We start from the raw sequence: 42906 nt of genomic DNA, 5'->3' as shown, positions 1-42906 counted from the left end.
TTCCTAAACCCGCCAAGACTACTCCGTCTCGGTGAAGCAGCTTCTACACCCCACCATAATATAACGTCAATCCCTAAAATCAGAAAAAATCCATATTCCTGATTTTTTGCCTTAAGCCCCACCTCCCCTACATCACGAAAAAGCCTTCTTCCTCACATTTCTCCTTATGCGGCGGGGCTTGACTATCGGGCACGCTGAACGATTTGTGCACTGAACAGTAACTTGCTGAGGCCAGACTGCCTTATGGGCAAGCACATAAAGACGCTCATGCTGTGACAAAGGTTCCTATGTTAAACAAGGATGACATTTAACAGATGCGCATTCTCTTCCCTTACATCGCACAGCCGCACCAAACCTTGCATTCTTTGCCGATTGCAATGGAGATTGCGAGCCGTCACCCCGAGGCTGAAGTGCATCTTGCCTGCACCACACAATCGCATCTGGATTATGTGCGCTCACTGGCCGCATATTATCCAGAATCGAAAGTACAGTTCAGCCTTCTACACCTTCCTCAGTTTCTTCGGCGCCAAACTGAACGCTACGGGCAGACCGCTTTTTTTCGTCTGGCGAGCCTATTTTTTAACAAGAATTATTTCTCTTCGTTTCAGGGGATTGTTGTTCCCGAGCGCACTTCACTCTATCTGCGCAAGCTAGGGGTAAATAAGCCAAGGCTGATATGGACACGCCACGGTGCCGGAGATCGGGCTATTGGTTTTGCGCGTGACGTAAAGAAATTCGACTACGTGCTGATGGCTGGACACAAAATAGAAGAGCGGCTTTTAGCTCAAGGTGCCATCCGTCCTGGCTGTTATCATACTGGCGTTTATGCCAAATTCGATATGGTTCATCGGATGCGCCATCGGACATTACGTCTATTTAACAATAATCGCCCGACTGTCCTTTATAATCCACATTTTAATACGCGCCTCTCATCCTGGCCTAAAATGGGCCTGAATGTGCTGACACATTTTGCTAACCAAGACCGTTATAATCTTATCTTTGCGCCCCATTATCGGCTGTTTGACAACAAAAAAGCCGAAGCATTGCAGTTAGAACGTGCATTTGGGCATTATCCGCACATGCTGGTGGATACCGGTAGTGCCCGCAGCATTGATATGACGTACACGTCCACCGCAGATATGTATCTGGGCGATGTGAGTTCGCAAGTTGCCGAATTTCTGGTAAAGCCGCGCGCTTGTATGTTTCTGAATGCGCACAATGTTGATTGGGAGGGGGATGAAAATTACCGCTTCTGGTCTTTGGGACCTGTGCTGAATACTATTGACAGTCTAGGAGAAGACATTGAACAAGCCTTTTCGTCGCACAATGCTTTCGTAAATCTGCAAAAAGATTATATACGCGACACGTTCGACCTTGTTGGGGACGAACCGACTGCGCCGGTAGGGGCCGACGCAATTGTTGATTTTCTTCGAATGGCCAGCTGATGAATAGTATGAACCCTGCTTCTGCAATCTCTTTAAATGAAACCCTCCAACCGGTTTCTACCGCATCTGGTCAGCCACGCCGGTACGGGGATTTTGCAACATTTCCTGAAGCGTTGGACTATGCCGCTCAAGGCGAAGCCGGGTTTAACATTTATTCCGGCAAAGGCGTACTTCTAGAAGCCCTACCCTATAAAGTATTGCGTCAGCAGGCTGTTGATACAGCTTTGCGCCTTTTGGGCATGGGCCTACAACCGGGAGACCGTGTTGCCATTGTGGCGGAAAGCGATGGTGATTTTGCCCGCATCTTCTTTGGCTGTCAGTATGCTGGTTTGGTTGCGGCCCCCCTTCCCCTCCCAGTCGCTTTTGGCGGCAAAGAAGCCTATCTGAAAACTCTTCGGGGTATGATTACTAGCGCACAAGCCAGCGCCGTGATTATTCCGCAGATTATCGAAGGCTGGACGGACGAAATTGTAACGGGCTTGGGCCTTGTTTTTGCTGGGCCACCTGCTGAGCTTATGGCACGCCCTGTGCCAGATATGCCGCTGCCGGATATTCAACCAGAAAACCTTTCATATCTTCAGTTTTCTTCTGGCAGCACACGCTTCCCCATGGGGGTTTGCGTAAGCCACCGTTCCGGCATGGCGAATGTTTCCTCCATTGCACGCAATGGATTGCAGGTTAAGGAAACAGGGGATCGCTGCGTTTCGTGGCTTCCTCTCTATCATGATATGGGTCTGGTTGGTTTCTTCCTGACACCCATGACGTGCCAGTTGAGCGTGGATCTGCTGCCGACACGCGAATTCGCACGCAGACCACATGTATGGCTGGATCTGATCAGCCGTAACCGTGGCACCATCGCCTACAGCCCCTCTTTTGGGTATGAACTTTGCGCCCGGCGCCCGGCATCCGAAGGGCTGGATCTCTCTTGCTGGCGGGTTGCAGGCATTGGTGGCGATATGATCCGCGCGCATATTCTGGATGAATTTGCTGCGCGCTTTGCCCCTGCTGGCTTTAGCCCAAAAGCATTTGTAGCTAGCTATGGTATGGCAGAAGCTACGCTCGCCATCAGCTTTGCGCCGCTTGATACAGGCATAGAAACCGATACGGTTGACCTTCCCGCGCTGGAAAGCACAGGAATTGCGCGCCCACCCGCCAGTGCAGACACACCAAGCCGCACCTTTGTGATTTGCGGGAAAGTTCTGCCTGGACATGAACTGGAAGTTCGGAATAGCTATGGCCGGGTGCTGAGCGACAGAGAAGTTGGCACTATTTATGTACGTGGCCCCAGCCTGATGAGCGGTTACTTCCGTATGCCGGAAGAAAGCAGCAAAACGCTGGACGCAGACAACTGGCTGAATACTGGTGATCTGGGCTACATGCTCAATGGGCAGATAGTTGTCACTGGCCGCGCCAAGGACTTGATTATTATTAATGGCCGCAACATCTGGCCTCAGGATCTGGAATGGTCTGCCGAAACACATATTCCTGTCCTTCGCAGCCGAGATGTGGCTGTTTTCTCTCTGGAAAAGGGTGACCATGAGGAAATCGTGGCTCTTATTCAGTGCCGCGCTTCTGCCGCAGACACGCGTGAGAAGCTGAGAGCCGAAGCCGCCAGCTTGTTCCGCCGCCTCCATGGGGTAGAAGTTTCTGTTGTATTGGTGCCACCACATGCGCTGCCGCAGACATCTTCGGGCAAACTTACACGCGCCAAAGCCCGTACCATGTATCTAAGCGGCGCGTTTGAGCAGCAGTCTGAAGTCGCCTGACCGGCCTACAGGATTTTATAGCCCGTTTATGATGAGAAAGGCTGGTCAAACTGGCCTTTTTCACCCATAAGGCGGCACTGCGAGCACAAGCTCGGCATAAAACAAACGCCCTTAAGGGATGAAGGATCCGACATGAGCGAAACCGTTGAAAGCGTTTCCGCGCTGATCATTCAAAAGCTCCTCGCCAACCCGAAGGTTCCGCGTGACATTGATGGTAACTGCAAGATCATGGAAGATCTTGCGTTTGATTCTTTGGCCGTCATGAACTTCGTTATGGAAGTTGAAGATAGCTTGGATGTTTCCATCCCGCTCGACAAACTTGCCGATATCCGGACGATTAATGACCTTGCCGCATGCATTGTCGCTCTGAAAAATAAAGGGTGAGCGTGGATGACATCACTATTTTCCAAATTTGAAGGTACGGCAGGCGCGCTGGGTTCTGTAGTCGCCGTAGGTGGCCGCAACCCTTTTGCTGTTGTTATTGAAAAACCTGTATCTTCAACTGTTGGAATTATTGAAGGTCGGGAAACGCTTCTTTTCGGTACCAATAATTATTTAGGGCTGAGCCAATCCAAAAATGCCATTCGGGCCGCCCAACAAGCTGCTGCGGCTTGCGGCGTTGGCACCACGGGCTCGCGCATTGCAAATGGCACGCAGTCTCTCCACCGGCAGCTTGAAAAAGATATTGCCGCGTTTTTTGGCCGCCGTGATGCCATGGTTTTTTCTACGGGTTATCAGGCTAACTTAGGCATTATTTCCACGCTTGCAGGCAAAGACGACCATCTGTTTCTGGACGCTGATAGCCATGCCAGCATTTATGATGGTAGCCGCCTGAGTGCTGCAGAAGTTATTCGTTTCCGCCATAATGACCCGGATAATCTTTATAAACGCCTGAAACGCATGGATGGCACCCCCGGTGCCAAGCTGATTGTGGTTGAAGGCATTTATTCCATGACAGGCAATGTGGCCCCGATTGCAGAATTTGTAGCCGTTAAAAAAGAAACTGGTGCATATCTTCTGGTAGATGAAGCCCATTCCTTTGGGGTGTTGGGTGAAAACGGACGCGGTGCGGCTGAAGCCGACGGTGTGGAAGCTGATGTAGACTTTATCGTCGGCACATTTTCAAAAAGCCTCGGCACTGTTGGGGGTTACTGCGTATCCGATCATCCTGAACTGGAATTTGTACGCCTGAACTGCCGCCCATATATGTTTACGGCATCCCTTCCACCAGAGGTTATTGCTGCAACAACGGCAGCCTTGAGCGATATGCAGGCTCATCCAGAACTGCGTAAACAGCTTATGGCCAATGCTCAGCAACTCCATGCTGGTTTTGTAGATATCGGGCTAAATGCGAGTAAACAGGCTACCCCTGTTATTGCAGTTACGCTGGAAACTGCTGAAGAAGCTATTCCCATGTGGAACAGGCTTCTGGAACTTGGTGTTTACGTCAACCTTAGCCTTCCCCCGGCAACGCCAGATTCACGCCCCTTGCTGCGTTGCTCCGTAATGGCCACTCATACGCCAGAGCAGATTGCTCAGGCCATTGCCATATTCCGGCAGGCTGCCGCAGAAGTTGGCGTAACACCAGCACCCACAGCAGCCTAAAACCCCTATTTGCGTTTAAACGCCCCTTGCCGCCACAACCGCCAAACAATTGGCGGCGCTGCCAGTAAGGGGTGTTTTTCTGCAAACGAAGAAAGCGGCACTTCTATCCCGCTATGGCGTTGAACTTTCCATACCGCGTAACGTGCCCCACCTGTAAATGTATAAGCTGCCTTAAGTAAGCGCAGAATATTTAAAGGCCGACCGCAAGACGCACGTAATGTCCATTTTTGAATGGCATGTTGCTTTTGTTCCTGTGGGATTTGCGGCGTTACAATCTGATCTTGAGACTTATACGGAATACCCAGCATTTGCCAACACGGCAGTAAAAGCTGCGCATAACGCTGCATATAAGCATCTACAATGCTTTGCCCACGGCCCGCTTTTTCAACCCGCAATTCAACACGATAAGTATTGCGGTACAAGATATTCCAATAATCCAGAACGCCGCCTGAAGCCGGGCCAAGTTGTGCGGCCCACCATGCGGCAGTCAATACCGCCCGCATAACACAAGCATGCAATGCTTCTTGGGCTTCGTTATCCCGCCACCATACCAACCGAACAGGCTGAGAAAAGCGCGCCCAAACAGTGGTATCCAATGTTTGGGTGCGCGTTAGGGAACGAAACTGCGCGAGAGACAAAATAGCAACTTTGGCCCTTAGCAGATGCTCCCCTACCCTGTATTCATGATATTCCACGTTAGGGGGCAAAGTGGCATTTGCCAGACAGGAAAGCCACGGTCTGGGCCAGTCCATCTGCTTTTCTACGATAATATAAAAATCCAGCAGGGTATCATCTTGAATTCCACCCCGTAGGCCAGACCCATAAAATAAGACCCCTAATGGTTGCGCTGTGCCCAAAAGATTACGCACAAATTCCGTCACCAAAGGGGATACAGGCGTATGCAGTTCTTGCTCTGTAAGGGTGAAAATTTCTTTCTGCCCCGGCCGAATACCCTTCATGAACTGCTTTTCCACCAGAATGCTTTAAACATGCACAAAAGAAACCACGGGACCCGCAGAAACAGTCAGTCTGCCATCTTCCCCAGGCGGCAAAACCTCACCATCCAGAATAAAGGATTGATCCGTACGCAACACCAATTCGGTTGCCGAACCACTATGATAAGCTGCATCTTGCCGTAACCATTGCGGCGCTTTCCCCCGCAACAAATTCCAGACTGCACGCCCTAAATGAGGGGGAAAAGCTGCAACATCCAGATAACTAATACCCCGGTCTGCTTCTGTCAGATTCTGCCAGAATGGCCAGATACCGTGGGGCAGCCGATGCAAAGCGGTGCATAAAAACAGAAAATGATTCTGCTCAGGCAATACCTCACCATCCCGCTCTACTGTAACTTTTGTGCCTTCCAGCCATCCTCGCCTATGCTTCGGGCTTAGCAACTGCCAAGCCGTTACAAACAATGTCGCCATAACCGCAGCATCATGCGAATAATTTTTCAGGATTTTGGGATCATGCGCGATTTCAATCCCACGCCCAAAAGCACCCAAACCACCAAAAAAGCCTAGAGAAGCCCCTTCTTTCTGCCCGTTACGCGTTACCACCAAAGGCTGCCTGCGCCGCACATCGGAAAGAAGGCGTCCGGATACCAGACGGGCCTGCAAAATCTGTAATGCCTCAACCCCACGCTTACCAAAACCAACATCTGTGGCAATCAGGTTAGTATTGCCAGAGGGTAACACAACAATACTTGGCCACTGCTCTGGCGGGCAGGATGAGGTATAAAGTGCGCTCAGAACATTCCCAACTGTGCCGTCTCCCCCATCCACAACCAGACAGCTTATTTTTTGCTGTAAGAGGGCATAAACCTGCTGCCTTAATGCAGCATGCGTTCTAGGGGAGCAGAACAAAGGCCCCAACATTTTGCCCGCCAGCGCCAGATACTTGGGATCTGCCTTCAAATTCCGACGGCTACGAGGATTGTAAATCAGAGCAAAACGATCGGACATTCAGCACTCTTGCTATAAACAAACAAAAACGCCAGCGCCTTTTGCCCCGGCTACGGGCGATGGTATAAAGGCTGTTATGGCTCTTGTCACATGCCGTGGGGCCATACACCGTCACCGGAGATGTGTTTTTCTTGTCCTGCGTTCATATCGCCCATCTGTCTGACCCACATCTGCCACTTGTCGGCTTGCCTTCTTTTAAGGAAATCCGCTTCAAGCGCATCCTCAGTTTGTTGTCTTGGCAACTGCGGCGCAGGCACCTGCATAAATTACCGGCTTTGCAGTCAATCATGCGGGATATCCGCCACTTTCACCCAGATATGGTTGCCCTAACGGGGGATCTGACCAATCTGGGTTTGCTCAAAGAATTTCAGCACGCACGACAGTGGCTTTTACAGCAAGATTTGCCCCCCACACTGCTTATTCCCGGCAATCATGATGCGCTGATAAAAGAGAATAGCGCTACCAAACAGGCTCTCTGGGCCGAATGGCTGCATAGTAGCACGCAGCCTGAACCGGCAGCCCCTTCATTGCTGATAAAAGATCATATCGCCCTTATTGGGGTCAACACGGCCGTTCCCACCTTACCCTTTTTGGCGTCTGGCAAGGCCGGGCAAACCCAGCTTGTGCTTTTGGCGGATCTGTTGCGCCGCACCCGCGTTATGGGATTATGCCGGATTGTGTTACTCCATCACCCTCCGGCGCAAGGCATTGTCAGCCGCCGCAAAGGGCTGGATGATTTCCTAGCGTTTCAAGACGTATTGCGTGCAGAAGGTGCTGAACTTGTGCTTTACGGGCATTCTCATCGTGCGCAAATCACCACTCTTCCGGGCACAGATATTCTGGCTGTCAGCAGCACCTCTGCGTCCCACATTGCGGATGAACCGGAAAAAAGTGCGGGGTGGAATGCTATTTCCGTGCACAAACAGCCCGATATCTGGCAAATCACCATTCAGCACCGCAGCTTAATGCCAGATGGAAGCTTGCAAGATAGCCAAATGAGGCGTGTGTGCAGTGCGCATCGCCTTTTGCCCGCAACCTCGCTATGACAACCCGCATGCTCAATGTGCCTTTCCTGCGCCGGATTGTAGCTTTGCTTCGCCCCGGCACATTAGACCGCTACCTGATTGCTCAGGTTATGCCGCCTTTTTTGGTGGCGCTGTCTGTTGTGATGATTGCCCTGATACTTGAACGCCTTTTGGTGCTGTTCAATCTACTGGCAGCGGGCAACAACCATATTGGCATATTTATTGGTCTGCTGGCGGCCTTGCTGCCCCATTACCTTGGCTTGGCTATTCCGGCCGCACTTTGCGTAGCGGTGTTTACCGTGATCCGCCGCATGAGCCAGAATGAAGAAATTGATGCCATCAACAGCAGTGGCCTTTCACTACTGCGGATTACGCGCCCCTATATCCAACTGGGCGTTATCTTGGGTATCCTTTCCTTTCTGCTTTATGGCTTTATCCAGCCTCATGCACGGTATGATTTCCGTTCAACCTTTTACATTGCCAGCCACACAGGCTGGGCGCCACGTTTGCAGCCTCGCATGTTTGCCAGCCCTTCATCTCAACTGACCATTGTTGCGGATAAGGTCTCCCAAAGCGGCTCTGATCTGGAAAATGTTTTTATCCGCGATCTTTCTGAGCAGCAGGAACGCGATATTACGGCGCGCAACGGGCATATCCGCATCGGTTTGGATGGTGAAACTGTTGAGATTGATCTTACCCATGGCGTGATTGTCACGGATAAAGGGGATGGTGTGCCCAGTCTGATCACATTTGATCATTCTACGCGCTACCTTACACATGCCTCGCACGTCTCTCCTTTCCGCACGCGCGGCGAGGATGAACGAGAGCTGACATCCCCAGAACTGGTTGGCCGCCTCATTCGGCATGACCCTTCTATTTCCCGCCCTCATATGCGTTCTGAAGTGCATTTTCGTATGGCGCGCAGCCTTACTGTGCCTTTTATTCCCCTATTGGCAGCCTCTCTGGCTCTTATGCGCAAGCGCCAACGCAACAATGCCGGTCTGCCTCTGGCCTTTATTATTATGGTTGGGTTTGACCACATCATCCAGTTTGGCCACAGCATGGTGGCTACAAAAAAGGCATCGCTCCTGCTGATCTGGGGGCCTTCGTTGGTCTTTATTGTAGGCTGTACGTTGCTGCTACTTTATAAATCAGGCACCTTTCAGGTGTTAAAAGTCTGGCGTTCCCGCTCATCTGCACAAAAAGCCTTGCCATGAGCCAATCTTCAAGCATGCCCCGCCACGTTCTTCTCCGCTATCTTTCCATGGCGTTGCTTACGCGCGTGATTTTTTGTGGCGCCGTTCTCGTCGGGCTTCTTGAAATTCTGGCCCTGCTTGAACAAACCACTCCTATTTTACAACGGCACTTAGGCGTACAGGGCATTCTCAGCTTTGCGGCCATGCGTGCACCATTTCTGCTGGCAGGCGCACTTCCATTAAGTGTGTTGATTGGCGCGCTGCTGATGCTCACCCAAATGACATTGGCCAGCGAAATTGCCATCCTGCGAGCTTGTGGCCTTTCTACTTTTGGCCTGTATAAATACCTTATCCCCGCCACTCTGGTAATCGGCTTTGCAGGCGTTGTGCTGGATGATCAGGTTACGCCCCGGTCTGAGCAGGCATTGGCCGCATGGTGGAACCGTACAGACCCACATCCAGAAAATGGGCACGCCTTCTGGTTTCATGATGGCAACCGTATTGCCCATATTGGCTATACATCGGATGGCGGCAATATGCTGGCCAAGGTGGATATCTATATCCGTGATACCAACGGACGGTTACAACAGATTCTCCACGCCAAATCTGCTGATTACACACATACGCGCGGCTGGCTGCTGCACAATGTTGATAGCATTACCGTGGAAGGCGAAAAAACCACGCGCCTGCCTTCTGTTCAGAACATGAGTTGGGACACAAGCCTGCACCCGTGGGAGTTTATCCGCCTGTCTGCCGAAAATCCGCCGCTTTCTTCCACCACCATTCTGGGCATGCTACAAGGGCGCCTACCATCCCATACCAGCCCCGGTTTTCTGGAAGCTGGGCTGCTTGAACGCTTCTTGCGTCCGGCCTCCTTACTTGTTCTTTTGTTGATTGCGCTGCCCACAATCTATATCCCTCCACGGACAGGAACGCGCAGTTGGGTACCAGTATGGTGCTTGGGCTGCGGGCTGTTGTTTATTATTGTGCAGGGTATGCTACGCGCAATGGGGAATGCGGGCTTGCTACCGCCAGCAATTGCTACCATACCCGCACTGATTATTTTCACACTGGGAGCCATTACTGTGCTCCTGAGGAATGAAACACGATGAGCGGAACGCTAAATAACTCGTCGCTTAAAACCGGGCGCAGCTTTGATCTGGGGAAAATGAACCTCAGGCAGCTTTGGGTGGCATATCTTACCTACCCAACCATCCTGCTCTATTTTGCGCTGGTTATTGCTTCTGCTGCGCTGGCTGCGTACTTTTTTGCAGGTTGGTGGCCAACGCTGGTTTCTATGGTTGCCGTTGTTATTGTGTATCCAGTGGTATGGTACCTACTGCACCGCTACGTGCTACATGGGCGTATCCTGTATAAAATGAAGTGGACGGCCGCTCTGTGGAAGCGCATCCATTTTGACCATCATCAGGACCCGCATCTGCTGGATGTTCTGTTTGGCGCACCTGCTACAACACTGCCGACCATTGGGGCTGTCACCATTCCTATTGGGTACCTTATTGGCGGGATTGGCGCTGCAGCCACAGCATTTGGCACAGGTGTTGCCATTACCTGCATTTACGAATTCTTCCACTGCATCCAGCACCTTAACTACAAGCCACGCGCAAGTTGGATCCAGCGCATGAAAGCACGCCATGTGCTGCACCATTTCCATGATGAGGATGGCAACTTCGGCATTACCAGCTTTGTGGTGGATCGGATGTTTGGCTCATATTATCTAGATGCCAAAGCCCGCCCCCGCAGCCCCACGGTGTTCAATCTGGGTTACGATGTTAAGGAAGCCCAACAGTATCCGTGGGTCATGGAGTTGACGGGCGCTCCCCCGCGTGATCGCCCCGATGGTGCACGCCCTGCGGAGAACAGGAAAGCGGCATGACCGCTTCCTCTCAAAGCATAACAGCTTTTATTCTGGCAGGCTCTCGCCCCGGTAAGCCAGACCCGGTTGCATTGGCCGGGGGCGTTTCTCACAAAGCACTCCTGCCTATTGGTGGGGTGCCTATGCTCTTGAGGGTAATTGATGCGCTGCAGCAGGTGCCTCAAATCACCCGCATTGCTGTTTGCATTGAAAACCCACAGATTATTGCGTCTATCTTACCCGCAGGAATAGATGTTATTCCGGCACGGCCTGAAGGGCCAAGTGCCAGCGTATTGGCTGGCCTTGCGCGCTATGGCACGCCTTTGCTGGTAACCACGGCAGATAATGCCCTACTCCAGCCAAGCTGGGTGCAAGAACTGCTTAGCGAGAGCCATACGCAAGCTGACCTTGCCGTTGCTGTTGCAACAGAAACAACCGTAAAGCGGGATGTACCCAACACGCAGCGTACTTATATTCGGCTTGCTGATCTGTCTTTTTCTGGCTGTAACCTGTTTTTATTCCGCACATCTGTTTCTGCTCGCGTGGCAGACCTGTGGCAGCATGTAGAAAAAAACCGCAAGCATCCTTTACGGATTGCTTGGATTTTAGGGCTGAGCATTCTGCTGCGCGCCCTCTGTGGCAAGCTGACACGGCGCGCGCTTTACCGGCGCATCTATCATCTCACCAGTGCAAAAGCAGAACTTGTTCCACTTTCTGATGGCCGCGCTGCTGTAGATGTAGATAAACCTGCCGATGTTGTGCTGGCGGAAGAGCTTGCCTCTACTCTTCCAACGTGTTCCGTTACAAAAACACCCGGAAAATAATTTCTTTTCACACTTAAGCTGGCAGTAACGCAGGCAGTACCGATGGAATATCCATCATGCTGCCCGCTTGAGCATCTGCCTGCGCTGCCAATGCGCTGGAACCATAGCCCCACGCGGCAAACACAAACCTTACGCCAGCGCCAGTCGCGGCCCCACAATCTGGCGGCATATCCCCAATCATCACACTACGCGAAACCTCTCCGCCAGCCTGTTTGATTGTGCCCAGTAAATGGGCCGGATCTGGTTTATGGGCGGCAAAACTGTCACCTCCGCCTATTGCTGCAAAAAGTGACGTTAGGCCAAAATTGTCTAAAATACGCTGGGCAGCCACCTCCGGCTTGTTGGTACATACAGCCAGCAACCACCCGGCACTTTTCAACTGCTCCAATGCCTGCTGTGTGCCGGGAAATAGACGTGAAAGCCGTGTAGCCCGTGGCGTGTAAAGCTCCATAAACTTCTGCACAGCTTCGGCCTTCGTAAACGGTAAAACATATGGCTGCGACGTTATGGCCTTCAGCTTTTTATGTCCTGCATCCAGAACGCGTTGCACCAAGGTGGGCACGCCATTGCCTATCATGGTACGCACCTCTGCATCTGTCAGGGGTGGAAGATGGCATATTTCCAGTAATTCCCGGCTGCACGCCGCCAGATCCGGTACGGAATCAAGCAACGTGCCGTCCATATCAAAAACAGCAAGACGAGGTGTGAACATGCGGTTTTTCCTTGCCGAGTAAATATCTGAAAACTTTTATGATATTGGCATGTTTGTTTTCCGATGGGGAGACGTTTGACACATGCCGGAGCTTGGCTTACCGCATGCTGTTATGACGTCTATTTCCGCACCACGTCCTGCCACGGCGGTTCTTCTGGCCGCCGGACTGGGCACCCGCATGAAGTCCTCTCGCCCTAAAGCCATGCAATCTCTTGGTGGCCGACCAATGCTGGCACATCTACTTGCCAATGCAGCGGAGGTTTTTGACAGGCTGGTTGTTGTAATCGGCCCAGACATGGAAGAGGTTGCCGAGTTGGCGGCTCCCTATCCAGTGGTTGTGCAACAAGAACGCTTGGGCACTGCCCACGCGGCCTTGCAGGCCGAAGCCTGGTTTGGTGATGGCGATGTGGCTGTGCTGTATGCAGATAACCCGCTGATTTCGGCTGAAACGCTCAATCGTTTGTTGGAAGAGCGCCGCAAGCCAGATGTGGGCTTGGCATTGTTAGCCATGCGCCCGGCTGATCCTGCACGATATGGCCGCGTTGTTGCCCAAAATGGCAATGTGGAACGTATTGTAGAATGGGCAGACGCCACGCCAGAAGAACGCGCGATTGACCTATGCAATGCCGGCGTATTGTGCGCAGATGCCGTAGATTTCCGCCGCTGGCTTCATAACGTGCGCAATGATAATGCCAAGGGCGAATATTATCTGACAGACGTAGTAGATCTGGCTGTAGCCGATAGCGTCCAGGTACGCGCGGTAGAAGCTGCAGAAGATGAACTGCGTGGCGTAAACTCTCGAGCAGAACTGGCTCAGGCAGAAGCTGCCCTGCAAACACGCCTACGCAATAAAGCCATGGAAAATGGTGTAACGTTAGTTGCGCCAGAAACTGTGTTTCTAAGTGCTGATACGCAGATTGAAGCTGATGTGTTAATAGAACCTAACGTGTTCTTTGGCCCTGGCGTAACTGTGCAAAGTGGTGCTGTTATTCGCGCCTTTAGCCATCTTGAAGGGTGCGAAGTGCAGGCCAATGCGATTGTTGGCCCTTATGCGCGTATTCGGGAAGGCTCCACCATTGGCGCTTCTGCACGGGTTGGCAACTTTGTTGAACTCAAAGCCACAACACTGGGCGAAGGTTCCAAAGCCAATCATCTTACCTATCTGGGTAATGCCGAAATCGGCAGCCACACCAATATTGGCGCAGGCACTATTACCTGCAACTATGATGGCGTGTTCAAACACACCACCACGATTGGAGAGAAAGCCTTTATCGGCTCGGATTCCATTCTTGTGGCACCCGTTACTATTGGAGACAACGCGCTGGTGGCCGCTGGCAGTGTCATTACAAAAAATGTGCCAGATGAAGCTCTGGCTTTTGGCCGGGCACAGCAAGTGAATAAAGCAGAAATGGGCAGGTTTTTTAAAGAGCGCCTGCAAGCAAAAAAGGAAAACGGCTGATGTGTGGGATCTGCGGCGTTGTTGGCCGAAGGCATGCCACCCCTATTGTTTTTGAAGGCCTGCGCCGGTTGGAATATCGGGGCTATGATTCCGCAGGTATTGCCACTTTAGTAGATGGGCGTGTTGAACGCCGCCGTGCGGCAGGTAAACTGGATAACCTTGCCGCATTGCTAAAAAAAGAACCTTTGCCCGGCACCACCGGCATTGGGCATACCCGCTGGGCCACACATGGCGCCCCTACAGCTTGCAATGCCCACCCCCATGGTACCGAGCGCGTGGCCATTGTGCATAATGGCATTATCGAAAACTTTGAAACCCTGCGCCGTGAGCTGGAAGCTGCTGGTCAGGTTTTTGAAACAGAAACCGACAGCGAAACCATCGCCCTGCTGGTAGATTACCATCTGCAACAGGGGTTAGAACCCAAAGAAGCCGCCCTGCATGCACTGCGCCGCCTAGAAGGCGCATACGCCGTTGCCATAATTTTTGCTGGCCACGAAGGGCTAATGATTGGCGCGTGCCACAGCGCCCCTCTGGCTGTGGGTTTTGGCGAAGATGAAATGTTTCTGGGCTCTGATTCACTGGCTCTGGCCCCGCTGACCCGTCGCATCGCCTACATGGAAGATGGGGATTGCGTGGTTATCACCCCGAAGGGTGCAGAGTTCATGAACTTTGATGGTGTGCCTGTTGAACGCACTATCCAGCTTACTGCTCTAGCGGCTGGTTCCATCGGCAAAGATGGTTACCGCCACTACATGGAAAAAGAGCTGCACGAACATCCGTTGGTAATCGGCCAGACCTTGCAGCGCATGGTGGATCCGGCTTCTCGTCGCGTTCTTTTACCTGAACTGCCTTTTGATCTGGCAAAAGTGCCACGCGCAGTTATTACTGCTTGTGGGTCTGCCTTTTTTGCGGGGATGATTGGCCGCTACTGGCTGGAAGAAATTGCCCGCTTGCCGGTGGATATAGATGTTGCCAGCGAGATGCGTTACCGCAACCCGCCACTAACGGAAGGATCCTTGGGACTGTTGATTTCTCAATCTGGGGAAACAGCAGATACACTGGCGGCCTTGCGTAGCCTACGTGAAAAAGCGATTCACATTGTTTCCGTGCTGAATGTTGAACACAGCACCATGGCGCGGGAAAGCGATGTTGTGCTGGGCACCGTGGCTGGCCCGGAAATTTCTGTGGCATCCACTAAGGCTTTTACCGCTCAGTTAACCGTATTAGCGTGCCTGACCATTGCCACTGCCCGTGCACGCGGCAAGCTGGATACGCTGGCAGAAGAACATCTGGTAAGCGCCCTGTTAGATCTCCCCAGCCGCGCAGCAGAAGTGTTCAACCAAACAGACGCTATTCGTGCCATGGCCCAGCTTGTGGTGGAAGCGCGTGATGTTCTGTATCTGGGCCGTGGCAGCATGTTCCCCGTTGCCATGGAAGGTGCGCTCAAGCTGAAGGAAATTTCCTACATTCACGCAGAAGCTTATGCAGCTGGTGAAATGAAGCACGGGCCAATTTCCCTTATTGATCGCACAGTGCCAATTGTCGCCACAGTGCCATCAAACGCGTTGTTTGAAAAAACACTTTCCAACCTGCAAGAAGCCAAAGCACGTGGTGGCCGCCTACTGGTGTTTACGGATACCAAAGGTGCTGAACGTGTATCTGCCATTGCAGAACAGATGGTGGTTCTGCCCCACGTGCATGATTTTGTAGCCCCCATTCTGCAAACCATTCCGGTGCAAATGTTGGCTTATGAAGTTGCTGTGCTGAAAGGCACAGATGTAGATCAACCACGTAATCTGGCAAAATCTGTCACCGTGGAATAAATACAAAAAAGCCCCTATCTGCACGGATAGGGGCTTTTTATTCGGGCTTCTTGCCTTTTATGGCTGTTGCTGAGGTTTCCCTTCCAGTTCCACCATAATGTGCCCCATTTTGGGGCTATCCACCTCTACTCTTGTAGCCACCATGCCAATCTGGGGAATGTTCTCAAACCAGACGCGCCCCTGCTGAGGCTTTCTGGCTTTGCGGTCTGCACTAGAGATTTTAAAGCCCTTGATCTGCTGTGCTACAAAACTACAGCGTAAACCATCTTCTCCCCAATCTTTTGATGCGCCATCTGGCAAAGGCTGAACGCCCTCTGTTTGCACCTGCAACGTGCTTAAGCGCACACCATCAAACACCTTAACCGCGCCGTTACCGCAGCCTTGCCCTTCCTGCACCTTGTGCAAAAGCGCCATAAGAATGGCAACATTATCCACTGCACCTTTGCGCTCATCTGGCAAAATCTGTTCGCGATCAGTTTCTACAGGCTCCATTGCCTGCACATCTGGCATATCCTGCTTATAGGCAATGGAAAGATGCCGATTTTTACCGCGAGACCAGCCAGCACTCTCATAGCTTTCTGGTTCAGGCATGCCGCTATTGTAAAAATGCCCCTGCGCGCGGATGTTGATATTGGTTTTCATGAAAAGCTGGAGCAACCCACCCGTCTTGCTTTGGGCAGCTACACTGTACTGGTTACCACTTAGACGATAAGCACTGTTAATGGTCATAACATGCAAGCCGTGCGCATACACAAAATAGCGCACCACTGTTTGCGGTGTAGAAACCGCACCAGCAAATGGTGTTGCGGCTATCCCTCCACCCACAAGCAACAAACCTAAAGCACTGGCTTTGGCAACACGTCGCTTAAATAACAGATGCAAAAAAGACATTAGAAAGTACCTTATGGAATCATCAGGAAAAATCCTGCCGTTCCCCACGATAACCCAGACGGATAGAAACAGCCTGCGCCAACCCCGCAGCTATATTGCCCAATTGTGCAACCGTGAAACGGCTCAATTCTGTTTGAGGCAGACTGATGCCAATACCGGCTACAGCTTGCCCGGAATGATCTCTGACAGATGCAGCAAAGCACCACAGCCCTTCATGCACCTGCTCATCATCCACGGCGTATCCTCTGTCACGAATTTCTGCGATTTCACGCACCAATGTCGTTACAGAGCAAATGCCATTAGGTGTAAGTGGTTCTGACCACGTGGAAACAGGATTAAGGGCCAGCCATTCTCTGAAAGAGGTATCATCCATACCGGCCAGCATGGCATTACCTGTGGCCGTAAATATGGCAGGCAAGCGCATACCTACCCTAAAAGATGCCCCCAGCACTGTAGCGCTATTGCGGCAAGCCACATACACAACCTCCGCCCCTTCCAGCATGGTCAGCGTGACTGTAAACGCATCCAGATCGGCACGATTCTCCAATACATGGTAGAATTCCGTTACTAGATCCCGCTTTTCCGTTACATCTCCAGCCCAGTCCAGCAGGCGTGTTCCCAGCCTGTAGCCCTGAGATGCGTTTTTCTCCAGTAGCCCTAACTCCACCATAACAGCCAGCAGGCCATGCACTGTGCTACGTGGCAAATCTAGCTGGCGCGCCACATCTGCGGCCAAGGGCGGCCTGATAGAAGCCTTCACCATATCAAGAATACGAACGGCCCGCCGCAATGCGGGAACCGTGTCCTGTGATTTGGACATACTTTTTCTTATTTTCCTTGTTGACAGAGAGGTCCGATCTCTTCATTATTCCAAATACGGGATCAAGTTCAATATAATGAACAACAAAAATCAGAACTGATCTTGCCGCGCAGAAGATATAGTGGAAGCCTGAAAAACAAGAACCCGAAAACGGGCACCAGGCTTCCACTTCTTCATATGCGCATTATACCGCAAATAAATGCACCAAAATCTCGCTCCCTTTTCCTTCCTGCGCTACAGATAAAGCCTTTCCTGCACCATAGCAGCAAAAGGGCACGAAATTGACCTGTATATATGATTTTAAACTTCCCGCCCTAAATGGAAGCACCCTTGATCTAAGCGCTTATCGGGGGCAGCCTGTTTTGGTGGTAAATACCGCATCTAAATGCGGATTTACCCCACAATACGAGGGTTTGCAGGCTTTATGGACACAGTTCCAAAAAGCTGGTTTGGTTGTTGTTGGCGTGCCGAGCAATGATTTTGGCCAGCAGGAGCCCGGCACTTCGGAAGAGATTTCTTCCTTCTGCCAAATCAACTATGGGGTTACCTTCCCTATGGCGGCACGTAGCCCTGTAAAAGGGCCAGATGCTATTCCGCTCTTTAAATGGCTTGATAGTGAGCTTGGTTTTCTGGCACGACCACGGTGGAACTTTTTTAAGTATCTCACAAACCGCCAAGGCATGCCGGTTGCGTGGTTTAGTTGCCTGACCCCACCCACATCCGGGCGTGTCAGGCATGCTGTAGAAACTGCTCTAAAGTCTTAAAATCAGCCCGCAGAGGCAGGCAATGGATCGCCGTTAAAATCGGCAGGGATCAGCCTGCCTTCCTGCATGGTTACAACCCTATCCATACGTGGGAGCAATTCACGATTATGGGTTGCTACCAAAACCGCTAGGCCCTTCTGGCGCACAACATCAAGCAACTGAGAAAATACGTTGTCTGCCGTATGCACATCCAGATTGCCGGTGGGTTCATCCGCCAACAAGAGTGCGGGGTCATTTGCCAAAGCGCGTGCAATAGCAACGCGCTGCTGTTCCCCCCCAGAAAGTTTGCCTGGTAGATGATTTACACGATGCGCCAAGCCAAACATGCTTAAAAGCTCTTCCGCTTTATGGCGTGCCTGTGCCTTGCTTACACCAGCAATCATCTGCGGCAGAACCACATTTTCCTTAGCAGTAAACTCACCCAGAAGATGATGGAATTGATAGACAAAACCAATCCGGTCTCGGCGCATAGCCGTGCGTCCGGCATCTGCCATGCCGGTGGTAATCTGGCCCGCAATAACAATTTCGCCAGCATCTGGCGTATCTAACAAACCAGCTAGATGCAACAGGGTGGATTTACCCGTGCCTGATGGCGCAACCAGTCCAACAATTTCACCGGCATGCAAAGAAAAATTGATATCCTGCAAAACTGGCAGAATACCCTCATCCCCACTTTGGTAAGCTTTGCGAACGTGTTGCAGGCTTAAAACTGGCTGATTATTCATGCCGCAAAGCCTCCACCGGGTCTGTTTTGGCTGCGCGCCAAGAAGGATAAAGCGTTGCCAGCAGGGAAAGCCCCAGCGCCATAACAATAACTTCTACCACCTGCCCCCACACCAGCTTTGCTGGCAGGTGCTCGAGATAATAAACTTCCGGGTTGAACAAGTTCGTGCCGGTGAGTTTTTGCAGAAGCTGGCGGATACGTTCAATATTCATGCAGAACACAACGCCAAGTGCGGTGCCTGCCACAGTACCCGTTACCCCCACAAAAGCGCCGCACATTAAAAAAATGCGCATAATGGCGCCACGGCTGGCCCCTATGGTACGCAGTACGGCAATATCGGCTGTTTTATCCTTCACCATCATGATGAGGGAGGAAATAACATTAAAGGCCGCCACAAGGATAATAAGCGTGAGGATGAGGAACATCACATTCTGTTCCACCTGCACGGCTCCAAACAGAGCATTGTTGGCGTTTGTCCAATCCAGCACGCGCAGGCCTGGATCTCCCACCGCATTTTCAATGGCAAGAGTAACAGGGCGAACATGCTCTGCATCCTTGGTCATGACCTGAACTTGCGTAGCCTTGTTAGGCATCTGAAAGTAAATTTGCGCCGCGTGCATGGGCAGAAACACAACGCTGGAGTTATAGTCGTTCACCCCGGCATCAAAAATTGCCACCACGCGGTACCTGCGCACTCTCGGCACCGTGCCAAATGCTGTGGCAGCGCCATCTGGTGAAACAAGGGTAAGGCCTGAGCCAATGCCCAGCCCTGCCCGTTCCGCCATTGTAACGCCCACCACGATGGAATCATCCGGGCCAAAATCGTCCAGAGAACCCGCAATAATGGAAGAACTCACGGCTTTGAGATCTCGCAATCCCTGAGGTGTCAGACCATGCACCATGCCGCCAGAATTATAGGCACCGGCACTCAGCAGTACCTGCCCTTCCACCAAAGGTATGGCGCTTACCACACCCGGAACAGACCGAACCTTATGCGTGACATCTTCATACTGGGAGATTGTGCGGCCCTGCCCGTAAATGGTCAGATCCCCATTCAGGCCCAGAATACGCCCCATAAGGTCGGCCTGAAAACCGTTCATCACGGCCATAACAATAATCAGCGTTGCCACACCAAGGGCAATGCCAACCAACGAGAAAATGGCAATAACTGATACAAACCGTTCCCCTCGCCGCGCACGGAGGTAACGGCCTGCCACCGCCCGCTCAAAGGGTCCGAACATGCTGATCAGCCTGCCAGAACCAGAGCCAGCGCGTCATCCACGCTCACTTCATGGCGTTCACCAGTAGCACGGCGCTTGAGTTCTACTTTGCCTTCCTTAGCGCCACGCGGGCCAACAACAATCTGCCACGGATGGCCCATAAGGTCTGCATCTGCAAACTTTACACCAGCACGTTCTGCACGATCATCATACAGAAAGGCTTCTTCATTCGTGCTGTAGATGCGCTCACAAATGGCATCACACAGTTCGTCACCGTTTTTCAGGTTCAGAATAACGGCACGGAAAGGAGCAACTGCATCCGGCCAGATAATGCCGTTATCATCATGGCAGGCTTCAATAATGGCACCGGCAAGGCGGGAAACCCCAATGCCGTAAGACCCCATTTCTGGGTAAAGCTGGTTTCCATCTGGGCCACTCACGCTTACGTCCATAGAGCGCGTGTATTTATCGCCAAAATAGAAGATATGCCCAACTTCTACGCCGCGGCCTTCGCGCTGGCGTTCTGCTGGCACAGCCTGCCATCCGGCCTCATCGTGCATTTCATCCGTTGCCGCGTAAGGCGTTGTCACACGGTTGAAGAAGGCTTCCAGCGCGATGGGGCTGTGGGTATCCACTGGCTCATCCAGCCAATCCTGCTCTTCCAGCGCGGCATCGTAAAACACACCACTTTCCCCCGTGGGGGCCAGAATAAGGAACTCATGGCTCAGTTCCCCACCAATCGGCCCGGTATCGGCCCGCATTGGCACAGCCCGCACCCCCAAACGCTGGAACGTGCGCAAGTAAGCCAGCAACATACGGCGGTAGGTTGCAACGGCTGATTCGTAGTCCAGATCAAAGCTGTAAGCATCTTTCATAAGAAACTCACGGCCGCGCATCACCCCAAAACGGGGGCGCATTTCATCACGGAATTTCCACTGGATATGATACAGAACCTGCGGCAGATCCTTATAGGACTTTACAGTCTGGCCAAACAGATCCGTAATCATTTCCTCATTGGTCGGCCCGTAAAGCAGTTCACGCTTGTGGCGATCCTGAATACGCAGCATTTCCGGGCCATAGGCATCATACCGGCCAGAACGTTTCCACAAATCGGCTGATTGTAAGGTTGGCATCAGCACTTCCTGCGCCCCTACCCGATCCTGCTCTTCCCGCACGATCTGGCTGATATTGCGCAACACTTTCAGCCCTGCTGGCAGCCACGCATAAATGCCAGATGCCGTCTGGCGGATAAGCCCAGCCCGCAGCATAAGCCGATGCGAGACAATCTGGGCTTCTGCCGGATTTTCTTTAAGAGTGGGAAGAAAGCTGCGCGAAAGACGCATGGTGCATTCAGCCTTGTAAAAAAAGCGACTTTTCCTGAACGAAAGCCGCTTTGGTGTAACCAATTCATATCTGCTGTAAAACAGTGAGGGGATAAAGAAAAGCCTGATACTCCGGCATTTTCTCTACCCCACCTTCTGCCGGGTATCAGACACGCAGCACGTGTACATCCACCAGCGGACGTTTTTGCAACTTGCGCCCCAATGCGCGCCGCAGGGCCGTTTTAGCGGCCTCACGGAAGGAAACATCATCCCCGCGCAGTTCATCCGGAATAATATCCAGCGCGTTGGCGAACTCTTCACGCACACGCACGCTTTCCAGATCATCTGGATCAAGCAGGCCCGGTGCGCTCACCTTGGGCTCACCAATCACAAAGCCTTCTTCATCCACTGCAAAGCTGCCGATGACCATGCCGTTGAACAGCATCTTGCGGCGGGCAGCCAGCACCCCTCCGTTCATGGGTAGCAGACGGTTACCATCCAGCGCCAAACGGCCTGTAGGAGCTGTATCCACCACTTCCAGCTTACCCGGAGAAAGCCGCAGAATATCACCATCTTCCAGCAGAACAGGAGCAATACCCATTTCCTGCGCCAATGCAGCCTGCGCTGTCAGATGGCGCCATTCACCATGAACTGGCACAACATGTTGCGGCTTGAGCAGTTCGTACATTTTTTGCACATCGCCGCCCGTTGCATGGCCAGATACGTGCACAAAATGCTCACGGTCTGTAATCACCCGCACGCCACGGCGTGAAAGGTTATCCTGTACCGCCATAATCGCACGCTCGTTACCCGGAATCATACGGCTGGAATAAATAACCGTATCCCCTTCGCCCAAAGCAATATTGGGGTGGGTATCCATGGCAATACGAGAAAGAGCAGAACGTGGCTCACCTTGGCTGCCTGTAATGATCAGCAGAATCTGATCATCTGGCACATCATTTACATCCTGTTCTGTCAGGAACGGCAGAACGCCAGACAGATAGCCGCAATCCCGCGCAGCCGTGTCCAGATTGCGCAGGGAACGCCCAACCAAAACCACTGTACGCCCGGCAGCCTGCGCCGCCATGGCAATGGTTTCAACACGCGCCACGTTAGAAGCAAAGCACGTAACGGCAATACGCCCTTTAAGGCTTGCCACTAGTTCCGTCATGCTCCGGCGCACTTCGGATTCTGAACGGGAAGGCCCCGGTTTCATTACATTGGTGCTATCACACACCAGCGCCAGAACACCTTCACGGCCAATTTCTGCCAGCCTGTCCAGATCTGTTGCGGGGCCTACCAGCGGGTCCGGATCAAACTTCCAGTCCCCCGTATGCACCACAATACCGGAGGGCGTACGCAGCACCATGGACTGCGCCTCTGGCACAGAATGCGTTACCGGGACAAATTCAATATCAAACGGCCCCACATCAAACCGCGCACCGGGCTGGATAACATGAATGGGCACATCCATAATGCGGGCTTCCGCCAGCTTGCGGCGCAGAACAGCAGCAGCAAACGGTGTAAGATACACTGGGCACTGCAACATGGGCCACACATGCGCCACAGCGCCAATATGGTCTTCATGCGCATGGGTAATCACCAAGCCAGCCAGCTTATCCTTACGCTCTACAATAAAGCTTGGATCTGGCACCAGAATTTCGGCTTCTGGCGTATCGTTGCCACTAAAACCAATACCGCAATCTATCGCCAGCCACGTGTCTCCCAACCGATAAAGGTTGAGGTTCATGCCAATCTCACCCGTTCCGCCCAAAGGCAGAAAGGCCAGATCGCCGTTCTGTTCTGTCATTTCCGTGTTTTACCCTTCTGCAACATAATCTCGGTCCACTGTCAGTTTTGGCAAGGGGTTTCGCCCCGCCAGCAAACGCAACCCATTTAGGGTGAGCATTGAATCTACATGTTCAAAAACAGACGTACCTTCTGAGAAGAGTGGAGCCAGACCACCGGTTGCCAGCACCTTCATGGGGCCAACCTCCTTTCTGATCCTCTCAACAATCCCCTCAATCAAACCAACATAACCCCAAAACACGCCAGACCGCATGGCGGTAACCGTGTTGCGCCCAATGGCAGAATCCCCTACTGGCCGCCCTATTCCTATGCGGGGCAACCGCGCTGCTGCCTGATGTAACGCTTCAACCGACAAATTGATGCCAGGAGCAATAACACCGCCGCAGTAGCTTCCATCCTTATCCACAACATCAAACGTTGTGGCCGTTCCAAAATCTATAACCGTAAGTGGTCCACCATACATATGGTGTGCAGCCAGACCATTCAACAGCCGATCCACCCCAACCTCATCCGGGTTATCCACCTTTATGGCAAACCCCCAATCCAGCCGGGCAGATGCAAGAAGCGGCTCAACAGCAAACCACTGCCGACATAATGTACGCAAATGATACAACGCAGCGGGCACAACGGTGCCAATAACGGCACCATCAATATCATCCGCTACAATGCCTTGGGTACGCAACAGCGCATTCAGCCAAACTGCATACTCATCCGATGTACGTTGGGCCTGCATGGTAATGCGCCACACACCACGCCATCTTTCACCATCATGCACCGCAAACACGACATTGGTGTTACCTGCATCAATAACAAGCAGCACCTTTTATACCCCTTCTTCCAGCAGGATATCTCCTGTCGTGATCGTTTTCATACCGGCTTCCGTATCCAGTAATAGGCGGCCGTCCTCAGCCAAACCTGCAAATTTTCCCTGTTCATAAGTAGTTCGGCTGCTAACGACAAGAGGCGTCCCTACAGGATGTGCGCGATCAAGCCATGCCTGCCGCAATGCGCCAAAGCCATTTTGCCGCCAAACAGCGCACCAATCCGCCAAGCTAGAAAGGATACACTGGGCAACATCTTTTACCGGTGGCACTGCGCCATACTGGCCAAGGCAAGCTGTAAAACGGCCCGTTTGCTGTTGAGATGGCGCCTGTGTGAGATTTGCCCCAAAACCTATAACAAGGCGCGCGCTTTCCCGCTCTATCAGGATACCGCCTGCTTTCTGGCCATCCAACAACAGATCATTCGGCCATTTTATCATGAGATGCCCTGCCACAGCAGGCACGGCGTGCAGCAAACCATCATAAAACGCCAAAGAGGCGGCAAACGGCCACCCCCCTAGCATATCCTGCCCTGCCTGTTGCGCATCCAGCAAAACGGATAAAGCAAGACTTTGCCCAGCATCTACCCATTGGCGACCGCGGCTGCCTCGGCCTTGGGTTTGCCTATAGGCTAAAACCGCAAGGCCAGAATCTGCCCCTTGCCGCGCCTGTTCCAGACAGAAATCAGAGGTGGAGCCCAGTTCTGCAAAGCATTCAAGCCGCCACGGGCTAGGCTGATCTTTCATCCGCCCAAAGCAAGTGCGGCCTGATGCGCCCATGCCATCAGAGGGCCCATACCCGCAACAAACAAGGCTGTTGCCAAACCCATGCTGCCAGAAACAAACAGCAGGCTGGGGGCAGGACGATCCAGCTCTTCTGCTGGGCTATCAAAATACATCACCTTCACAATCCGTAGATAATAATACGCACCAACTATGCTGGAGAGTGCGCCAATTACAACCAGTACGTAAAGGCCAGACTGCCAAGCCGCAGCAAAAACCAGAAATTTACCAAAAAAACCAGCCAAAGGGGGCGCGCCAACCATGCTGAACATAAACAGTGCCAGAACAGCAGCCATTGCCGGATCTGTGCGCCCAAGGCCTGCCAGATCGGAAATGCTGACAACCTCACGCCCTTTCCGGCGCATTGCCGTAATGCAGGCAAACACACCTGCATTCATAACAAAATAAGCAGCCAGATAAATAAGCGTGGCCTGTATGCCTGCAAGAGATGCAGCCGCTAGCCCCATCATGGCGTATCCCATATGACCAATAGAGGAATATGCCATCAGGCGCTTGATATTACCTTGAGGAATAGCGGCAAAAGCCCCGTACACCATGGACAGCACAGAAACGGTTTCTATCAACATCTGCCAACGCGGAGCGACCGTACCAAAAGGCCCGGCCATAACGCGCAAGAACAATGCAAAAGCCGCAAACTTTGGAGCGCCTGCCATATAGGCTGTTACCGGAGTGGGTGCACCCTGATAGACATCTGGCGTCCACATATGAAACGGCACAGCAGACAGCTTGAAGCACAGCCCCGTAACAATAAAGACAATACCAACAATCAGCCCCATTGGCAGAGCGCCGGAAGCCCGAATGGCCGCCACCAACCCTGTATATTCCATAGTGCCTGCGTAACCATACACAAGCGAAATGCCATAGAGCAGCAAACCAGAAGCCAAAGACCCAAGCACAAAGTATTTCAGCCCCGCCTCTGATGAAAGCACGCTATCCCGTTCCATCGCGCACAAAATGTAAATGGACAGAGATGAGAGTTCCAACCCTACAAACAGTGTCATCAAATTGGCGGAAGATGCCATGATCATCGCGCCCAATGTTGAAAACAGCATCAGCACAGGGGTTTCAAACGGTAGGGTGATTTTATCTCGCGTGCGGTAACTGAATGTCAGCACCACAGCAGTCAACGCACCAGCAAGTATCAGCATCTTCATGAAACGGGCAAAGCCATCATTCACAAAGGTACCTGCATACCCTTCCCCTGTGGGTGAAAGCAGCACCAGAAATCCGCATACAGCAAACGCTGCAATGCTCAACATGGCGGAAGAGAAAAATCCCTCCCCTTTCCGCTGCAACACACCGGCTACCAGAATAACAATACCAGATAGCGCAAGCACAATTTCTGGCACGGCTATTGTCCAGTTAAAGCTGGTCATACTCATTGCACGACACCCCATAGCTGGGAGGAGAAAGAAAAGGGAAAAACCGTTTCACGCATCATGTTCGCGTCTCCCTCAGCCACATAGCGCCACGGTGAGCAGCACAACCAAGCCGGCCAGCACCGTAAACGCGTAAATGGCAATAGATCCGGTTTGCAGCTTTACAGCTTGGGCTGCGCTTGTACGAGCAGCCTGCACCACATCATGCGGCACAGCTTCCACCACGCCTTCTTCCCCATCTTTCCAGAGGACACGTGCGATTGCTGCATAAGGGCGCACAAAAATGGCATCATACAATTCATCAAAATACCATTTGTTCAGCAAAAACCGGTAAAGTGGCCCACAAGCCCGCGCCATATGAGTTGGCAAAGCAGGATTGAGCACATAACACAGCACAGCTAACGCAATACCAGCCAAACCTGCCAAAGATGGCAGAATAGCAATAAGGCCCGGTACGCGCTCCAGATTTTCCATAATTGTGTTGTCTGGCGCGTTGAAAATAGCCCCTTCCCAGAAGCTGAACTGATGCGCTCCAATGTAAAAGGGTGCCAACAGAATACCCGCCACAACAGCACCAAAAGCTAACAGCACCAAAGGTACGCTCATAACCGCTGGGCTTTCATGTGCCGCATCCCGCGCATGGGCATCTGCCGCCTGACCATGAAACACCAGAAAAATAAGCCGCCAGCTATAAAACGCTGTAAGAAATGCGGTGATTGTTCCCAAGCTCCACGCATACATGCTGGCAGAGGAACCAGTGGCCCACAGCGCATTTAGAATGGCATCCTTGGACCAATAACCAGCAAACGGAAACACACCAGCAAGTGCTAGGCTGCCTATCCACATCACAGTGTAGGTGAGTGGCAGCTTTTTCCATAAGCCGCCCATCTTAAACATGTTCTGTTCATCATGCATGGCATGGATAACGGAACCGGCCCCAAGAAATAGAAGCGCTTTAAAAAAGGCATGTGTTGTCAGATGAAAAACCGAAGCCTGATACGCACCCACACCTACAGCGGCAAACATATATCCAAGCTGCGAACAGGTGGAATACGCAATGGTGCGTTTGATATCAGGCTGCACCATACCCACCGTTGCGGCAAAAAAGCAGGTGGTTGCGCCAATAAGAATAATAAATGTGCGTGTTGCAGGTGCAAACTCCAACAACGGAGACATACGCGCCATAAGAAACACACCGGCCGTAACCATTGTAGCTGCATGGATAAGAGCCGATACAGGCGTTGGCCCTTCCATCGCATCTGGCAACCATGTGTGTAGGAACAGCTGAGCCGATTTACCCATAGCCCCCACAAACAGTAACAGGCAGATAACCTCCAACATACGGAAGGAAATACCAAACAGCATGTATGGTGTGTTTAAAAGCTGCGGAACCTGCGCAAAAATGGCATCATACTGCACGGTGTGGAACAGCACATAAATCAGCCCAATACCGACAAGGAAAAACAGATCCGCCACGCGGTTAACAACAAACGCCTTGATAGCTGCGGCTGTTGCAGATGGGCGATCATACCAGTACCCAATCAACAGATAACTGGCGAGCCCGACCCCTTCCCATCCGAAAAAAAGCTGGATCAGATCATTGGAAGAAACCAGCATGAGCATGGCAAAGGTAAAGAGGGAAAGATAAGAAAAAAACCTATATGTGGGCATGCTTTCATGGCTCATGTAGCCAAGGCTGTAACAATGCACCAGCAAGGAAACCGCAAGCACCATCGCCACCATGGTGACGGATAGCGCATCAAACCTGAGCGTCCATGTTGCATCAAACCCACCGGCATGAACCCATTGCGCCAGATGCAGTGTGGAATGGCCAAAACCAGCCAGCCAACCACCCCATAAAGCCCCGATGGCGCAAAGTGTTGCAATGCCCATACATACAAGGGTTACGGCTTTGGCCAGCGTATCGCCTATAAAGCGGCCACCAAGCCCGGCTACAGTAGCCCCCACAAGGGGTGTAAGAACAGCGGCGGAAAAGAGGTTAAGATCGGGCTGCATAGCCAATCATCCCTTCATCATCGTCACGTCTTCGACCTGGATAGACCCACGGTTACGGAAATACACCGTGACAATGGCCAGACCGATGGCAGCTTCTGCTGCGGCAATTGTAAGCACGAACAGAACCATAACCTGCCCGGACAAATCTCCATGTGCGGAAGAAAATGCAACAAGATTGAGATTGGCCGAAAGCAGGATGAGTTCCATGGACATCAGCAGGATGATGACATTCTTGCGGTTTAGAAAAATACCAAACACACCCAACACCAACAGTGCCGCGCTAACAAAAAGATAAGGCCCAATACCTATGGGAGCAATTGCGGATGTCATGGCCTGTTCTCCTCTGTTTCCGCCACAGCCTGATTTCCGGAACCATAAGAACCGGGAACCGCTGTTTCGTAATAGGAGCCTTTGGGCCGCAGGAAACCACCGCTTTCAAACACGTTTTCGCCAAGTGGCAGTTGTACAAGCTCCAGCGTTTCTTCAACTGTGCGTGCGTGTTGCTTATCTATATTCTGGCGACGGCCTGTGGCACGTTCACGCAGCGTAAGAACAATAGCGCCTATCATGGCAACAAGCAGCACAAGCCCACATGCTTGAAATAGAAAAACATAGTGTGTGTAAATCACAGTTCCCAAAGCTTCCGTATTGGTAAGCTGAGGGGCTGGATTAAGGGGAGCCACAATATTAGCTGGCGCCATCTTCCAGTTGCTGAAAGCCATAAGCAGTTCAGCAAACAAAACGCCCCCTACGCACACGCCTAACGGGGCATGTTTTTGAAAACCTTCGCGCAGACTGCTGAAATCTATATCCAGCATCATCACAACAAACAGGAACAGAACAGCCACTGCTCCCACATAAACAATAACCAGCAGCATAGCCAAAAACTCGGCCCCTGCCACCAGAAACAAACCCGCTGCATTAAAAAATGCAAGGATAAGAAAAAGCACGGAATGCACCGGGTTACGTGCGCTAATGACCATTACAGCCGAAAACAGCAGCACCGTTGCAAAAACGTAGAAAACAAGCTGTGCCATCATTGGCCAACCTCCTGCCATGTCATGGCCTGCATCTGCTTAGCGATACGGGGCATCTAATTCCAGACGCCGCGCAAGCAGCGCTTCCCACCTGTCTCCATTCGCTAAAAGCTTGTCTTTGTCGTACATCAGCTCTTCGCGCGTTTCGGTGGCAAATTCGTAGTTTGGGCCTTCAACAATGGCATCTACCGGGCAGGCTTCTTCGCACAGGCCGCAATAGATGCACTTTGTCATGTCAATGTCGTAGCGTGTAGTGCGACGAGATCCATCATCACGCTCTTCCGCCTCAATGGTAATGGCCTCTGCCGGGCATGTCGCTTCACAAAGTTTACAGGCAATGCAGCGTTCTTCCCCATTAGGATAACGGCGTAATGCATGCTCTCCCCTAAATCTGGGTGACAGTGGCCCTTTTTCATAAGGATAGTTTAATGTCACCTTTGGGCGGAACATCATACGGAAAGTGGATGACATGCCCCCCACCAGCTCCTTCAGTAGAAAAGAGCGCAGCGTGTTACCTAAAGCACCCATCAGTTCACACCTCCCATATGAGGCAGCAGACCTGTTGCCATAAGAAAACCTGCCGTTCCAATCATCCACAAAAGAGAAAGTGGCAGGAATACTTTCCAGCCTAGCCGCATAAGCTGATCGTACCGATACCGTGGGAACGTGGCACGCACCCAGATAAAGACGAACAGACAGAAAAGAATTTTAAAAATCAGCCATAAAGGCCCCGGCACCCATGTAAGGGGCGCAATACCCAATGGGGGCAGCCACCCCCCTAAAAACAGAATACTGACCATAGAGGACATAAGGATCATATTTGCGTATTCACCCAGAAAGAACAGACCAAACGCGAGGGATGAATATTCAACAAAAAACCCTGCCACCAACTCGCTTTCCCCTTCGGGAAGATCAAACGGTGCGCGGTTTGTTTCTGCCAATGCCGATATAAAAAAGACAATAAACATTGGAAACATTGGCAAGCAGAACCAGACATGCCGTTGCGCCAGAACAATATCGTTCAGGTTTAAGCTACCCACTGCCAGCAATACGGAAACAATTACCAAGCCAATTGAAACTTCGTATGAAACCATTTGCGCGGCAGAACGTAATCCACCAAGAAAAGCGTATTTGGAATTAGACGCCCAGCCAGCAATAAGAATGCCGTAAACACCCAATGAGGAAATAGCCAGAAGGTAGAGAATACCCACATTGATATTGGCAACAGCTAAACCATTACCTGTGGGAATAACAGCCCATGCCACCATGGCCAAAGAAAAGGTAAGAAACGGTGCAAACAGGAACAAAGCGCGGTTTGCACCTGCAGGAATAATCGTTTCCTTTACAATCATCTTGATGGCATCAGCAAAAGCCTGAAGCAGGCCAAACGGACCATTTACATTCGGCCCGCGGCGGCGCTGCATGGCGGCCATTACCTTGCGTTCCATGAGCGTAAGATACGCAACAGCAATCAATAGCGGCACCAGAACAGCCAGTGTTTCCAGCAACATCAGAATAATCTGGCCAGCAAGGGTGTGATAAAAAAACTGTCCCATTGGCCTTACTCCGCTGCTATCGCGCGAGGCACGCTATAAGCTTTTGAACATTCTGTCATAGTCGGGCTGGCACGGCTGATGGCGTTGGTCTGATAATAATCTGGGATCACAGACCTGAAAGGCGCGGACATAAAGCTTCTGTCCTCATCCTTATTCTGTTGTGCGGCTGTTGGCTGAGGTGCAGGCAGTTTTGTGATATGCCCAACATGTGCAAACACAGGGTTTACGTCTGCCATGCGTGCACGCAGTTCTTCCACCGTATTATATGGCAAAGTATGCCCGCACACTTCTGAAAAAGCTCTGATAATACGCCAATCTTCTCGCGCATCTCCCGGAGCGAACACAGCCCGAAAAGCACGTTGCACACGCCCCGCAGTATTAACGTATGTGCCAGATTTTTCCGTATAAGCTGCCCCAGGTAGAATAATATCTGCCCGTTTAGCAGCTGCATCACCATGATGCCCCTGATACACAACAAACGTTTCTGGCGAGATACGATCTACAGGAAGCTCGTCCGCCCCCATCAGCCACAGAACTTCTACTCCACCCCGCAACATGCTGGCGGTGGCACATCCATGAGGGCCGGGCACAAACCCGATATCCAATGCTCCCACACGGGATGCTGCGGTGTGCAGAACGTTAAAACCATTCCATCCATCTGCAATAACACCAGTTTTTTCTGCTAATTGTTTACAAGCAGCATAAATAGCCGGTGCATCCTGACGGGTTAAAGCACCGTGCCCAAGAATGATCATGGGGCGGGATGCTTTTTGCAAAACTTCTGCAAAAGCCTGCTCTCCTGCCACCAGCTTATCCAGAACATCTGGGCCATCAGCCAGAATATCAACCTGATAGGTGGGATCAGAAACAAACTGACCTATACTGGCGACAGGAAAGCCACCTCGCCCTGCATCCAAATACCGCTTACGAATACGAGCATTTAAAACAGGAGCTTCTCGTCGTGGTTCCACCCCCACCAGCAGCAGGGCATCTGCCTCATCTATTCCGGCAATATCGCTGTTAAACAGGTAATTTGCGCGCGCGCTCAAATCATACCATGCACCATCCTGCCGACAGTCCAAGTTTGATGAACCAATATTATTCAAAAAATCCTTAAGGGCACAAAGGCTTTCCACATCGCACAGGTCACCCGCAATGGCACCGATTTTTTCACCCGGCACGCCCTCCAGCCTGCGAGCTAGAGAAACAAATGCCTCCTGCCATGTGGCGGGATGTAACTTGCCATGCACACGCACCCAAGGCTGATCCAGCCGACGACGCTTGAGACCATCAATTGAAAAACGTCCTTTATCAGAAAGCCATTCTTCGTTTACTTCATCATTTACGCGCGGCACAATGCGCATGACTTCACCGCCTCGGGCCTGAATTTGGATATTCGTGCCCAGTGCATCCATAACATCAATGCTGTCTGTTTTTTTGTATTCCCACGAACGCGCATGAAAAGCCGATGGCTTGGCTGTAAGAGCCCCTACCGGGCAAACATCTATTAAATTTCCAGAAAGTTCAGATGTCAGCGCTTTTTGCACATATGTGGTGATTTCAGCGTTTTCACCGCGTGAGACCATACCCAGTTCAGGCGTGCCTGCTACTTCTGTACTAAAGCGGACACACCGCGTGCACTGGATGCAGCGCGTCATAACCGTTTTAACCAATGGCCCAAGGTCTTTATCTGTTACGGCCCGCTTATCTTCCTGATAGCGCGAAATACCAGATCCGTACCCATAAGCCTGATCTTGTAGATCACATTCTCCGCCCTGATCGCAAATAGGGCAATCCAGCGGATGGTTAATTAGCAGAAATTCCATAACAGCGCGGCGTGCGCGGCGCACAACCTCTGTATCTGTAAAAATCTGCATTCCTTCAGAAATAGGAAAACCGCAAGATGCAACAGGTTTAGGCGCACGCGCCACTTCTACCAGACACATCCGGCAGTTACCGGCAACAGAGAGCCGTTCATGATAACAAAAACGCGGTATTTCTTTTCCGGCTGCCTCGCAGGCCTGCAAAGCACTAAAACCTGCGGGCACATCTACCGGTGTACCGTCAACAATGACCTTCACCATTATCCTTACTCCGCCGCCACTGGCACACCGCCCGCAGGCACCTGCACCAAGCCCGTGCCGCCATGCGCAACCTTGTACTGCCGGATACGTGCTTCCATTTCTGGCCGGAAATGCCGGATTAACCCTTGAATAGGCCATGCGGCTGCATCACCCAGCGCACAAATAGTGTGGCCTTCCACCTGCTTGGTCACTTGCTCTAGCAAATCAATTTCTTCTATTTCGGCTTTGCCCTGCACCATGCGGTTCATCATACGCATCATCCATCCAGTGCCTTCTCGGCAAGGTGTGCATTGGCCGCAGCTTTCATGCTTAAAGAACTTTGAAAAACGCGCGATGGCTTCAATAATATCTGTGGATTTATCCATCACGATCATACATGCCGTGCCCAAACCAGAACGTTCTGCACGCAAACTATCGTAATCCATCAACACAGTTTCACAAATGGATTTAGGCAGCACAGGAACAGAACAACCACCGGGAATAACAGCCAGCAGGTTATCCCACCCACCACGCACGCCACCACCATGCTTTTCAATAATCTCTTTAAGTGAAACACCCAGCTCTTCTTCAAACACACAGGGCGTATTCACATGGCCAGAAATAGCCATAAGTTTTGTGCCTGCATTATTGGGTCGCCCCAAACCAGAAAACCAAGCTGCCCCACGGCGCATAATGGTAGATGTAACGGCTATGCTTTCCACATTATTCACTGTTGTCGGGCAACCATATAACCCCGCCCCTGCTGGGAATGGAGGCTTCATGCGGGGCTGACCCTTTTTACCTTCAAGGCTTTCCAGCAGAGCTGTTTCTTCTCCGCAGATATATGCGCCAGCCCCACGGTGAATACGGAAATCAAAATCCCACCCGGTACCCGCAGCATTTTTTCCGAGAAGACCTGCCTCATAAGCTTCATCTATCGCTGCCTGAAGGCGCTCAGCTTCTCTGCAAAACTCACCACGGATATAAATGTAGGAAGCATGAGCACCCATAGCGAAAGAGGCTATCATTGCGCTCTCTATCAACTTGTGTGGCTCATGCCGCATAACTTCCCGATCTTTACACGTGCCGGGTTCTGATTCATCCCCATTGATGACGAGATAATGCGGCCGACCATCAGATTTTTTGGGCATGAATGACCACTTCAACCCGGTGGGAAATCCAGCCCCTCCACGGCCACGCAAGCCAGATGCCTTCATTTCCGCAATAACTGCATCCCGTCCTTTTGCAATAATGGCTGCGGTATTATCCCAATCACCTCGTTTCCGGGCTGCTGGCAAACGCCAATCATCCTGACCATAAAGATTGGTGAAGATACGGTCTTTATCCTGAAGCATGGCCGTTTCTCCTATTTCTGATCCGGGGATGATGCAGACGTTTCCAGAAGGGTTTTTCTGCCGCCTTCCGGTGCTGAGCACATACGGTTGATAGCTGAACCGGCTTCTGGGTGACGGCCTGCACGCAAATCTGCAATTAATGCTTCTGTGCGTGGGCCATCCATATCCTCGTAGTAATCATCATCAACTTGCAGAATAGGTGCATTGGCACAGGCACCCAGGCATTCCACTTCGGTTAAAGTAAACAAACCATCATCGCTGGTTTCACCAAAATGATGAATCCCTGTTGCCTTACGGCAAGCCTCTGTTACCGCATCCGAGCCACGTAGCCAGCACGGTGTGGTTGTGCAGACCTGAAGATGGTAGCGGCCAATCGGCTTTGTATTGAACATGGTGTAAAAAGACGCCACCTCATACACGCGTATTGGTGCCATCTCTAACCTGTGGGCAATATCATCCATTGCCACAAGCGGTATCCATGCACTACCGGTTACGCGGCCCATCTGGCGCTGCGCAATATACAAAAGAGGCATAACCGCACTGGCTTTGCGTTCTTCTGGATATTTTTTAAGAACATTTACAATTTCTGCTTCAGATTCATCATCAAAAACAAAGCTGTCCGGCTGTTTTGCCGGGGCCCAGGTGGTGTTCATCGGTCAACCTCCCCGAACACAAGATCAAGCGATCCGATAATGGCCACCATGTCCGCCAACATACCGCGACGGGACAATTCATCGATGGCCTGAAGGTGAGCAAATCCTGTTGGACGAATTTTGCAGCGATACGGCCGGTTACTTCCATCGGCAACCAAATACACCCCAAATTCTCCTTTAGGACTTTCTACCGCTGTATAGGTTGCGCCGGGGGGAACGTGATACCCTTCGCTAAACAACTTGAAGTGATGAATAAGCGCTTCCATAGAACGCTTCATTGCTGCACGAGGCGGCGGGCTGAACTTGGGGTCCTGCACCTTTACGTCCCCAGGACGTATCTGGGTCAGACATTGTTCAATAATCTTGACGCTTTCTCGCATTTCCGCAACACGCACCAGATAGCGATCGTAACAATCACCCTGCCGCGCAACCGGCACATTGAATTCAACCTTGTGGTAATTATCATAGGGCTGATTACGGCGCAGATCCCACGGCACACCAGAAGCACGTAAACATGGACCACTAAAACCCCAAGCCAACGCTTGCTCTGTTGTAAAAACACCAATACCCACTGTGCGTTGTTTCCAAATACGGTTTTCAGTGAGCAGCCCCTCGAGTTCATCAATCCATTTTGGGAACTCTTTGGCCCATGCGCCTATTTTATCTTCCAACCCAGCAGGCACATCACGCGCGACACCCCCCGGACGGAAATAATTGGCATGAAACCGTGCACCAGATGCAGCCTCGTAAAACTCCAGAAGTTTTTCGCGCTCTTCATATCCCCACAAAGCCGGTGTAACAGCCCCGCAATCCAAACCCATAGCTGTAAGATTGAGAATATGATTTAGAACGCGCGTTATTTCCGCAAACATAACGCGCAGCCACTTGGCGCGTTCTGGAATATCAATACCCAGAAGTTTTTCCGTAGCCAGAGCAAAAGCCTGCTCCTCACACATCGGAGAAACGTAATCCAGCCGATCAAAATACGGCAAAGCTTTCTGATAGGTTTTGTATTCTATGAGTTTTTCTGTGCCACGATGCAAAAGGCCGATATGGGGCACGGCACGTGCCACTACCTCGCCTTCCATTTCCAAAACCAAGCGCAACACACCATGCGCAGAGGGATGCTGAGGCCCGAAGCTGAGTGCGTGAGAATCAATTTCCACAATTTTGCGTGGTTCTTCTTCCGCCACTTTTTCGGGCACAAGGCTTTCTGGAACATCTTGATGCAGCACAGTATCTGCTGCTTCAACAAAGCTATTTTTCAATTCAGTCATCAGCCGGACCTCTTCATGCCCTGTCTGACTTCATGCGCTTTTTCGTCTCCCGGCAAAGTCAGCATGCCTTCCCATGGGGAAACGAAATCAAAATCACGAAAATCCTGTGTTAAAGAAACAGGTTCTTTCACAACTTGCCTGCGTTCCACATCGTAACGGACCTGTTCATAACCCGTTAATGGGAAGTCCTTACGCAGTGGATGTCCTTCAAACCCATTATCTGTAAGGATACGCCGCATATCGGGCTGATTGGAAAAGACCACTCCAAACAGATCGTAGCATTCACGCTCCCACCATGTGGCACAGGGCCACAAATGGTGCACAGAAGGTACGGGCATAATTTCATCTGTTTGCACAATCACCCGGATACGGTGGTTATGTGTGACAGACAGCAAATTATAAGCAACATCAAACCGCCGCGGTCGTTCAGGAAAATCTACCCCGCACAAATCCATCAACTGTTCAAAGCGATAGGATGGATGATCCCTTAGCAATTCGAGAAAATGCAATAAGTGATCGCGTTCTATACGAACAACCAACTCACCTTTTTCTACTGCCGCATAGGATACGGAAGGCAAGGTTGCCATGAAGGCAAAGGCCATGGCAGACAGCCGCCCCTCAAGGCGACCTTGCCGAGGATTTACAGGAAGTTCAGCCACGAAGAATGGTCCCCGTCCGACGTATTTTTTTCTGAAGCAGCATAATGCCGTAAATCAAGGCCTCTGCCGTTGGTGGGCAGCCCGGCACATACACATCTACAGGCACGATGCGGTCACACCCCCGCACAACAGAATACGAATAGTGATAATAGCCGCCTCCATTAGCGCAGGAGCCCATGGAGATAACCCAGCGTGGTTCGGCCATCTGCTCGTACAATCGGCGCAGCACAGGGGCCATTTTGTTGGTAAGCGTGCCAGCCACAATCATAACATCCGACTGACGCGGAGACCCACGCGGGATGATGCCCATGCGGTCCAGATCATACCGCGGCATGTAAGCGTGGATCATTTCCACCGCGCAGCAAGCAAGCCCAAAGGACATAGGCCACAAACTGCCTGTTCGCCCCCAGTTTACCAACTTATCCAAATTGGCAACAACAAAGCCTTTTTCGGCCAGAACCCCTGTAATGCCCCGCACAACAGCATCTTGCTCTGGGCCGGGTGGAAGCGCCTCGCGGTTCCATAGCACCGCATCCTGCTGGTTGGCTGTCATGGCTGTATCTCCCTCACCTCAATCCCAATCCAGCGCGCCTTTGCGCCATTCGTACAAAAAGCCAATGCCCAGCACGGCCAGAAATCCAAGCATGGAAAGAAAGCCAAACAGCCCAATGCGCCCCAGCGTGATGGCCCAAGGGAACAGGAATGCAACTTCCAGATCGAAAATGATGAACAGGATGGCAACCAGATAAAAACGCACATCAAAACGGCGGCGCGCATCATCAAATGCTTCAAAACCGCATTCATAAGCTGTCAGTTTTTCGGAATACGGTTTCTGGTGGCCGCTCAGCAGCGCCATACCCAGCATGGCGGCGGCAATAATAACCGACATGCCCCCAAACACGAGAACTGGCGCGTAATCACCAAGAACAGACTGCATGGTGTGGTTCCTGCACATGTTTAAGCCGCAGTGGCTTGTGTTTCATGCAGCAACCCTAACCCCAACATCCTACATACGGATATGCACGAACGCGTTGGGTATGGGGCACTTTCTTGTGAAGGCCGAATTTTAAGGAGAAATCGAGGAGCCAGAGAATGCTCTGACAAACACCACACACAGGCAGCAATGGAACTAAGTCCATTGTGCGTGTGGGTTACCATTTGGGGAAAATGGTGGGCAATGACGGGATCGAACCGCCGACCATCTCGGTGTAAACGAGACGCTCTACCGCTGAGCTAATTGCCCGCGCCCTATGTGCCATAAACAGAAAAGGCCGACAACCCCTTTTTTTGAGATTGTCGGCCTTTTTCAGAAAAAAATTTTCTGACGGAATTAACCGCTGACGGCATCCTTTAGCGCCTTGCCCGGCTTGAAGCGGACAGAGGTGGAAGCAGGGATATCGATTTCTTCACCCGTACGTGGATTACGGCCTTTAGCAGCCTTGCGGGTTGCGGTCACAAATGTGCCAAAACCAACCAGACGCACTTCCTGCTTTGTGGACAGGGCCTTTTCGATCGCACCGAATACGGCATCGACCACTTCACCGGCTTTTGCCTTGGGCAGGTCAACAGCTTCAGCCACGGCTGAAACGAGTTCCTGCTTGTTGAGCGGCTTCTCCATCCTTACGCCTTTCTATTTCTTATATCTGTTCGGAACGGCGGGCGGCCTTTTCGTCCGCCTGTCCGCTACCTGAACGCACTATGAAGCCGTTTTTCGCCACGTCAACCAAGCAAACGCAACTTCGTACGCTCTTAGCCCTTCTATTCAGTGTGGCAACACCGGAAGAGCGGATTCTCCACCTGCTGCTGGCAGTGGATCTGGCACATCTTCCCACTCAATTGGCTGAGGCTGACGCACCAGCGCACGCGCCAGAACTTCATCCACATGAGAGACAGGAACGATTTCCAGTTTCTTCTTCACGTTTTCAGGGATTTCCGTAAGGTCCTTCTCATTTTCCTTGGGAATGAACACTGTACGAATACCCGCACGCAAAGCCGCAAGCAGCTTTTCTTTCAAGCCGCCAATAGCCAGCACACGCCCACGCAATGTGATTTCACCCGTCATGGCCACATCCCGACGAATGGGAATACCTGTCAGCACACTCACTAAGGATGTGACCATAGCCACACCGGCTGAAGGACCATCTTTGGGAGTCGCACCTTCTGGCACATGCACATGGAAGCTGCGCTTATCAAACAAGGTGGGCACAATGCCAAAGCTGGTTGCCCGACTCCGCACAAAGGAGAACGCTGCAGAAATGCTCTCCTTCATAACGTCGCCCAGCTTACCGGTTTCAACAATACCGCCCTTACCTGGCACCATAACGCTTTCAATGGTCAGGATTTCCCCGCCCACTTCGGTCCAAGCCAGGCCGGTTACAACGCCAACCATGTCTTCTGCTTCGGTTTCCCCATAGCTGAAACGACGCACACCTGCGTATTTGTCCAGATTCTTAGGAGTAACAGAAACTTTCTTAGCCTTACCGGTGACAATTTCCTTCACGGCCTTACGGGCAAGCCCCGCAAGTTCACGTTCCAGATTACGCACGCCAGCCTCACGCGTGTAATAGCGAATCAGATCCCGCACAGCGTCATCTGTAATCGACCATTCATCCGGTTTGAGGTTATGCGCCTGTGTCTGCTTGGAAATAAGGTGGCGCTTGGCAATTTCCACCTTCTCGTCTTCTGTGTAACCGGACAGACGAATGATTTCCATACGATCCAGCAGAGGCTGCGGCATGTTCAGGCTATTCGCCGTTGTAACAAACATGACATCAGACAGATCATAATCCACTTCCAGATAATGATCTGCAAATGTGCTGTTCTGCTCTGGATCCAACACTTCCAGCAGTGCAGATGCTGGGTCTCCACGCCAATCAGAACCCAGTTTGTCAATTTCATCCAGCAGGAACAGTGGATTCGAGACTTTCGCCTTCTTCATCCCCTGAATGATCTTGCCAGGCATGGAGCCAATATACGTACGCCGATGGCCACGAATTTCAGCTTCATCCCGCACGCCACCCAATGACATACGTACGTAATGCCGCCCCGTTGCCTTGGCGATAGAACGTGCCAAAGACGTTTTACCAACACCAGGAGGCCCTACCAGACACAGAATCGGGCCTTTAAGCTTCTGGGACCGGCTTTGAACAGCCAGATATTCCAGAATCCGTTCTTTAACTTTTTCTAGTCCGTAGTGATCTGCATCCAGAATTTTTTCTGCTTCTGTCAGATCATGCTTTACCTTGGTCCGCTTCTTCCACGGAATGCTCAGCAGCCAATCCAGATAATTCCGCACAACTGTAGATTCGGCAGACATCATACTCATGCCGCGCAGCTTTTTCAGCTCCGCTACAGCTTTTTCGTGTGCTTCCTTAGAGAGCTTGGTTTTGGCAATGCGTTCTTCCAGTTCGGATGTTTCATCCTTACCGTCTTCGCCTTCACCCAGTTCCTTCTGAATCGCCTTAAGCTGTTCGTTCAGATAATACTCGCGCTGCGTTTTTTCCATCTGACGCTTAACGCGGTTGCGAATCTTCTTTTCAACCTGAAGAACATCAATTTCCGCCTCAATATGCGCGAAAACCTTTTCCAGTTGCGCCATCACTGTTGGCGCTTCCAGAATTTCCTGTTTTTCCGCAATCTTGAGGTTTAGGTGGCTGGTTACGGTATCTGCCAGCTTAGCCAGATCACTGATCTGGTTCAGAGAGACCAGCACCTCGGACGCAATCTTTTTGTTGAGCTTCATATACTGCTCAAACTGAGACACGATAGAACGGCCAAGTGCTTCGGCTTCTGGTCCTTCAGCCGCCTGCTCTGGCATGTCCTCAATATCGGCCTCAAAGTGCCCTTCCACCTCATGCAAGGTTTTTACGCGTACGCGCTTCACACCTTCCACCAGCACCTTCACGGTGCCATCCGGCAGTTTTAGTAGCTGCAGAATAGTTGAAAGTGTACCCACCCGATAAATATCATCGGCGGAAGGATCATCCTGCGCAGCATCCTTCTGAGCGACCAGCAGAATATGGCGGTCATCTTTAGTGACCGTTTCCAACGCTTTTACAGATTTCTCACGCCCAACAAACAAGGGCACGATCATGTGCGGGAACACCACAATATCGCGCAGTGGCAGCACAGCCACGTGCACAGAAGCCTTAACTTCCTGCACTTCTGGCTCTGCCGTAGCTTCTACTGCTGTTGTGGTTTGATGTGTGGCTTCTGCTGCCACTTCCGGCTTGGTTTTTGTTGCAGTCCGGCGCCTGCGTTTCACTGGTTTTTCGTTATCAGCCATGATGATGACCTCCTGACAAGGACGATCCGGACACGGCACCCGCCTTGCGGCATACCCTGTTCCGTACAAGAGCCAACGCGGTGAAAGCTCTTTTGTCTATCCTTATGTCGTTATTCACAGCGTTTTACACAATGGGACAGTGACAAAAACAGCGCTGGAGCATGTGCCGCCAGCGCTGTTTTGTGAATATTCCCCAACTTAAGCAGATTGTTCTGCCGGGATTTCTTTCTTTTTCCCGTAGACATAGACCGGACTGGCCTTGCCTTCCGCGACATCCCGGTTAACCACCACTTCCTCTACATTTTCGAGGCCCGGCAGATCGAACATGGTCGACATTAGGATGCTTTCCAGAATGGAGCGTAGCCCACGAGCCCCAGTCTTTCGCACAATAGCGCGATCTGCGATGGCTTTGAGTGCATCATCCGTAAAGTCCAATTGCACATCTTCCATCTGGAACAAACGCTGATACTGCTTGACCAACGCATTCTTGGGTTCTGTCAGAATCTTGATAAGCGCAGCTTCATCCAGATCACCCAGCGTTGCGATAACTGGCAGACGCCCGATGAATTCCGGAATCAAACCAAACTTCATCAAGTCTTCCGGTTCCACGTCGTGCAGGATTTCCCCTGTCTTACGCTCATCCGGGGCACGCACATCGGCGCCAAACCCAATATTGGTTCCTTTACCGCGGGCAGAAATAATCTTGTCCAGCCCAGCAAAAGCACCACCACAGATAAACAGCATGTTGGTGGTATCTACTTGCAGGAACTCCTGCTGCGGATGCTTGCGCCCGCCCTGCGGCGGAACAGAAGCAACTGTGCCTTCCATAAGCTTCAGCAGCGCCTGCTGCACACCTTCACCACTTACATCACGGGTAATGGAAGGATTGTCTGACTTTTTGGAAATCTTGTCGATTTCATCAATATACACAATGCCACGCTGTGCACGTTCAACATTGTAGTCAGATGCCTGCAACAGCTTGAGAATAATGTTTTCAACATCTTCCCCCACATACCCTGCTTCTGTCAGGGTTGTGGCGTCTGCCATTGTAAAAGGCACATCCAGAATACGCGCCAGTGTCTGAGCAAGCAGGGTTTTACCAGAACCTGTAGGGCCAATAAGCAGGATGTTGGATTTTGCAATCTCAACATCCCCGGCTTTGGCAACCTGCGTCAGGCGCTTGTAATGGTTATGCACAGCCACAGACAAAACCTTTTTGGCTTGAGCCTGCCCGATAACATAATCATCCAGAACCTTGCAGATTTCCCGCGGTGTCGGCACACCCTCGCGCGATTTGACAAGGGATGTCTTGTTCTCTTCACGGATGATATCCATGCAGAGTTCAACACACTCATCACAAATGAACACCGTGGGGCCGGCAATCAGCTTGCGAACCTCATGTTGTGACTTTCCACAGAACGAGCAGTAAAGCGTATTCTTGGAATCACCGGACTTCGTATTCATCAGCCCACTCCCTCGATCATCCCAGGCCCCATCGCACCGAGAGCCGAGTCCCAGAACGTGTGTGCCTGCCTTACGGCAGGCGTCTTCCCTATTGTAACAGGAAGATTACTGTACGCCAGATTAAGGATGACTTTTATCCTTCTTGCCTGTTTCTGTCGCCTTATGGTGGCTGATCACCTCATCCACAATCCCGAAGGACTGAGCTTCGTGGGCGGACATGTAGGTATCACGCTCCAACTTCTGCTCAATTTCCTCCAACGTGCGACCTGTATGTTCACGGTAGATTTCATTCAGCT

General features: G+C 51.6%; 40 protein-coding genes and 1 tRNA gene (1 of these 41 cut by a window edge). 12 read left to right on the top strand and 29 right to left on the bottom strand.

Translation table 11 applies throughout. From position 1 onward, the window contains the following. Window positions 1-314 precede the first annotated feature (314 nt). The 4 genes from FKW31_RS11340 (at window position 315) to spt (ending at window position 4816) form a co-directional block, all read left to right on the top strand. On the top strand, window positions 315-1445 hold the full coding sequence (locus tag FKW31_RS11340) for a hypothetical protein (RefSeq protein ID WP_035352680.1): 1131 nt from the start codon (window positions 315-317) through the stop codon (window positions 1443-1445). Next, window positions 1445-3211, top strand: a complete 1767-nt coding sequence (locus FKW31_RS11335; protein ID WP_150178591.1) for a fatty acyl-AMP ligase — start codon at window positions 1445-1447, stop codon at window positions 3209-3211. Before FKW31_RS11340 ends, FKW31_RS11335 begins: the two co-directional genes overlap by 1 nt. A 132-nt stretch (window positions 3212-3343) precedes the next feature. Further along, entirely contained in the window at window positions 3344-3595 is a 252-nt protein-coding gene (locus FKW31_RS11330) for an acyl carrier protein (RefSeq protein WP_003625320.1), read from the top strand. Window positions 3596-3601: 6 nt separating this feature from the next. Continuing rightward, a complete protein-coding gene (gene spt, locus FKW31_RS11325) occupies window positions 3602-4816 on the top strand; it encodes a serine palmitoyltransferase (protein WP_089179206.1) in 1215 nt (404 codons plus the stop codon). A gap of 5 nt (window positions 4817-4821) precedes the next feature. Here the strand turns inward: spt and FKW31_RS11320 are convergent, their stop codons facing one another. Beyond that, entirely contained in the window at window positions 4822-5775 is a 954-nt protein-coding gene (locus FKW31_RS11320) for a hypothetical protein (RefSeq protein WP_150178590.1), read from the bottom strand. Window positions 5776-5799: 24 nt separating this feature from the next. Beyond that, window positions 5800-6780, bottom strand: a complete 981-nt coding sequence (locus tag FKW31_RS11315; RefSeq protein ID WP_089179208.1) for a diacylglycerol kinase family protein — start codon at window positions 6778-6780, stop codon at window positions 5800-5802. A gap of 95 nt (window positions 6781-6875) precedes the next feature. On the opposite strand from FKW31_RS11315, the gene FKW31_RS11310 reads away from it, so the two are divergent. The 5 genes from FKW31_RS11310 to FKW31_RS11290 are packed head-to-tail and all read left to right on the top strand — an operon-like array spanning window position 6876 to window position 11698. After that, window positions 6876-7826, top strand: coding sequence for a metallophosphoesterase (locus FKW31_RS11310; protein WP_193562074.1), 951 nt, complete (start codon window positions 6876-6878; stop codon window positions 7824-7826). Beyond that, window positions 7823-9022, top strand: a complete 1200-nt coding sequence (locus FKW31_RS11305) for an LptF/LptG family permease (RefSeq protein ID WP_150178588.1) — start codon at window positions 7823-7825, stop codon at window positions 9020-9022. Before FKW31_RS11310 ends, FKW31_RS11305 begins: the two co-directional genes overlap by 4 nt. Continuing rightward, the gene (locus tag FKW31_RS11300) at window positions 9019-10113 is read left to right on the top strand and encodes an LptF/LptG family permease (protein WP_035352670.1); all 1095 of its coding nucleotides are present in this window, start codon (window positions 9019-9021) and stop codon (window positions 10111-10113) included. The genes FKW31_RS11305 and FKW31_RS11300 overlap by 4 nt, the downstream gene beginning before the upstream one ends. Then, window positions 10110-10895: a sterol desaturase family protein gene (locus FKW31_RS11295; protein WP_006116581.1), complete on the top strand. Its 786-nt coding sequence runs from the start codon at window positions 10110-10112 to the stop codon at window positions 10893-10895. The genes FKW31_RS11300 and FKW31_RS11295 overlap by 4 nt, the downstream gene beginning before the upstream one ends. Further along, entirely contained in the window at window positions 10892-11698 is an 807-nt protein-coding gene (locus tag FKW31_RS11290) for a nucleotidyltransferase family protein (RefSeq protein WP_089179211.1), read from the top strand. Before FKW31_RS11295 ends, FKW31_RS11290 begins: the two co-directional genes overlap by 4 nt. A 13-nt stretch (window positions 11699-11711) precedes the next feature. Here FKW31_RS11290 and FKW31_RS11285 read toward each other — a convergent pair whose 3' ends face one another. Next, window positions 11712-12410, bottom strand: a complete 699-nt coding sequence (locus FKW31_RS11285; RefSeq protein WP_089179212.1) for an HAD hydrolase-like protein — start codon at window positions 12408-12410, stop codon at window positions 11712-11714. An 82-nt stretch (window positions 12411-12492) separates the two neighbouring features. On the opposite strand from FKW31_RS11285, the gene glmU reads away from it, so the two are divergent. Together glmU and glmS are read left to right on the top strand one after the other, a co-directional pair. Next, on the top strand, window positions 12493-13869 hold the full coding sequence (glmU, locus tag FKW31_RS11280) for a bifunctional UDP-N-acetylglucosamine diphosphorylase/glucosamine-1-phosphate N-acetyltransferase GlmU (protein WP_150178587.1): 1377 nt from the start codon (window positions 12493-12495) through the stop codon (window positions 13867-13869). Next, window positions 13869-15692: a glutamine--fructose-6-phosphate transaminase (isomerizing) gene (glmS, locus tag FKW31_RS11275; protein ID WP_150178586.1), complete on the top strand. Its 1824-nt coding sequence runs from the start codon at window positions 13869-13871 to the stop codon at window positions 15690-15692. Before glmU ends, glmS begins: the two co-directional genes overlap by 1 nt. A 57-nt stretch (window positions 15693-15749) precedes the next feature. Here the strand turns inward: glmS and FKW31_RS11270 are convergent, their stop codons facing one another. After that, the gene (locus FKW31_RS11270) at window positions 15750-16583 is read right to left on the bottom strand and encodes a DUF3108 domain-containing protein (RefSeq protein ID WP_089179215.1); all 834 of its coding nucleotides are present in this window, start codon (window positions 16581-16583) and stop codon (window positions 15750-15752) included. Window positions 16584-16605: 22 nt separating this feature from the next. Further along, entirely contained in the window at window positions 16606-17403 is a 798-nt protein-coding gene (locus tag FKW31_RS11265) for an IclR family transcriptional regulator (RefSeq protein ID WP_150178585.1), read from the bottom strand. 281 nt (window positions 17404-17684) lie between these two features. On the opposite strand from FKW31_RS11265, the gene FKW31_RS11260 reads away from it, so the two are divergent. Beyond that, on the top strand, window positions 17685-18167 hold the full coding sequence (locus FKW31_RS11260) for a glutathione peroxidase (protein ID WP_150178584.1): 483 nt from the start codon (window positions 17685-17687) through the stop codon (window positions 18165-18167). 2 nt (window positions 18168-18169) lie between these two features. Here the strand turns inward: FKW31_RS11260 and FKW31_RS11255 are convergent, their stop codons facing one another. The 24 genes from FKW31_RS11255 to FKW31_RS11140 form a co-directional block, all read right to left on the bottom strand. Further along, complete coding sequence (locus tag FKW31_RS11255; protein ID WP_150178583.1) at window positions 18170-18892, bottom strand: ABC transporter ATP-binding protein; 723 nt, start codon at window positions 18890-18892, stop codon at window positions 18170-18172. Then, on the bottom strand, window positions 18885-20132 hold the full coding sequence (locus FKW31_RS11250) for a lipoprotein-releasing ABC transporter permease subunit (RefSeq protein ID WP_150178582.1): 1248 nt from the start codon (window positions 20130-20132) through the stop codon (window positions 18885-18887). Before FKW31_RS11250 ends, FKW31_RS11255 begins: the two co-directional genes overlap by 8 nt. A 5-nt stretch (window positions 20133-20137) precedes the next feature. Continuing rightward, window positions 20138-21454, bottom strand: a complete 1317-nt coding sequence (proS, locus tag FKW31_RS11245; RefSeq protein WP_089179218.1) for a proline--tRNA ligase — start codon at window positions 21452-21454, stop codon at window positions 20138-20140. Between the two features lie 145 nt (window positions 21455-21599). Next, on the bottom strand, window positions 21600-23243 hold the full coding sequence (locus FKW31_RS11240) for a ribonuclease J (RefSeq protein ID WP_006116572.1): 1644 nt from the start codon (window positions 23241-23243) through the stop codon (window positions 21600-21602). 9 nt (window positions 23244-23252) lie between these two features. Next, window positions 23253-24062 (bottom strand): type III pantothenate kinase, encoded by an 810-nt coding sequence (locus tag FKW31_RS11235; RefSeq protein WP_003625287.1) that lies wholly within the window; start codon window positions 24060-24062, stop codon window positions 23253-23255. A 3-nt stretch (window positions 24063-24065) separates the two neighbouring features. Next, window positions 24066-24809, bottom strand: a complete 744-nt coding sequence (locus tag FKW31_RS11230) for a biotin--[acetyl-CoA-carboxylase] ligase (RefSeq protein WP_035352657.1) — start codon at window positions 24807-24809, stop codon at window positions 24066-24068. Next, on the bottom strand, window positions 24806-26248 hold the full coding sequence (gene nuoN / locus FKW31_RS11225; RefSeq protein ID WP_050793140.1) for an NADH-quinone oxidoreductase subunit NuoN: 1443 nt from the start codon (window positions 26246-26248) through the stop codon (window positions 24806-24808). The genes FKW31_RS11230 and nuoN overlap by 4 nt, the downstream gene beginning before the upstream one ends. A gap of 72 nt (window positions 26249-26320) precedes the next feature. Beyond that, a complete protein-coding gene (nuoL, locus tag FKW31_RS11220; protein WP_150178581.1) occupies window positions 26321-28261 on the bottom strand; it encodes an NADH-quinone oxidoreductase subunit L in 1941 nt (646 codons plus the stop codon). Window positions 28262-28267: 6 nt separating this feature from the next. Then, a complete protein-coding gene (nuoK, locus tag FKW31_RS11215; protein WP_006116568.1) occupies window positions 28268-28591 on the bottom strand; it encodes an NADH-quinone oxidoreductase subunit NuoK in 324 nt (107 codons plus the stop codon). Further along, on the bottom strand, window positions 28588-29319 hold the full coding sequence (locus FKW31_RS11210) for an NADH-quinone oxidoreductase subunit J (RefSeq protein WP_006116567.1): 732 nt from the start codon (window positions 29317-29319) through the stop codon (window positions 28588-28590). Before FKW31_RS11210 ends, nuoK begins: the two co-directional genes overlap by 4 nt. Window positions 29320-29337: 18 nt before the next feature. Beyond that, window positions 29338-29826, bottom strand: a complete 489-nt coding sequence (gene nuoI, locus FKW31_RS11205) for an NADH-quinone oxidoreductase subunit NuoI (RefSeq protein ID WP_019088402.1) — start codon at window positions 29824-29826, stop codon at window positions 29338-29340. After that, a complete protein-coding gene (gene nuoH / locus FKW31_RS11200; protein ID WP_006116565.1) occupies window positions 29826-30854 on the bottom strand; it encodes an NADH-quinone oxidoreductase subunit NuoH in 1029 nt (342 codons plus the stop codon). Before nuoH ends, nuoI begins: the two co-directional genes overlap by 1 nt. 5 nt (window positions 30855-30859) lie before the next feature. Next, window positions 30860-32938: an NADH-quinone oxidoreductase subunit NuoG gene (gene nuoG / locus FKW31_RS11195; RefSeq protein WP_150178580.1), complete on the bottom strand. Its 2079-nt coding sequence runs from the start codon at window positions 32936-32938 to the stop codon at window positions 30860-30862. A gap of 5 nt (window positions 32939-32943) precedes the next feature. Next, complete coding sequence (gene nuoF, locus FKW31_RS11190) at window positions 32944-34272, bottom strand: NADH-quinone oxidoreductase subunit NuoF (RefSeq protein ID WP_006116563.1); 1329 nt, start codon at window positions 34270-34272, stop codon at window positions 32944-32946. 11 nt (window positions 34273-34283) lie between these two features. Next, the gene (locus FKW31_RS11185) at window positions 34284-34925 is read right to left on the bottom strand and encodes an NAD(P)H-dependent oxidoreductase subunit E (protein ID WP_150178579.1); all 642 of its coding nucleotides are present in this window, start codon (window positions 34923-34925) and stop codon (window positions 34284-34286) included. Next, window positions 34922-36202, bottom strand: a complete 1281-nt coding sequence (locus tag FKW31_RS11180; protein ID WP_150178578.1) for an NADH-quinone oxidoreductase subunit D — start codon at window positions 36200-36202, stop codon at window positions 34922-34924. Before FKW31_RS11180 ends, FKW31_RS11185 begins: the two co-directional genes overlap by 4 nt. Continuing rightward, on the bottom strand, window positions 36202-36861 hold the full coding sequence (locus tag FKW31_RS11175; protein ID WP_150178577.1) for an NADH-quinone oxidoreductase subunit C: 660 nt from the start codon (window positions 36859-36861) through the stop codon (window positions 36202-36204). The genes FKW31_RS11180 and FKW31_RS11175 overlap by 1 nt, the downstream gene beginning before the upstream one ends. Next, window positions 36854-37414 (bottom strand): NADH-quinone oxidoreductase subunit B family protein, encoded by a 561-nt coding sequence (locus FKW31_RS11170; RefSeq protein ID WP_006116559.1) that lies wholly within the window; start codon window positions 37412-37414, stop codon window positions 36854-36856. The genes FKW31_RS11175 and FKW31_RS11170 overlap by 8 nt, the downstream gene beginning before the upstream one ends. Before the next feature lie 18 nt (window positions 37415-37432). Beyond that, window positions 37433-37798, bottom strand: coding sequence for an NADH-quinone oxidoreductase subunit A (gene ndhC / locus FKW31_RS11165; RefSeq protein WP_019088394.1), 366 nt, complete (start codon window positions 37796-37798; stop codon window positions 37433-37435). Window positions 37799-38029: 231 nt separating this feature from the next. Then, window positions 38030-38104, bottom strand: a tRNA-Val gene (locus FKW31_RS11160). Window positions 38105-38191: 87 nt separating this feature from the next. Further along, complete coding sequence (locus FKW31_RS11155) at window positions 38192-38479, bottom strand: HU family DNA-binding protein (RefSeq protein ID WP_003624117.1); 288 nt, start codon at window positions 38477-38479, stop codon at window positions 38192-38194. A gap of 144 nt (window positions 38480-38623) precedes the next feature. Next, on the bottom strand, window positions 38624-41146 hold the full coding sequence (gene lon, locus FKW31_RS11150; RefSeq protein WP_150178576.1) for an endopeptidase La: 2523 nt from the start codon (window positions 41144-41146) through the stop codon (window positions 38624-38626). 198 nt (window positions 41147-41344) lie between these two features. Beyond that, window positions 41345-42610 (bottom strand): ATP-dependent Clp protease ATP-binding subunit ClpX, encoded by a 1266-nt coding sequence (gene clpX, locus FKW31_RS11145; protein ID WP_006116556.1) that lies wholly within the window; start codon window positions 42608-42610, stop codon window positions 41345-41347. 120 nt (window positions 42611-42730) lie between these two features. Next, a protein-coding gene (locus FKW31_RS11140) for an ATP-dependent Clp protease proteolytic subunit (protein WP_019088390.1) crosses the window boundary here: on the bottom strand, window positions 42731-42906 show its 3' portion. The gene runs 487 nt beyond the window's last position; only the last 176 of its 663 coding nucleotides appear in the window; its start codon lies off the right edge, out of view; the stop codon is at window positions 42731-42733.

The sequence above is a fragment of the Acetobacter sp. DmW_136 genome (assembly GCF_008690365.1).
Lineage (GTDB): Bacteria > Pseudomonadota > Alphaproteobacteria > Acetobacterales > Acetobacteraceae > Acetobacter > Acetobacter oryzifermentans.
The sequence above is the reverse complement of the archived record's forward strand: the minus strand, read 5'-3'. Positions and strand labels throughout refer to the sequence as shown.

Bases quoted from the DNA above. Each gene is read 5' to 3' on its own strand.
- FKW31_RS11340 (WP_035352680.1), top strand. From the start codon at position 315: ATGCGCATTCTCTTCCCTTACATCGCACAGCCGCACCAAACCTTGCAT.
- FKW31_RS11335 (WP_150178591.1), top strand. From the start codon at position 1,445: ATGAATAGTATGAACCCTGCTTCTGCAATCTCTTTAAATGAAACCCTC.
- FKW31_RS11330 (WP_003625320.1), top strand. From the start codon at position 3,344: ATGAGCGAAACCGTTGAAAGCGTTTCCGCGCTGATCATTCAAAAGCTC.
- spt (WP_089179206.1), top strand. From the start codon at position 3,602: ATGACATCACTATTTTCCAAATTTGAAGGTACGGCAGGCGCGCTGGGT.
- FKW31_RS11320 (WP_150178590.1), bottom strand. From the start codon at position 5,775: ATGAAGGGTATTCGGCCGGGGCAGAAAGAAATTTTCACCCTTACAGAG.
- FKW31_RS11315 (WP_089179208.1), bottom strand. From the start codon at position 6,780: ATGTCCGATCGTTTTGCTCTGATTTACAATCCTCGTAGCCGTCGGAAT.
- FKW31_RS11305 (WP_150178588.1), top strand. From the start codon at position 7,823: ATGACAACCCGCATGCTCAATGTGCCTTTCCTGCGCCGGATTGTAGCT.
- FKW31_RS11300 (WP_035352670.1), top strand. From the start codon at position 9,019: ATGAGCCAATCTTCAAGCATGCCCCGCCACGTTCTTCTCCGCTATCTT.
- FKW31_RS11295 (WP_006116581.1), top strand. From the start codon at position 10,110: ATGAGCGGAACGCTAAATAACTCGTCGCTTAAAACCGGGCGCAGCTTT.
- FKW31_RS11290 (WP_089179211.1), top strand. From the start codon at position 10,892: ATGACCGCTTCCTCTCAAAGCATAACAGCTTTTATTCTGGCAGGCTCT.
- FKW31_RS11285 (WP_089179212.1), bottom strand. From the start codon at position 12,410: ATGTTCACACCTCGTCTTGCTGTTTTTGATATGGACGGCACGTTGCTT.
- glmU (WP_150178587.1), top strand. From the start codon at position 12,493: ATGCCGGAGCTTGGCTTACCGCATGCTGTTATGACGTCTATTTCCGCA.
- glmS (WP_150178586.1), top strand. From the start codon at position 13,869: ATGTGTGGGATCTGCGGCGTTGTTGGCCGAAGGCATGCCACCCCTATT.
- FKW31_RS11270 (WP_089179215.1), bottom strand. From the start codon at position 16,583: ATGTCTTTTTTGCATCTGTTATTTAAGCGACGTGTTGCCAAAGCCAGT.
- FKW31_RS11265 (WP_150178585.1), bottom strand. From the start codon at position 17,403: ATGTCCAAATCACAGGACACGGTTCCCGCATTGCGGCGGGCCGTTCGT.
- FKW31_RS11255 (WP_150178583.1), bottom strand. From the start codon at position 18,892: ATGAATAATCAGCCAGTTTTAAGCCTGCAACACGTTCGCAAAGCTTAC.
- FKW31_RS11250 (WP_150178582.1), bottom strand. From the start codon at position 20,132: ATGTTCGGACCCTTTGAGCGGGCGGTGGCAGGCCGTTACCTCCGTGCG.
- proS (WP_089179218.1), bottom strand. From the start codon at position 21,454: ATGCGTCTTTCGCGCAGCTTTCTTCCCACTCTTAAAGAAAATCCGGCA.
- FKW31_RS11240 (WP_006116572.1), bottom strand. From the start codon at position 23,243: ATGACAGAACAGAACGGCGATCTGGCCTTTCTGCCTTTGGGCGGAACG.
- FKW31_RS11230 (WP_035352657.1), bottom strand. From the start codon at position 24,809: ATGAAAGATCAGCCTAGCCCGTGGCGGCTTGAATGCTTTGCAGAACTG.
- nuoN (WP_050793140.1), bottom strand. From the start codon at position 26,248: ATGAGTATGACCAGCTTTAACTGGACAATAGCCGTGCCAGAAATTGTG.
- nuoL (WP_150178581.1), bottom strand. From the start codon at position 28,261: ATGCAGCCCGATCTTAACCTCTTTTCCGCCGCTGTTCTTACACCCCTT.
- nuoK (WP_006116568.1), bottom strand. From the start codon at position 28,591: ATGACATCCGCAATTGCTCCCATAGGTATTGGGCCTTATCTTTTTGTT.
- FKW31_RS11210 (WP_006116567.1), bottom strand. From the start codon at position 29,319: ATGGCAGGAGGTTGGCCAATGATGGCACAGCTTGTTTTCTACGTTTTT.
- nuoI (WP_019088402.1), bottom strand. From the start codon at position 29,826: ATGGGTGCTTTAGGTAACACGCTGCGCTCTTTTCTACTGAAGGAGCTG.
- nuoH (WP_006116565.1), bottom strand. From the start codon at position 30,854: ATGGGACAGTTTTTTTATCACACCCTTGCTGGCCAGATTATTCTGATG.
- nuoG (WP_150178580.1), bottom strand. From the start codon at position 32,938: ATGGTGAAGGTCATTGTTGACGGTACACCGGTAGATGTGCCCGCAGGT.
- nuoF (WP_006116563.1), bottom strand. From the start codon at position 34,272: ATGCTTCAGGATAAAGACCGTATCTTCACCAATCTTTATGGTCAGGAT.
- FKW31_RS11185 (WP_150178579.1), bottom strand. From the start codon at position 34,925: ATGAACACCACCTGGGCCCCGGCAAAACAGCCGGACAGCTTTGTTTTT.
- FKW31_RS11180 (WP_150178578.1), bottom strand. From the start codon at position 36,202: ATGACTGAATTGAAAAATAGCTTTGTTGAAGCAGCAGATACTGTGCTG.
- FKW31_RS11170 (WP_006116559.1), bottom strand. From the start codon at position 37,414: ATGACAGCCAACCAGCAGGATGCGGTGCTATGGAACCGCGAGGCGCTT.
- ndhC (WP_019088394.1), bottom strand. From the start codon at position 37,798: ATGCAGTCTGTTCTTGGTGATTACGCGCCAGTTCTCGTGTTTGGGGGC.
- FKW31_RS11155 (WP_003624117.1), bottom strand. From the start codon at position 38,479: ATGGAGAAGCCGCTCAACAAGCAGGAACTCGTTTCAGCCGTGGCTGAA.
- lon (WP_150178576.1), bottom strand. From the start codon at position 41,146: ATGGCTGATAACGAAAAACCAGTGAAACGCAGGCGCCGGACTGCAACA.
- clpX (WP_006116556.1), bottom strand. From the start codon at position 42,610: ATGAATACGAAGTCCGGTGATTCCAAGAATACGCTTTACTGCTCGTTC.